Source organism: Enterobacter sp. BWH64 (genome assembly GCF_001037645.1).
Classification (GTDB): Bacteria; Pseudomonadota; Gammaproteobacteria; order Enterobacterales; family Enterobacteriaceae; genus Enterobacter; species Enterobacter hormaechei_C.
Genome location: NZ_KQ089922.1, coordinates 2,223,540 through 2,278,503 on the forward strand (window position 1 = coordinate 2,223,540; position 54,964 = coordinate 2,278,503).

A 54,964-nucleotide genomic window follows, 5' to 3' on the forward strand; every position below is an offset into this window, starting at 1 on the left:
GATAGTGATGAACGGGAAACCTGTGATGCTGCTGACGGAAGGAGATTTGGACGAAGGGGACGATCTTACCCTCGATCAGGCCGCACAGCGCGTGCTGGCGCGCATGGAAGCGCAAAGGATGGCGCTGCGCGATCAATACGATACCGGCTGGCTGGCGCTGTCGACGGTAAAAACAGCCGCTGGCCTGCTGGCGCTGTTGCTGCTCTGCTACGGCGCGTGGCGATCCTGGCGCTGGTTCCGGCGCGTCTACCGTCGGCGTATTGTGGAGAATCGCAGCCGGGTGCCGCAAAGCTGGCGGCGGTACATTGGCGCCATTGAGATTCGGCTTTACGCCTTGCTGATGTTCCTGCTGGGGTTTATCGGCTTTTACGTCTGGCTGAGCTGGGCATTCAGTCTGTTTCCGTGGACGCGGGTGTGGGGCACGTCGCTGGGAGACTGGACGCTTCGCGTGGTGCAGCAAATCGCCCTGGCGATTGTCTCGGCCTTGCCGGGGCTGACGATTGTTCTGATCATTTTCCTCATTACCGCTTTTATTCTGAAGCTTCTTAAGATGGTGCTGAATCAGGTGGAGGCTGGTCGTCTGCAACTTCCCGGCGTACATCCGGAAACCGTGGGGGCCACCCGTAAGCTCATTTCCGTTGCCGTCTGGCTATTTGCTCTCTCCGCCGCCTGGCCGTTTCTTCCCGGTGCAAACTCGCTGGCGTTTAAAGGTATTAGCGTCTTCTTCGGCCTGATGTTAACGCTGGGCTCGGCGGGGGTGATGAACCATGCCATGAGCGGTCTGGTCCTGATTTACTCCCGCGCGCTGCGCAAAGGCGAGGTCATTCGGGTGGCGGATAACGAAGGCAAGGTCAGTGAAATTGGCATGCTGGCGACCAAAATTATTACCCGGGAAAATTATGTCGTTACCGTGCCCAACGCGGTGGTGGTGAGCGGTAAGATCACCAACCTGAGCGCGCTACAGCCCGATGGCAGCCTCAATCTGACGATCAGCGTCACGATCGGTTATGACACCCCGTGGCGTCAGGTGCATGCCATGCTGGAGCTGGCCGCGAAACGGGCAAAAGGGATTGACCTTTCCGAGCCGCCGCTGGTGCGCCAGTTAGGGTTAATGGACTGGTATATCGCTTACGAATTGCAGGTCCGTCTGCTGCCCGAACAGTCCCTCGCGGTTGCCCGCAATGAACTGCATAGCCAGATACAGGATGTGTTTAACGAATTTAACGTGCAGATTATGTCCCCGAATTTTGTTATGCAGCCAGAGGGTAGCGTGATGGTTGCCAAAGAGAACTGGTATACCGCGCCAGCCAAACCCCCTCAGGGCGAAAACTGATGCCCGGTTTTCCCGTGGCAAGGCAAAATGTTACAGCTTTTAATCGACGATCGCCGATTTTACACGGGTCATCGCCAGAATGTTTTTTGAGCGCATATTTAATTTCTCGAGGATCCTCACGCGGTAGGTGCTGGTCGTTTTTTGTGACAGTTGCAGCTTTTTCGCGATCTCATGGTTTTCCAAATGAAACAGCTTCAGCACGTCATATTCGCGTCGCGTAAAAGAGTGTGTTCTGAGCGCCCGGTAAAAGCGCATCAACTGTTGAAAAGGGTGAGCAGTAAAATGCATCGACGAATAGATAATATTATCGATTCTCACCGCACGGTTGGCTTCTATCTCATGCATCAGGACAATGTAATCACGCTTAACTTTTTTGACCTGCCGAATGGTTTTATTGCGTAACTTATCCTGTTCAATCGCAATGATAAAATCCATCGCCTGATCGACCCCATCAAGGTCGTGAATATCCGCGTCATCGCGAATCAAATGGGTTGATGTCAGGGCGCTTGATACACCCTGGCAAAGGTAGTAGTTATCACTGATAAATAAAAAATTCATAATCGTCGTTAAATAAAGTCATGGCTAATCTCTTATCGCAGTGATCCACGGTTAATGGGTGTTGTACGAAAAAGAGTCTAAATGACCACCTGCGAATCTAATAAACGTTATGAATGTAAAAATAAATGTTTACATTTTAGCCAGCCGATGACGAAGAAATCAGCGGGGCGGAAGGGGACGACGCAAGACGTGTAACGTTATGCAATTTCGTGCTTTACATCATGCTCAGAGATGTTTATAGTGCGCCTCACTTTGGAAGCGTGGCCGAGCGGTTGAAGGCACCGGTCTTGAAAACCGGCGACCCGAAAGGGTTCTAGAGTTCGAATCTCTACGCTTCCGCCAAATTCGAAAACCCTGCGATAGCAATATCGCAGGGTTTTTTCGTTATTCCAGCCCCAGCGTATACTGCGCGATTTTGAAGTAGATAATCAGCCCGGTGCCGTCGATCAGCGTGGCGATAAACGGCGCGGAGACCACCGCCGGGTCGATTTTGCAGCGTTTCAGTACCATCGGGATCACCGACGAGACGATGGCGCTCCACAGCGTAATGCAGACCAGCGTCAGGCTGACGATGAGCGTGATTTCCATCCCAATGCCCATCATCCAGGCGCGAACGCAGCCCGCCAGACCCAGCGTGGCGGCAATCATTAACGAGGTGCTGATCTCTTTGCGCAGCACGCGACCCACATCGCGAAGGTGGACCTCACCCAGCGCCATGGCGCGCACCAGCGTCGAGGTGATCTGCGTCCCGCTGTTTCCGCCGGTGCCAATCAGCAGCGGAATAAAGAACGCCAGCGCGATGGCAGATTCCAGCGCCTCTTCAAAATGCTGGATCACCGAACTGGTATACGCTTCCGCAACAAACAGCAGCAGCAGCCAGACGGAGCGTTTCTTCCACAGGCTGAAGGCGCTGGTTTCCAGATAGGGTTTCTCCAGCGGCAGCGTCGCCCCCTGAAGCTGGGCATCTTCAGTAACGTCATCTTCCAGCAGATGGGCGATTTCACGCTCGGTAAGGCAGCCCACCAGCTTGCCGTGGGTCACCACCGGCACCACATCCGCCCCCGCGTGCGCCAGCAGCCCGGCGACATCCGCCCGCTCATCTTCCGGTTTGAGCTGAATAAAATCCGATATCATCAACCCCTTAACGGGCTGCACGGTATCCGTGGCCTGCAATAATTTGCGTACGGCGATTAAACCCGCGAGGCGCCCGTTATCTTCGATAAAAATATGCGACGGAATATCATCATCTTTTAATTTTTCAAAGAACTGCTCGCGTGCCAGAGCTACGCATAATGAAATATCGATAACGATAAAATCGGTATTCATATATTGCGCGATGGCGCTGTCATTAAAAGCCAGGTTTTGGTTGTGAATAGCGTAAGACATAGTAAATTCCCTTTGAATAATAAAATCTCTCAGGGGCGAGCAAGACAGGGCATGTCGGAAAGGAGATCCCCACGTCCTGGGTTCAGCACTGTACACCGTATCCCGCAAGGGAAGTTATACTGACAAAGCCTTGATTCGACAGTGCCTGTTTTACCCTGTGCCGGTTCTCTCGAACCTACCAGAGCGATAACGTGTATTTGTACAGGAGCCTCGCCATAACGAGATCGTTGTAAAACGAGAGGGATAATACGCCTGTTTAAATTTAGCGCTCAGAAAATTAAATAATGTTTAAGAACGGTTTAGATAAATCTTATTCATAAAATGTTGAGGGTTTATTTAAGGTTATTCATTTTAAATGGAGAATTAAATTATTAACGGTGGAGGGGAAAATGGCATGGGTTGATAACCTGCTGAATCATTTTGCGCTGTATCCGGCACATCTGTTCGCGCTGTTATTCGTGATGGCGCTGAGCAAATCGACGGTGCTGATCTCCTCCGTGCTGCCGCCTGCGTCGGTGATGCTGCTGGCGGGTATTACCGTCAGCCAGGGGAGCATGCATCCTGCGCTGACGTGGCTCGCCGTAGTGATGGGGGCAACGGCAGGTTCGATGCTGAATTACCATATCGGCCAGTTGATGGGGCATACCCGGATGGTCACGCGCTTCACCTCAAAGCATGCCAAAAAGTTCCTGCGGGTCCAGCATCAGCTGCAAAAGAACGGGGTCATCGTGCTTTTTACGTCGCGCTTCCTGGCGGTGTTGCGTTACATCGTCCCGCTGGCGGCCGGGATGCTCAGGCTGAACGCCGTCAAGGTCTACGCCGTCAGCCTGCTTTCCGCCTGTGCGTGGGCGGCGCTGTATGTCGGCGCGGTCACCGGCATCAGCGCCTTTTGAATTACAGGCTCCCCATTCCGCCGTCCACCAGCAGTTCCGTTCCCACAGTGTAGCTCGACTCGTCGGAGGCCAGATAGAGTGCGGCTTTTGCCAGCTCGGTCGTCGAGCCCATTCTGCCCAGCGGCACCAGCTTAATGACCTCTGCCATCATCGCGTTAAGCGCCTCGTCGCTTAAGCCCGTTTTCGTAAACGCCGGGGTTTCCACCGGACCGGGACTCAGACCGTTGACGCGGATCCCGCGCGGCAGCAGCTCCGCCGACAGTGTACGCGCCAGCGACAGCAGGGCGGCCTTGCTCGCGGCATACGCGCTGCTGGTGGGCAGGCCGATGCGCGCGCTCACGGAGCCGCAGAGGATCACCGAGGATGGGTTATTCAGCAGCGGCAGCAGCGCCTGAATTAAAAAGAACGGTCCCTTCAGGTTGATGTTCATCAGACGGTCCCAGGCCTCTTCCTGCCAGGCTTCCAGCGGCGCGTGCGTTACGTCACCGGCGTTGAGAAAGACCGCATCCAGGCGTGGCCAGCGGGCGGTGAGGGTCTCCGCCAGCGCTTTTTGCGACGAAATATCGCCTGCGTCGGTTGGGATCACCCAGGCCTTATCGCCCAGAATGCGCTCTGCTTCGGCGAGGGTATCCGGGTTGCGTCCGGTCACGGCGACGCGCGCCCCTTCGGCGATAAACGCCTGCGCGGTGGCGAGACCGATACCGCTGGTGCCGCCGGTAATCAACGTATACTTATCGGTTAAACGACCCATGTTCTTCTCCTGAAATGTCTCTGGAGAAAGCACTATAGAAACGTTAGTATCGAAAGGAAACCAGGTACCAAATGGATACTAAAGAGGCAAGAGGTGTGAAATGGCAGAGCTGCTGGAAGCGTGCTGCGAAAAAAAATCTGAGGCGTATACCTGCCCGATGACGCAGTTTGTGAATCTGATTTCCGGTAAGTGGGCGATCCCCATTCTCTATCGCCTGATTGTGTTCAATACGCCCGTTCGCTTTGGCGATCTGCTGCGTGCCGCTGCCCCCATCACCCAGAAAGAGCTGACGAAGCAGCTGCGCCTGTTTGAGCAGCGCGGGCTGGTGACGCGAACGGTCTACCCGGAGATCCCGCCGCGCGTGGAGTATCAGATCACCGAGCTGGGGCTAACCCTTCAGGACGCACTCTCGCCGCTGGCCGCCTGGATGAGCGAATACGGCGACCAGCTTCAGCGTTAGGCTACTGTTTTACGTAGCGCGGATCCCCGCTTCATCGGTGAGATAGGCCACCAGAATATCGACTGCGACCCCGTAGCGCGCGTCGCGAACAATCAGCAGCGACCACCAGTCGCCGATAATATCCAGCGAACGGGCGACGGGGCAGGTGCTCTCTTCAAGGCGGGTACGTTTCACAGCGAATTCTCCGGTGGGGTATGGTTTTTTTATAAAACTCATCGGCACACGCCGTAAGCACGTTAATCATCAGTTTGAGAAATGCTTCCCGAAAAACCTGTCACGGATCTGTCACACTCAGGGCGACATTAAAAACGTGTGAGGAATTAGGGATGAGAAAAGCACTACTCGCAGTTGCCGTGGCAGGTACCCTTTCCGTGACCTTTGGCGCACAGGCGCAGGACACGCCGGACGGCTATCAGCTGGAACAGGTGCTCATCATGAGCCGCCACAACCTGCGCGCGCCGCTTGCCAATAACGGCAGCGTGCTGGAGCAGTCCACGCCGAAGCAGTGGCCGGAGTGGGACGTCCCGGGTGGACAGCTCACCACCAAAGGCGGCGTACTGGAAGTGTATATGGGTCACTATATGCGCGAGTGGCTGGCAGAGCAGGGGATGGTGAAGACGGGTGAATGCCCGCCAGCGGATGCCGTCTATGCCTACGCCAACAGCCTCCAGCGCACCGTGGCGACCGCGCAGTTCTTTATCACCGGCGCGTTCCCCGGGTGCGATGTTCCTGTGCATCACCAGGAAAAAATGGGCACCATGGACCCCACCTTCAATCCGGTCATTACCGATAACTCCCCTGAGTTTCGCGAGAAAGCGCTGAAAGCGATGGAGACGGAACGGCAGAAAATGCAGCTGGATGAAAGCTACAAACTGCTGGAACAGCTGACAAACTACAGCGACTCGCCGTCCTGCAAGGAGAAAAAAGTCTGCTCCCTGACGGAGGCGAAAGATACGTTCAGCGCCGATTATGAAAAAGAACCGGGCGTCTCCGGGCCGCTGAAGGTGGGTAACTCGCTGGTGGATGCGTTCACGCTACAGTATTACGAAGGCTTCCCGACAGACCAGGTGGCCTGGGGGGAAATCAAAACCGATCAGCAGTGGCGCGTGCTGTCGAAGCTGAAAAACGGCTATCAGGACTCGCTGTTTACGTCGACGGAGGTGGCGCAGAACGTGGCTAAACCGCTGGTGAAGTACATTGATAAAGCGCTGGTGACCGACCAGGCAAAAGCGCCAAAAATCACCCTGCTGGTGGGGCACGACTCTAACATCGCCTCGCTGCTGACCGCGCTGGACTTCAGGCCTTATCAGCTGCACGACCAGCAGGAAAGAACCCCGATTGGCGGTAAAATTGTCTTCCAGCGCTGGCATGACAAAAACACTAATCAGGAGCTGATGAAAATTGAGTATGTCTACCAGAGTTCAGATCAACTGCGTAACGCCAGCGTACTGTCGCTGCAATCCCCTGCGCAGCGCGTGACGCTGGAGCTGAAGGGCTGTCCGGTGGATGGCAACGGCTTCTGTCCTGTCGATAAATTCAATGCGGTGATGAACAACGCGGCGAAATAGAAGATAACCCCCCGCGTGGGCGGGGGGAACGTTCAGACGTTTTTACGTTCGATGGTTTGCTCGCCCCAGAACAGCGAGTCTTTGTCGGTTTTTTCAAAGGCGCGAACCAGCACTTCATCGTTGCCTTCTTCCCAAATCTGCTCAGCCAGCTTTTCGTCATAATTGGCGACTTCAAAGATGGCTTCGGCAATCTCCGGAGAGGTATTGCGTAAACTTGCCCATTCGCCCACGTGGTGAGCTTTGGATTCTTGAGTTGGCATACTTGTCCTCCTGTTGGGTTAGCCGTTCAGTTTTTTGGCAAGACCCGCGACGTATTCACCCTGATAGCGGGCGATTGAAAGTTCTTCATTGCTTGGCTGACGTGAACCATCGCCACCGGCAATGGTGGTCGCACCATACGGTGTCCCGCCACGAACCTGGGAAACATCGAACAGTTCCTGCGCGCCGTAGCCAATCGGCACAATCACCATCCCATGATGGGCAAGAGTAGTCCAGGTGGAGGTGATCGTCTGCTCCTGGCCGCCGCCCGTGCCGGTAGAGCTGAACACGCTGGCCAGCTTGCCGTATAACGCGCCGGAGGCCCAGAGCCCGCCCGTCTGGTCGAGGAAGGTGCGCATCTGGCCGGACATATTGCCGAAGCGGGTCGGGGTGCCGAAGATAATGGCATCATAGTCCGCGAGCTCCTGCGGGGTGGCGACCGGGGCGTTTTGTGTTTTCCCCCCGGCTTTGGCGAAGGCTTCCGCCTGCATGGTTTCCGGTACGCGTTTAACCACGACCTCAACGCCGTCTACTCTGTTTGCGCCTTCTGCTACTGCGTGAGCCATGGTTTCAATGTGTCCATACATGGAATAATAGAGCACCAGAACTTTTGCCATTTTGCATCACTCCTCGTTGGTTTTTCTTACAGCGGATCGCTGCGTTCCTTTAAAGATATGACATCACAGCCAGACTGCAAAAATGAACGGCATTTCTTTGATATATAACAATATCTTTTGGTTATGCGCCTTGTAGCAAAATGAAACAACTTTCGCGGCGCGGATTTTTCAAAATATAAGAACGGCTTATGAATGACTTCCCCGACATTTCATACGAAAGGCTGAGATCATGTTGCAGAATATTACCTCTCGCTTGCCGGATAGCCGCATTACACTAAGCTTAGTTTCACGCGGCACAGATAAAGGCACTGTCCTTGAGCCGCGAGGTGAAAGAATCCTCTTTTACTGAATGCAATATGATGTCTAATGTTTCACACTCTGGAGGTTAGAGATGGCAAACCATCGTGGTGGTTCAGGTAATTTCGCTGAAGACCGTGAAAGAGCATCAGAAGCAGGTCGTAAAGGTGGCCAGTCTAGCGGGGGCAACTTTAAAAACGACCCTCAGCGCGCATCAGAGGCTGGTAAAAAAGGGGGTAAAAATAGCCACGGCAGCAACAAGTAGTACGCCGGGTTAACTCCCTGCCGCCGGGTTTCCCGGCGGTTTTTTTATGTCTGCTACATTGAACTGTCATCAAAGGCATCGCACACTACAGGATTGATTCTTCGTGCTGGTGTCCCATGTCCGTTTCCCGTTTTACCTTCTCCATTAAGCCTCAGGAAGCCATCCTGATTTTGATCACCATGTTCTGGGGCGGAACCTTTCTTGCCGTTCAGTACGCGGTCACGATGAGCGATCCGTTTTTCTTCGTGGGGCTGCGCTTTGCAACCGCGGCGATTGCCGTGGCGCTTATTTCGCTGAAAACCCTGCGCGGGTTGACCCTGAGAGAGCTTAAAGCGGGTGTCGCCATTGGCGTGGCGATTGCCATGGGCTACAGCCTGCAAACGTGGGGGATCCAGTCTATCTCCAGCAGTAAATCCGCCTTCATCACCGCCATGTACGTACCGCTGGTGCCGCTGTTGCAGTGGTTGTGCCTCGGCAGAATGCCGGGCTTGATGTCGTGCATTGGCATCGTGCTGGCGTTCATCGGCCTTATTTTATTAGCCGGGCCGGAAAATAATCTGCTGGCGCTGGGGCCGGGGGAGATCATCACTCTGGTGGGGGCCGTCGCCATTGCGGCAGAAATTATCCTGATTAGCGCCTGGGCAGGAAAAGTGGACGTCAAGCGGGTGACGGTGGTGCAGCTTACCACCGCGTCGCTGGTGGCGTTCGCGACGATGGTGCCGGCAGGGGAGTCCGTCCCGCCGATGTCTACCGGGCTTATCGTCGTGGCGCTGGGGCTGGGCATTTTCAGCGCCATTATCCAGGTCACCATGAACTGGGCGCAGCGCAGCGTATCCCCAACTCGGGCGACGGTCATTTATACCGGTGAACCGGTATGGGCGGGTATTTTCGGGCGACTCGCCGGGGAGCGTCTGCCCCTGCTGGCGCTGGTGGGCGCGGCGTTTATTGTTCTCGGCGTGCTGGTGAGTGAGTTAAAGCTCAGAAAGCGTCGGAATGCGGTGAACGATTTAACGGCCGAATAAGCTTTTGATTGAAATAAAGGGCAGGTTTAACTACGATGTGTACGGATGAAAACCGTACACGATAAATGAAACCATGCCAGCACTCAAAAAACAGCGTATCGATCTTCGCCTGTCGGACGAAGACAAAACAATGATTGAAGAAGCGGCAGCGATGACCAACCAAACGATCACCCAGTTTATGGTGAACAGTGCGTCAGAGCGTGCTGCCGAAGTCATCGAACAGCATCGGCGTCTCGTATTAAACGAAGCCTCATGGATTGCCGTTATGGATGCCATCGACAATCCGCCAGAGCCAAATGAACGCCTGAAGCGAGCGGCGAAACGTCTTCGAAACATGGAGTGAAGCGTCGTGGCAAATCTCACGATCGAAATGTTATCAGAGGGAACCGATTACGATTTCGGCGATTTCGATTGTGGTGAACCCTCGCTCAATGCCTTCCTTACCGAGCACCTGGTGCGTCAGCATGGCGGGCGTATTTTACGCGGCTACCTGCTTAAAGAACGCGACCATCCGCGTGTCCTGGGCTATTACACACTCTCGGGAAGTTGCTTTGAAAAAGCGATGCTTCCTTCAAAGACTCAGCAGCGCCGCATCCCATACAGCAACGTCCCCAGCGTGACGCTGGGGCGTCTGGCTGTCCATAAAGAACTCCAGGGAAACGAGTGGGGAACAACGCTTGTCACACACGCTATGCGCGTTGTTTATCTGGCCTCGCAGGCTGTTGGCGTCCACGGAATTTTTGTGGATGCGCTTAACGAACGGGCCAAACGATTTTATCTGAAGCTGGGGTTTATCCCGCTGGCAGGTGAAAACAGCAGTTCGCTGTTCTTCCCCACGCAATCTATAGAACGACTGTTTGAGCAGGCGTGATCGCTCTTAAGGAACATGCAGGTCGGGTAAGGCGTCGCCGTTACCCGACGTGTTGATTTCACGGATCCTGAGTCACCACGGCGCCCTGCGGCGCGGCAGCCATCCGGCGGCTCAGCAGGGCGTTGAGCAGGATCGCGCCGAAGGTCGCCGTGCCAATCCCGCCCACCGTAAACCCGCCCAGCGTCAGGGCGAAATCACCCGCCCCCAGCACCAGCGTTACCGCCACCATGATCAGGTTACCGTTCTGGCTCAGATCAACATGGTTCTGCACCCAGATGCGTGCCCCCGCGACGGCAATCAGACCAAATACCACAATCGAGGCGCCGCCAATCACGGGGGCCGGGATGGTGTGGATCAATGCGCCGAATTTTGGGGAAAAACCGAGCAGCATCGCCATCACCGCCGCCGCCACGAAGACCAGCGTCGAATAGACTTTGGTCACTGCCATCACGCCGATGTTTTCCGCGTAGGTGGTCACGCCGCTGCCGCCGACCGAGCCGGAGAGCATGGTCGCCAGACCGTCTCCCACAAACGCCCGCCCCATATACGGATCCATATTGCGCCCGGTCATTCCCGCTACGGCTTTCAGGTGGCCCAGGTTTTCAGCCACCAGAATCACCGCGACAGGCGCGATGAGCATCATCGCCTGAGCGTTAAAGGTGGGTGAGGTTATCTGCGGCAGGCCGAACCAGGCGGCCTGGTGAATCAGTGTGAAATCAACCGGTTTGCCGAGACCGAACACGTTCGCCAGCAGCGCGTAGACCAGACAGGCCGCAATCAGCCCGACCAGGATCAGCAGCCGTTGGATCATGCCGCGCGTAAAGACCGCCACCACGCCGATGCACAGCACCGTTATCACCGCCATCCAGCTTTCAAATGGTGAGCCGGAAACGCTCTTCACCGCAATCGGCGCGAGGTTCAGGCCTATCGCCATCACCACCGCCCCGGTGACGACGGGGGGCATCATCCGCTCGATCCAGCGCGTGCCGACTTTCATCACCACCAGACCGGTCAGGGTGTAGACCAGCCCACAGGCGATAATGCCGCCGAGGGCCACGCTCAGGTTGGGGTTAATACCCTGACCGTTAAACCCGGTCGCTGCAATGACCACCCCCACGAAGGCGGCGCTGGAGCCCAGATAGCTGGGCACACGCCCGCCGGTGACAAAAAAGAACAGCAGGGTACCCATACCCGACATCAAAATGGCGAGGTTAGGATCCAGCCCCATCAGCATGGGCATCAGCACCGTCGCACCAAACATCGCGACCGCATGCTGCACGCCCATCACCATGGTCTGCCCGAGCGGGAGCCTTTCATCCGGCGCGACCACGCCTTCTTCTGTGGAGGTCGATTTCAACTGCCAGTGGGGAAGTCCGAACATGATCTGTCTCCTGAATGCGGATTAACAGGCGGGTCGCATAAGCGCGTGATAGCCGCGGTCGAACCACACCAGCCCTTGCGGCGCCGGGTGGCGTACGATGGATACAATGTCGCAAAACAGAATGTCGTGAGTGCCAACGCTCACCACCTGGCTGATACGGCAGTCGAACGAGGCCAGCGCATTTTCCAGACGCGGGCAGCCCGTGTCGCCTGTCTGCCAGCGGGCAGCGGCAAAGCGGTCCGCCATCGGCGTTTTCCCGCCAAACAGGTTGGATAAAGGCTCCTGTCCGGCACTCAGCGTGTTAACGCACAGGGTGCGGTTCTCGCTGAAAATCGGCCAGACCGACGCGCCGCGGTTCAGGCACACCAGCAGGGTAGGCGGGGAATCCGTGACGCTGCATACCGCGCTGGCGGTGAAGCCCGCCAGGCCTGCCGGGCCGTCGGTGGTAATGATATTGACCGCTGCGCCGACGCAGGCCATAGCGTCGCGAAAGGTTTGTTTATCCGGTGTCATCACGTTCGCTCCTTACGCCAGCCCGCAGGCATCGTCAAAGGCCAGACGCGGCAGGCGTCCGTACAGTTTGGTCGTATCGCCATAGCCGATGTTAATCAGCAGATTGCTTTTGAGCAGCGTGCCCGTGAAAAAGGCCGCGTCCACTTTTTCCCGGTCAAAACCCGACATCGGCCCGGTGTCCAGCCCGAGCGCGCGACAGGCGAAAATCAGGTACGCGGCCTGCATCGAACTGTTGCGAAAGGCGGTCTCTTCCGCCAGCGCGGGGCTTGCGGTAAACCAGCTTCTGGCATCGCCGTGCGGGAACAGTTCAGGCAGGCGCTCATAAAACTCGCTGTCCCAGGCGACAATCGCCGTGACCGGGGCCGTGAGCTTTTTCTCCAGGTTGCCGCTGGTGAGCGCCGGGCGCAGCTTCTCTTTTCCTTCCGGGCTTCGCACAAACACAATGCGCGCCGGGGAGCAGTTGGCGGACGTCGGCCCCCATTTCATCAGGTCATAAATCTCGCGCAGCGTCTCGTCACTGACCGGTATATCCAGCCAGCCGTTATGGGTACGTGCGCCGGTAAACAGCGTTTCCAGCGCGGCGGGCGTGATGGCTTCGCTCATTCAAGCTCCTTACAAAGCGGGTTCTGGGCTGTGCAGCAGGCTGGCAAGCCCGTTCAGCAGCAGAGTGTTAAAGGTGTCCGGCGCGGTCACATTGCAGGCATGCCCGCCCTGGCGCATGACCGTTTTGCGGGCGTGCGGGAGGGCGGCGTGCAGTTCAGCTGAGCAGACGGACGGCACCAGCAGATCGTCGGTGGAACAGATAATCTGTACGGGGCAGCGAACGCGTACAGCGTGGCGGCTGAAATCGGCCTGTTTCAGGGCATGCAGCCTGCGCAGCAGATTGGCTTTGCCCTGAAAATGGGCCAGCGCCAGCGCGTGCTCGGCCTCCAGCCGCGGGGCGCTGGCGGCCATCCAGTCTGCCGGGTAGAGGAACAACGGCTGTGCCTCTACCCACGCCTGCGCGCCGCCCGCATGCAGCAGACGTTCGCGAACGTCAAAACAGCGGCGGGTATGGGCATTGAGGGTCAGCCAGCCGTTGACGCAGACCAGCGCGGTGAGGGCGTCGGGCTTATCGATGGCCAGCCGCAGGCCGACCAGCGCCCCCAGCGCGTGGCCGACCACGCAGTAACGGGCGATCCCGGCCTCGGCTAACGCCAGCGCAAGCTCGTCGGCCATGTGTGCGAGGGTGTAGTCTTCCGGCAGGGTATCCGGGTTATTCCCCGTGCCCCGCTGGTCGTAGCACACCACCTGATACTCCTGCCCCAGCACGGCGAGCTGGGGCAGCCAGTAGCTGCCGCTGCCGCCGAGCCCGGCAATCAGTACCACCACGGGCGCGCCCGCAAAGGGGGGCGGTGAAATGGACAGTTTCATGGCCGCCTCACTTCGCGATGTGCGCAACGGTGGCAATTTCAACCAGCGCTTCGGGCTTTACCAGCCCGCACTGGATGCAAAACCGCGCCGGTTTATCGCCGGGGAAAAACTCCGCGTAAATCTCGTTAATCGCGGCGTAGTTTTTCCAGTCGGTGATAAAGATGCTGTTGAAGGTCACGTCCTCCATCGTCCCACCCGCCGTTTCGATCACGGTTTTGATTGTCTCCAGCACGTGGCGGGTTTGCGCCTTTGGGTCATCGATAAACACCACGTTGTTGTCTTTATCAAACGGCAGCGTGCCCGAGACATACACCACGCCGTCGGCGAGGGTGCCGGGGACAAACGGGGCAATCGGGGTGCTGGTGCCCGGCGGAATAATCACGGATTTCGGCATAGCGGTTCTCCTCAGGCGATGCGGGCGAGCGGGGGATCCAGCGCGTCGCAGAAATCATTGACGTTACTGATCCAGCCAAAAAAGGTTTCGATATTGAACAGGGCGGCTTTCTGGGCAAAATCCGGCCCGGCCTGATGGGTGGCATCCTCCAGTACCACCCCAAAATACTCGAGGAAAAAGCCGTCGCGCAGGGTCGACTCCACGCACACGTTGGTGGCTATGCCCGTAAAGACCAGATGACGAATGCCCCGGCTGCGCAGCAGGCTGTCGAGCGGGGTATTGAAAAAGCCGCTGTAGCGCGGTTTCGGCAGCACGATATCGCCGGGTTCCGGTACCAGCTCATCCACCAGCTGATAATCCCAGCCGCCTTTCGCCAGCAGCGTGCCCTGGAGTTCGGGCCGTTGGCGCATGGTTTTCAGGGCGTTGGATTTGTGAAAGTTGGGTGAGCCGGGACCGCCAGCCTCGACGTACTGCTCGTCCCAGCCGTTCTGGAACCAGACGATCAGCATGCCCGCAGCACGCGCGGCGCTCACGGCGGTTTTGATGTTCTCAATCACCGGCTGCGTGGTGGAGACGTCAAACCCGGCCAGATCCAGATACCCGCCTTTACTGGCATAGGCGTTTTGCATATCCACCACGATCAGCGCGCTGCGCTGCGCGTCAAAGGTAATGGCTTCCGGGCGAGCGTTGAGGGTCGTCATTACGCCACCTCCTTCGTCACGGCAGGGATGTGGGCGCGGCACTGCATCAGCGGCTGAATGCGCTCGCCGAAAGTTTCCACGCCGGTGAGAAAATCATCGAAGGTCAGCAGCACGCCTTCGGCGCCGGGCACGGCAGCCACTTCGTCGAGCATTCTGGCGACGCTGGCATACGAGCCAACCAGGGTGCCCATGTTGATATTGACGGCAGACGTCGGGTCGGCCATCTGGCGAACGTTGGTGTCCGCGCCGGAGCGGGTATCCTTCTGGCTCTGCTCGGTAAGCCAGCTCAGCGCTTCGTCATCCGCGCCGTCCTTGTATCGTTCCCATTTGGCGCGCGCGGCGTCGTCGGTTTCGTCGGCAATCACCATAAACAGCACGTAGTAGCCCACGTCGCGCCCGGTTTTGTCGGCGGCCGCTTTCATGCGTGCCGCGGTGGGCGCGAAGGCGGCCGGGGTGTTAACGCCTTTGCCGAAGCAGAAGTTGAAGTCGGCGTATTTCGCCGAGAATTCCATTCCCGCGTCGCTCTGTCCGGCGCATATCACCTTCATCGGCACCGACGGCTGCGGGCTGACGCGGCAGTCGTTCATGGTGAAGAAGTCGCCTTTGAAATCGCTTTTGCCGGTGCCCCACAGATCGCGCAGCACCTGCACATATTCAGTCAGGTAGTCGTAGCGACGGGAGAAGTAATCGTCCCCCGGCCAGATCCCCATCTGCTCGTACTCCGGCTTTTGCCAGCCGGTGACCAGGTTAACGCCAAAGCGCCCGCCGGAGATGGAGTCGATGGTGGAGGCCATCCGCGCCACGATTGCCGGGGGAAGGGTAAGGGTGGCGGCGGTGGCGTAAATCTGGATGCGCGAGGTTACCGCCGCCAGGCCCGCCATCAGGGTGAAAGACTCCAGGTTGTGGTCCCAGAATTCGGTCTTACCGCCGAAACCGCGCAGCTTGATCATCGAGAGGGCAAAGTCGAAGTGGTAGTGCTCCGCTTTCTGCACGATGGCTTTATTCAGCTCAAAGGTCGGCATGTATTGCGGGGCAGTGGTCGAGATAAGCCAGCCGTTGTTGCCGATCGGTACAAATACGCCAATTTTCATCACGAACCTCTCTTCATTACGTCGCAGGTGTCACGATGTTTTTGCAAAGGCAGTGCCAGTTTTGAAAATCACTTTGTTATTAATGTGTTAAATGATGGTTGTTAAAATTAACAGCGAAAATGTGGACTGGATGGTCAAAATCATTGCACAGAAAACAGGCACTCATGCGCGCTGAGGGTGCAGAAGGTCGTGGCGAGACGGGGGTTTTGCTATGCTGAGCGCAGGACAGAAAATGGAGAGCGAAAATGACACAAGGCGCAGTGAAAACACCCGGTAAACGTTCGCAGGCGGTGAGCGCCAAGAAACAGGCGATCCTCAGCGCTGCGCTGGAGACATTTTCGCAGTTTGGTATTCACGGTACGCGCCTTGAGCAGGTGGCGGAGCAGGCCGGGGTGTCCAAAACCAATCTGCTCTACTACTACCCGTCGAAAGAGGCGCTGTATGTGGCGGTGATGCAGCAGATCCTGGATATCTGGCTCGCACCACTTAAAGCATTTCGCGAAGAGCTGGCCCCGCTGGTGGCGATAGAGGAGTACATACGCCTGAAGCTGGAGGTATCGCGTGATTACCCGCAGGCATCAAGGCTGTTCTGCCTGGAGATGTTGCAGGGCGCGCCGCTGTTGCAGGCGGAGCTGACCGGCGATTTAAAGCAGCTGGTGGACGATAAATCGGCCATTATTGCCGGATGGGTCGCCAGCGGAAAACTGGCGCCCGTCGATCCGCATCATCTGATCTTCATGATTTGGGCCTCAACCCAGCACTACGCTGACTTCGCGGCCCAGGTCGAGGCGGTGACCGGTAAAACGCTCCAGGACGAGGCGTTTTTCCAGAGCACCCTGGAAAACGTACAGCGGATGATTATCGAAGGGATCCGCGTGCGCTAGTTTCCCGGCGAAAGAGGACAGCTTAAGTCGCCCTCTTCACACTGCATCAGCGTGGCCAGAAACGCTTCGCGCTCCGCGGTTTTCTCCGCCAGACACTGGTTAACAATCATTGGCTGAACGCTCCCGCCTTCCGTACCCGAACCGATAAACGCACAGTCCGCGTCGCGCAGGCTAATCCACGCCTGCTGCGCCTTTTTCAGTAGATCGCGCTGAGGCGCTGCCGCACGTTTGATGGCGGCCTGATACGTCTCGTTGAGCTTTTTATCGGCGGCCTGGTACTGCTGCGCGCTACAGGTGTTCAGTTCAAGCTGGGTGGTCGCGTTATCGCACTCGTCGGCCAGCGTGCTGGCGCTCATGAGCAGGGCTGCACCTGCGAGAAATACTCTTTTCATCATCCCCTCCATGTAAAAAAGCCGGATACGCTGTGCTTATCCGGCCTGGGCTATTTTGTAGCCCCGGTAAGCGTAGCGTCACCGGGGAGAGTTTACACGATTAACCGATTGTCATCAGGCTGGCGTTACCGCCCGCCGCCGCGGTGTTAACGCTGAGCGAGCGCTCAACGTACAGACGCTCCAGCAGCAGGTTGGTTTCCCCGCGCGCAAAGCCCTGCACGGAAACGATGGCACCGCTGCGGGCCGCAACCTGCTCGCACAGTTCGCGCAGCTGGTCGGAATCACCGTGGTAGATCACCGCGTCAAACGGCTGGGTCAGCAGGGCATCGGCCTTCGCAAAGCGAATGCGGGCCGAGACCGCTTTTGGCAACTGTTTGGCGAGGTCGCGATGCAGGGCATCTTCCGGCCACAGCACCTCACAGCCCGTTGCCGTTGCGGCTGCCAGCTGCACCAGCGCATCCTCCTCGTTGTCCGCCACGCACAGCACACGCTCGCGCGGCATCAGCGTCCAGGTGTTGCGCTCACCGGTAGGACCCGGCAGCAGACGCTGTGTTCCCGCCTGCGCCAGCTCGCCGTACTGCTGTGCAATCGCATGCAGCTCGGGACGATTTTCAGCCCACTTAATCAGCGCGTCCAGCGGCTGGGTCAGCACGGCTTTCACCTGCGCATCCACCGGATATTCCGCGTCCTGACGCGCCAGCGTCACGCCCAGCGCATTTTCCGGACGGTTTGCCAGCAGGCGGTACAGATAGAGCGGACCGCCCGCTTTCGGGCCGGTGCCGGAGAGACCTTCACCGCCGAACGGCTGCACGCCCACGACCGCGCCAACCATGTTGCGGTTGACGTACAGGTTGCCGACTTTAGCATTGCCGGTCACCTGGGCAATGGTTTCGTCGATACGGGTATGCACGCCAAGCGTCAGGCCGTAACCCGAAGCGTTGATCTGATCGATCAGCTCGTTGAGGTTGTTACGGTTGTAGCGCACCACGTGCAGTACCGGACCGAAGACCTCTTTTTTCAGCTCGTCGAAGCTTGCCAGCTCAATCAGCGTTGGCGGCACGAAGGTGCCGGTCTGCCACTCGCGGGCATCTTCGCTGTTCTCGCGCACCGCCTGGAACACCGGACGGCCTTTGGCACGCATGGTCTGAATGTGATTTTCAATGTTGGCTTTGGCTTCCGCGTCGATCACCGGCCCGATGTCGGTGGTGAGACGGCCCGGGTTGCCCATGCGGCATTCCGCCATCGCACCGCGCAGCATCTTCAGCGTGTGGTCAGCCACGTCATCCTGTAAGCACAGTACGCGCAGGGCGGAACAGCGTTGGCCCGCGCTGTCGAAAGCAGAGGCCAGCACGTCAACGACGACCTGCTCGGTGAGCGCGGAGGAGTCCACGATCATGGCGTTCATGCCGCCGGTTTCAGCGATCAGCGGGGTAGGACGGCCCTGCGCATCCAGACGGGTGGCGATGTTGCGTTGTAGCAGGGAGGCCACTTCGGTAGAACCGGTAAACATCACGCCGCGTACTCGGTTATCGGAGGTCAGTTTGGCCCCGACCGTTTCACCGCGCCCTGGCAGCAGCTGCACCACGCCCGCCGGTACGCCCGCTTCCAGCAGAATGCTAATGCCCTGGGCGGCAATCAGCGGGGTCTGCTCTGCCGGTTTCGCCAGCACGCTGTTGCCTGCGGCCAGCGCCGCGGCAATCTGGCCGGTGAAGATCGCCAGCGGGAAGTTCCACGGGCTGATACACACCACCGGGCCGAGCGGACGGTGGGTTTCGTTGTCGAAATCATCGCGCACCTGACCGGCGTAGTAGTGCAGGAAGTCGACCGCCTCGCGCACTTCGGCGATGGCGTTGCTGAAGGTTTTACCCGCTTCACGCACCAGAATGCCGATAAGCTGCTGCATCTGATCTTCCATCAGCACCGCCGCGCGTTCCAGAATGGCGGCACGCTCCTGCGGCGGGGTGGCAAACCAGATTGGCGCGTTGTTCACCGCGCTCTCCAGGGCCTGCTCCACTTCCGTTTCCGTGGCTTCGCGCACGTAGCCGACGATATCCTTCGGCTCTGCCGGGTTGATCACCGGCTGCATTTCACCGTCCTCAACGGACTGCTCAAGGATCGGCCTGGCCTGCCACTTCTGCAATGCGCTGTTTAGCAGGGCAGAAGAGAGCGACGCCAGACGGTGTTCGTTGGCGAGATCCAGACCCGCCGAGTTGACGCGACCTGCACCATACAGCTCGCGCGGCAGGGCAATCTTCGGATGCGGCAGACCAATCTGGCCTTCCTGCGCCGCCATCTTCTCAACGGCCTGTACCGGATCGGCCACCAGTTCGTCCAGCGGCAGGGTGGTATCGGCGATGCGGTTAACGAAGGAGGTGTTCGCCCCGTTCTCCAGCAGACGACGCACCAGGTAGGCCAGCAGGGTTTCGTGGGTACCTACCGGGGCATAGATTCGGCACGGACGGTTCAGCTTGCCGTCGGCCACTTTACCGGTCACTTGCTCGTACAGCGGTTCACCCATGCCGTGCAGGCACTGGAACTCGTACTGGCCCGGATAGTAGTTTTGCCCGGCCAGGCTGTAGATCGCCGCCAGGGTGTGGGCGTTGTGGGTGGCGAACTGAGGATAAATCAGGTTCGGCACGCCGAGCAGTTTTTTCGCGCAGGCGAGGTAAGAGACGTCGGTATAGACCTTGCGGGTATAGACCGGATAACCTTCCAGACCTTCCATCTGGGCGCGTTTGATTTCGCTGTCCCAGTAGGCGCCCTTCACCAGACGGATCATCAGGCGGCGACGGCTGCGGCTGGCCAGGTCAATCAGGTAGTCAATGACGAACGGACAGCGTTTCTGGTAGGCCTGGATAACGAAACCAATCCCGTTCCAGCCCGCCAGCTCCGGCTCGAAGCACAGTTTTTCCAGCAGGTCGAGGGAGATCTCCAGACGGTCCGCCTCTTCGGCGTCGATGTTGATGCCGATGTCATACTGGCGCGCCAGCAGGGTCAGGGACTTCAGGCGCGGGTAGAGTTCTTCCATCACCCGGTCGTACTGCGCACGGCTGTAGCGCGGGTGCAGGGCGGAAAGCTTGATAGAGATGCCCGGACCTTCATAAATACCGCGACCGTTGGACGCTTTACCGATGGCGTGGATCGCCTGCTGGTAAGAGACCATGTAGGCCTGCGCGTCGGCGGCGGTCAGCGCCGCTTCACCCAGCATGTCGTAGGAGTAGCGGAAGCCTTTGTCTTCCAGCTTGCGGGCGTTCGCCAGCGCTTCGGCAATGGTTTCCCCGGTGACGAACTGCTCGCCCATCAGGCGCATCGCCATGTCCACGCCCTTGCGGATCAGCGGCTCGCCGCTCTTGCCGATGATGCGGTTCAGAGAGCGCGACAGGTTGGCTTCGTTATGGGTGGAGACCAGCTTGCCGGTAAACAGCAGGCCCCAGGTGGCGGCGTTAACGAACAGGGACGGACTGCGGCCAATGTGGGAGTGCCAGTTGCCGTTACTGATTTTGTCGCGGATCAGGGCATCGCGGGTGGCTTTATCCGGAATACGCAGCAGCGCTTCCGCCAGACACATCAGCGCCACGCCTTCCTGCGAGGAGAGGGAGAACTCCTGCAACAGACCCTGCACCATACCGGCGCGTCCGCTGGCGGTTTTCTGGTTACGCAGCTTGTCGGCGAGCTGATACGCGAGGCTGTGCGCCTGAGCGGCAACGGCTTCCGGCAGGCGCGCCTGTTCCAGCAGCATCGGCACGGCGTCGGTTTCGGCACGGCGGTAGGCGCCGGTAATGGCGGCGCGGCTGACGGACTGCGGCAGGATCTGCTCGGCAAATTCCAGGAACGGCTGGTGGTTCTCTTCAACAGCCGTCGCGGCCTCTTCGCTTTCGTTCGCTGCACCCGCCAGCAGGGCAGGCAGCTCCGGCAGACCTTCTTCACTCTCCAGTCTTTCCAGATAGTTAAAAATCGCCTGCTTGATTAACCAGTGCGGTGTGCGGTCGATGCGGGTCGCAGCGGTTTTAATCCGTTCGCGGGTAGCGTCATCCAGCTTAACCCCCATGGTGGTCATCCCCATGCCAAAACTCCTGTTGTTCTGTAATAGCGTTCTGTTGATAGCGTGAAATATCCACCATGTTGCAACTTTGTGCAACCGTGTTAAATGTGACCTGGTCTGCAAGCTGGAAAATGAATGGATTGTTAACGATTAGTTAGCTGTGAAAAAGAACGTGCGGCGGTTTCTGAGCCCAGTTTTTATGCGGTGCTTAACACTTTTTAAAGGTGCAACCCGTAAAAGCGTGAGCGAGTGCAACCTATAGGAAAGACGTATAAAACCAGGGATGAAATTCATGTAAATGCAGTGTTAAATCGTTTGTCAGTGGGATGCGTATACGGCAGGATAGCGCGCCCAACGGAAACACATACACACATCACTACGTTCCGGTGATGACATAACAAGGCAACCCGGACGGTTGTCGCTCGACATTTTGGAGAATTTGAATGGCTATTAGCACACCGATGCTGGTGACATTTCTCGTTTATATTTTTGGCATGATCCTGATAGGGTTTTTGGCATGGCGTTCCACTAAAAACTTTGACGACTACATCCTCGGCGGGCGCAGCTTAGGCCCGATGGTCACCGCACTCTCTGCGGGCGCTTCCGACATGAGCGGCTGGCTGCTGATGGGGCTGCCGGGCGCGATTTTCATCTCCGGTATCTCCGAAAGCTGGATCGCCATCGGCCTGACCGTCGGCGCGTGGATCAACTGGAAGCTGGTGGCAGGCCGTCTGCGCGTGCACACCGAAGCCAACAACAACGCCCTGACGCTGCCGGACTACTTCACCGGACGCTTTGAAGATAACAGCCGTATCCTGCGCATTATCTCCGCGGTGGTGATCCTGCTGTTCTTCACCATCTACTGTGCCTCCGGCATCGTGGCGGGCGCGCGCCTGTTCGAAAGCACCTTCGGCATGAGCTATGAAACCGCCCTGTGGGCCGGCGCCGCAGCAACCATCCTCTATACCTTCGTGGGCGGATTCCTGGCGGTAAGCTGGACCGATACCGTGCAGGCGAGCCTGATGATCTTCGCCCTGATCCTGACTCCGGTGATTGTCATTTTCACCGTCGGCGGCTTTGGCGAATCGCTGGAAGTGATCAAGCAGAAGAGCATCGAAAACGTCGATATGCTGAAAGGGTTGAACTTCGTCGCCATCGTCTCTCTGATGGGCTGGGGCCTGGGCTACTTCGGCCAGCCGCACATTCTGGCGCGCTTCATGGCGGCGGATTCTCACCACACCATCGTTCACGCGCGTCGCATCAGCATGACGTGGATGATTCTGTGTCTGGCGGGGGCGTGTGCGGTCGGCTTCTTCGGTATCGCGTACTTCAACAACAACCCGGCGCAGGCGGGCGCGGTGAACCAGAACGCCGAGCGCGTGTTCATCGAGCTGGCGCAGATCCTGTTCAACCCGTGGATTGCCGGTATTCTGCTCTCCGCGATCCTCGCGGCGGTGATGTCCACCCTGAGCTGTCAGCTGCTGGTGTGCTCCAGCGCCATCACCGAAGACCTCTACAAAGCGTTCCTGCGTAAGGGCGCGAGCCAGAAAGAGCTGGTGTGGGTAGGGCGCTTTATGGTGCTGGTGGTTGCGCTGGTGGCGATTGCGCTGGCGGCAAACCCGGAAAACCGCGTCCTGGGGCTGGTGAGCTACGCCTGGGCGGGCTTCGGTGCGGCATTTGGTCCGGTGGTGCTGTTCTCTGTACTGTGGTCACGCATGACCCGCAACGGCGCGCTGGCGGGGATGATTATCGGTGCGGTAACCGTTATCGTCTGGAAACAGTTCGCGTGGCTGGGCCTGTACGAAATCATTCCGGGCTTCATCTTCGGCAGCCTCGGTATCGTGGTGTTTAGCCTGCTGGGTAAAGCGCCGTCTGCGTCTATGCAGAAACGCTTTGCGGAGGCGGACGCGCACTATCACTCAGCGCCGCCGTCTAAGCTCCAGGCTGAGTAATTTTCCCCTCACCCTAACCCTCTCCCCGGTGGGGAGAGGGGATAGTCCTTTCACCTATGTGAGTCTTCATCAATGAGAATTAAAACAGGGTTAATGGTGGCAGCATTCGTGATGCTGTCGGGCTGTAGCGCACCCGCACAGCACGCGGCGGTGGAAACCTGCAAAGCAGAAAATCAGATGCAGCAGACCACGCTTTATTTCGGCTTAAACCGTCCTGCCGGGGCGCAAATCACAGGCAACGAATGGCAGCAGTTTGTCGACCAGGACGTGACGCCACGCTTTCGCGATGGTTTAACGGTATTTGATGCGCGCGGTCAGTGGCTGGGGAATGATGGAAAAGTGGCGCGCGAGCCGAGCAAGGCATTGATGCTGATCCACGCTAAAGACGCGCAGAGTGAGAAGAATATCGAAGCGTTGCGCGGGATCTATAAGTCACGCTTCGCGCAGGAGTCGGTGATGCGGGTCGACCAGCCGGTGTGCGTGCAGTTTTAATGAAAAACGGCGGGAAACCCGCCGTTGTTGTATCGTAGGCCCGTGCAAGCGAAGCGCCGCCGGGCACAAAACTTACAGCACCAACCCCGCAAAGCTTGCCGACAGCAGGCTTACCAGCGTTGCCCCGTATACAAGGCGTAAACCAAACCGCGACACCACGTTACCCTGTTGCTCATTCAGACCTTTTATTGCCCCCGCCACAATGCCGATGGAAGCGAAGTTAGCGAACGATACCAGGAACACGGACAAAATCCCCAGCCCGCGCGGTGACATTTGATGGGCTATTTTTTGCAGCTCGATCATCGCCACAAATTCATTCGCCACCAGTTTAGTTGCCATAATGCTCCCCGCGCTTAAGGCATCGCTCAGCGGAATACCAATAAGCCACGCCAGCGGATAAAACACATAACCCAGAATCTGCTGGAAGCTCATGCCAAATATGCCGGAGAAGAGGGCGTTAATGGCGCTAATAAGGGCGATAAAGCCAATCAGCATCGCCAGAATAATCATCGCCACCTTAAAACCGGCCAGAATATACTCGCCCAGCATTTCAAAGAAGCTCTGGGATTCGTGCAGTTTTTCCAGCCTGATATCCGGCTCCGCTTCCGGGCGGGCCGGGTTAATGACCGAAAGAATAATAAAGGTGCTGAACATGTTCAGGATCAGCGCCGCGACGACAAACCTGGCGTCGAGCATAGTCATATAGGCCCCGACAATCGACAGCGAAACCGTCGACATGGCCGTGGCAGCCATCGTAAACAGACGACGCGAGGAGAGATCGCCCAGCACGCCTTTGTAGGCAATGAAGTTTTCCGACTGACCGAGGATCAGCGAACTCACCGCGTTAAAGGATTCCAGCTTGCCCATGCCGTTCAGTTTTGACAGCAGCGTCCCGATCACCCGAATAAAGATCGGCAGAATACGCCAGTGCTGAAGAATACCAATCAGCGCCGAGATAAAAATAATGGGGCAGAGCACGCCAAGGAAAATGAACGCCAGCCCTTTTTCACCCATCCCGCCAAAGACAAAATTCGTCCCTTCGGCAGCGAATTTAAGCAGCGACTCAAAGAAACCGGAAACGTATTTAATAATAAACAGGCCGCTTTCTGCGTGGAGGAAAAAGAACGCCAGCGCGATTTCGATCACGATCAGCTGTAAAACGAAACGAATACGAATTTTTCGGCGGTCGAAACTCACCAGCCAGGCGAGCGCAAGAATAATCACCAGCGCCAGCAGGAAATGGACAATTTTAAACATGGCTTATTTTCAGTTGGTTTTCGAGGCGGACATTTAGCCACAGCCCCGGTTAACCGTAAATGGGCATTTTCGTTATACCTTATAAACGTAACGGTTACTCAGGCAATTATTACTCCGCAATGCGTTTACATCTGGTCATCAAAACTCAACACATTTCGCTTGTTTTTCTTGTTGCCGTAATGATAATCACTATCACAAGAATTTACTTTTCTTTGCATCAGTTGACCGCGATAAACATTTAAGGTGTCGGCATGTTTGTTCCTTTTCTCATTATGTTACGTGAAGGCCTTGAAGCGGCCCTGATTGTTAGCCTTATCGCCAGTTATCTGAAGCGTACCCAGCGCGGACGCTGGATTGGCGTCATGTGGGTTGGGGTTTTCCTTGCTGCGGCGCTCTGCCTGGGCCTCGGTATCCTCATCAACGAAACCACCGGGGAGTTCCCGCAGAAAGAGCAGGAGCTGTTTGAAGGGATCGTCGCCGTGATTGCGGTGGTGATCCTCACCTGGATGGTGTTCTGGATGCGCAAGGTCTCCCGTAACGTGAAGGTACAGCTTGAGCAGGCGGTGGATAACGCCCTGCAAAAAGGCAACCACCACGGCTGGGCGCTGATCATGATGGTCTTTTTCGCCGTGGCGCGTGAAGGCCTGGAGTCTGTGTTCTTCCTGCTCGCGGCTTTTCAGCAGGACGTGGGCATCTGGCCGCCGCTGGGCGCGGTGCTCGGGCTGGCCACGGCGGTTGTGCTTGGCTTCCTGCTCTACTGGGGCGGCATTCGTCTTAACCTGGGCGCGTTCTTCAAGTGGACCAGCCTGTTTATTCTGCTGGTGGCCGCAGGGCTGGCGGCAGGGGCGATCCGCGCCTTCCACGAAGCGGGTCTGTGGAACCACTTCCAGGACGTGGCGTTCGATCTCAGCAACGTCCTGTCGACCCATTCACTGACCGGTACCCTGCTCGAAGGGATCTTCGGCTACCAGGAAACGCCGAGCGTCAGCGAAGTGGCGATGTACTTTATCTATCTGGTTCCGGCGCTGATCCTGTTCGCTATGCCGCCGCGTACCGGCTCGCAGACGTCGCGCGTAGCGCCGTAAGTGCTGTTTTAGTTACAACATACTTTTAAAGGGAAGAGTCATGGCCATTCAGTTCCGTCGTAGTGCGTTATGCGCAGGCATTGCCGCGCTGTTCGTGTCTGCCTTCACCGCTCAGGCGGCAGATATTCCGCAGGTAAAAGTCACCGTCAACGATAAACAGTGCGAGCCGATGACCATCACGGTTAACAGCGGTAAAACGCAGTTTATTATTCAGAACCACAGCCAGAAGGCGCTGGAGTGGGAAATTCTGAAAGGCGTGATGGTGGTGGAAGAGCGCGAGAATATCGCGCCGGGCTTCAGCCAGAAGATGACCGCAAATCTTCAGCCCGGGGAATATGACATGACCTGCGGCCTGCTGACTAACCCGAAAGGTAAGCTGATCGTCAAAGGCGCAGCGACGGCGGACGCGGCCAAAGGCACGGCGCTGCTGAGCCTCGGCGACGCCATTACCGCCTATAAAGCCTACGTCACCAAAGAGACAGCGGACCTGGTGGCAGGCACCAAAGCCTTTACCGACGCGGTGAAAGCGGGCGACATCGAAAAAGCGAAATCCCAGTATGCGCCTACCCGTCAGCACTACGAGCGCATTGAGCCGATTGCCGAACTGTTCTCTGACCTCGATGGCAGCATTGACGCCCGTGAAGACGACTACGAGCAGAAGGCCACCGATCCGAAATTCACCGGCTTCCACCGTCTGGAAAAAGCCCTGTTTGGCGATAACTCCACCAGTGGGATGGAGAAATACGCCGAGCAGCTCAACAGCGACGTGCTGGAGCTGCAAAAACGCATCAGCGAGCTGGCATTCCCACCGTCGAAAGTGGTGGGTGGCGCAGCGGGCCTGATTGAAGAAGTGGCCGCCAGCAAAATCAGCGGTGAAGAAGATCGTTACAGCCACACCGACCTGTGGGACTTCCAGGCGAACGTCGACGGCGCACAGAAAATTGTCGAGCTGCTGCGGCCTCAGCTGCAAAAAGAGAACGGCGAGCTGCTGGCGAAAGTGGATGCCAACTTTAAGAAAGTTGACGCTATCCTGGCGAAATACCGCACCAAAGACGGGTTCGAAACCTACGACAAGCTGACCGATGCTGACCGTAACGCGCTGAAAGGCCCGATAACCACCCTGGCGGAAGATCTCTCCCTGCTGCGTGGCGTACTGGGTCTGGATTAAGCGATGAACAAGCATGACGAATACGACGTGGCGGAACCTTCCCGACGTCGGTTGTTAAAAGGGGTAGGGGCGCTGGGCGGCGCGTTTGCCCTGGCGGGAGGCTGTCCGGTGGCGCATGCGGCAAAACCGCAAAGCGCCCCTGGCACTCTCTCCCCGGATGCGCGTATGGAAACGCAGCCGTTTTATGGTGAGCACCAGGCGGGGATCCTGACGCCACAGCAGGCCTCGATGATGCTGGTGGCTTTCGATTCGCTGGCGAGTGATAAAGCCGACCTTGAGCGTCTGTTCAGGCTGTTGACCACGCGTATTGCCTTCCTCACCGCCGGCGGTCCCGCACCGGAAACACCGAATCCGCGCCTGCCGCCGATGGATTCCGGCATCCTCGGCGCGTTTATCGCTCCCGATAATCTGACCATCACCGTGTCGGTGGGGGAATCGCTGTTTGATGATCGCTACGGACTGGCGAAGCAGAAGCCGAAAGCGCTGCAAAAAATGACGCGATTCCCGAATGATTCTCTCGACGCGGCGCTGTGCCACGGCGATCTGCTGTTGCAGATCTGCGCTAATACCCAGGATACGGTGATCCATGCCCTGCGCGATATTATCAAGCACACCCCGGATCTGCTGAGCGTGCGCTGGAAGCGGGAAGGTTTTATCTCTGACCACGCCGCGCGCAGTAAAGGGAAAGAGACGCCGGTCAACCTGCTGGGCTTCAAAGACGGCACCGCCAACCCGGACAGCAGCAATACCGCGTTGATGAAGAACGTGGTATGGGTGACGGCGGATCAGGGCGAACCGGCCTGGGCGGTCGGAGGCACCTATCAGGCGGTGCGTATCATTCAGTTCCACGTGGAGTTCTGGGATCGCACGCCGCTGAAAGAGCAGCAAACTATCTTCGGTCGCGATAAGCAAACCGGCGCACCGCTCGGCATGAAGCACGAGCACGATGAACCCAACTACGCCCGCGATCCGAACGGGGACGTCATCGCGCTGGACAGCCATATTCGCCTCGCCAATCCTCGCACCAAAGAGACGCAATCCAGCCTGATGATGCGCAGGGGCTACAGCTACTCGCTGGGGGTGACCAACTCCGGTCAGCTTGATATGGGACTGCTGTTTGTCTGCTATCAGCACGATCTGGAGAAGGGATTCCTCACCGTGCAGAAGCGGCTCAACGGCGAAGCGCTGGAGGAATATATTAAGCCCATCGGCGGCGGCTATTTCTTTGCCCTGCCCGGCGCGCGTGACGCGAACGCCTGGCTCGCTCAGGGTCTGATAGAAGCCTGATAATCGTCCCTGCGACAGTTCGCGGGGACATTATTTTTTCGAAGGACTATCTTATTGTTATATTTCTGTAATATTTCTATATAAGACTGATTTTCCATGTAGGGGCAGTCCTAAAAGTTGCATTCAGGTAAAATAAATGTTGCATTTATGATAATTCCTGATGTACTTAAGAGAAGACAGCGGTAGTTCCCGGCAGTGATGCTAACTCACTATGGAGATCGCGAATGGTTGCGTCCTGTACTGGACAAGGTAAACACATCAACCGCAGTACCCGGCGCGGAGGCTCAGACTCCGGCAGCGATTTCTTCACCACCAAATTCTCTCCTTCACCTCAAGAACCTTTTTCTACCGACGTGCATAACGGTGCGCGTAGCCGTTGTATATCGTCATCCGGTAATGCAAGCAATGGCTTACAAGGAAGCCAACCCTCTGATGTTCGTGCGCATAATCGTGCCGATGCTGGCGCGTGTGATGAATACCAACAACTCAAGGTGCTATCCATGGGAAGACAGAAAGCAGTGATCAAAGCTCGTCGTGAAGCAAAACGTGTGCTGAGACGGGATTCACGTAGCCATAAGCAGCGTGAAGAAGAATCGGTCACCTCGCTTGTGCAGATGAGCGGCGTAGAATCCATTGGCATGGCGCGGGACAGCCGCGATGCATCGCCAATTGTGGCGCGGAATGAAGCTCAGGCGCACTACCTGAATGCTATCGAGAGTAAACAGCTCATCTTTGCAACCGGGGAAGCCGGATGCGGGAAAACCTGGATCAGCGCCGCCAAAGCGGCGGAGGCGCTGATTCATAAGGACGTGGAAAGGATCATCGTTACCCGTCCGGTACTGCAAGCGGATGAAGATCTGGGCTTCCTGCCCGGCGATATTTCCGAGAAGTTTGCCCCGTACTTCAGGCCCGTCTATGACGTGCTGGTGAAGCGGTTGGGCGCTTCCTTTATGCAGTACTGCCTGCGACCAGAGATTGGCAAGGTGGAAATCGCGCCGTTCGCCTATATGCGCGGACGTACATTTGAAAATGCGGTCGTTATTCTTGACGAGGCTCAGAACGTGACCGCTGCGCAAATGAAGATGTTTTTAACGCGCCTCGGGGAGAACGTGACGGTTATCGTCAACGGCGATATTACCCAGTGTGACCTGCCGTCGGGCGTGAAGTCCGGCCTGAGCGATGCCATGTCACGTTTTGAGGAAGATGAGATGATAGGGGTGGTCCGCTTCACAAAAGAGGACTGCGTCCGCTCAGCGCTGTGCCAACGAACGCTGGAAGTGTACTCCGACTAAGATCATTTCACATTTTAAGTCATTTCTTCCCGGCGTTATGCCGGGAAGCTTCCTTTATTCCCTCTGCACGCGTGGCTTTTTTAAATCATATTTATTTCCTATAGCATTCAATGGGATTTACGCCCCGTTTTGCGGTAATAATAATATTACTGTTAATTTGCTGCGAACGCTTTTTATACAGGTCACGGAAATGTGATATGTATTTATAATACCCACAAAATATCTATGAATATAATGATCATGCTAATTATTGGTTTAAAATTAAACGTGAATGTTGTCACAGAACATGACTAAGAAGTAAAAATTAAGTTGGTGTCTTTTGGGTAATTATCTATGTTTCGTACTTGTTCAGACAAAATTCTAAAAAGAAATTCGCCAGGGGATCGTTTCCTCTGGAACATCACGCTAAGGGTCATACATGAACGAACTGGTTAGTGCAATTAATGGTGTTATCTGGAGCCCGGCGTTAATATTTTTATGTCTGGGTGTCGGCCTCTATTTCTCGCTGCGTAGTCGCTTTCTGCAATTACGGCATATAAAACTTATGATTACCCTGATGTTTCAGGGGCGTCCTACCGAGGCAGGCGTGTCGTCGTTTCAGGCGCTGACGATGACGCTGGCGGGCCGCGTGGGGACAGGGAATATTGCCGGTGTAGCGACCGCCATTACCTTTGGTGGACCCGGTGCGCTTTTCTGGATGTGGATCGTGGCATTTTTGGGGGCAAGCTCTGCTTTTGTCGAATCCACGTTAGGTCAGGTTTATAAAGAGAAAATTAACGGCGAATATCGTGGTGGTCCTGCCTTTTATATTGAGAAAGGGTTAGGCGTGAAGTGGTACGCATGGTTATTTGCCATCGTAACGATTTTCTCCTGCGGATTATTACTGCCAGGTGTGCAGGCAAACTCTATTGGTGCGAGCCTGGATATTGCCTTTGGTCTGAGCCCAAATGTCACGGCGGCGTTACTTGCTGTGCTGTTGAGTTTTATTATTTTTGGTGGCGTAAAAAGGATTGCCAGCTTTAGCAGTATGGTGGTTCCGTTTATGGCGCTCGGCTATATTATTGTGGCGTGCGTGATTATCGCTATCAATATTGATCAGCTTCCTTCAGTTATATTGCTGATCTGGAAAAGTGCTTTTGGCCTTGAAGCTGGGTTTGGCGCTATTCTGGGCCAGGCCATCATGTGGGGCGTGAAGCGTGGCGTCTATTCCAACGAGGCGGCGCAGGGTACCGGGCCACATGCCTCCTCGGCGGCGGCCGTAAGCCATCCGGTGAAACAGGGGCTGGTTCAGGCGTTCTCCGTGTACATCGACACGCTGTTTGTCTGCTCCGCGACCGGGTTTATGCTGTTGATCACCGGGCTGTATAACGTGCAGGGCGTCGACGGCGCAGCGCTCTATACCGGAATAGCGGGCGTGGCCGCAGGACCGGGATATGTCCAGACGGCAATGGAAAGTATGATGCCGGGCTTCGGTAATTACTTTGTTGCCATCGCGCTGTTCTTCTTTGCCTTCACCACGATCATTGCTTACTACTACATCGCTGAAACGAATATCGCCTACATCAACCGTAAGATTCATCGCCCGTGGCTGACGTTCCTGCTCAAGCTGTGTCTGATGGCTTCGACGGTATATGGCACGGTACGCACCGCGGATCTGGCCTGGGGATTAGGGGATATTGGCGTAGGGCTGATGGCATGGCTCAACATTATTGCCATCGTTCTGTTGCATAAAAAAGCGTTTGCCAGCCTGAAGGATTATGAAATCCAGAATGCACAGGGGTTGGATCCACACTTTGACCCGGTTCGGCTGGGGATTAAAAATGCGGATTACTGGCTGGAGAAGCGTAAGGATGAAGCGCGTGCTCAGCCTGAGCAGGTTTCATCTCCTGAAGGAAAGGAGTCGGTAGGGAAGTTGAATAGCTGAGGAATGGTTGAGACAGGCCCGTGCTTTTGTACGGGCTTTCTTTTTTTGTAGGTGAGGCAGCTCCTGTCGCACCGGGGGGATTGACTCGCTTCGCTCTCAGTCTGTCCAACTGGCTGCGCCAGTTGTCGAACCCCGGTCGGGGGTTCTCATCCCCCCCCAAAGGCGTGCGACATGCGAAAAAAAAGCCCGCATTTTCATGCGAGCTCTTCTTCAAATATGGCGGTGAGGGGGGGATTCGAACCCCCGATACGTTGCCGTATACACACTTTCCAGGCGTGCTCCTTCAGCCACTCGGACACCTCACCATATTGTTTTGCTGCCTGACCGCTTGGGGGGCAACGGGGCGCTACTATAGGGAGTTGCGCTAAAATGGTCAAGCAGATTTTCAGCATTCGTGCTTGTTCGGTTAAGCCTTAATCAGCTTATGTCGCAGCGCGCAGGATTAACGCTGCGAATCGAGCACTTCGCTATTTTTCACCACGTCCTGCGCTTTGCTGTAGCTTTCGATCAGCAGCTGGTAGGCCGGGAAGATGTGTGTGTACACCTCAGCCCATTCACCCGCATCTTCACGGTTCCACGTGCGCTGAATTTCGGAAGCAACAGCAGCCGTGTCCATCGGCACCACGCCTGCCTGCACCACGCGCGCCAGGGTGATCTCCTGCGCCATTTTGCTGTAGGTGCCGGAGGCATCAATCACCGCAAACACTTTATATCCGTCCGCCACCGCGCTGATGGACGGGAAGGCCATGCAGACGCTGGTGATCGTCCCCGCGATAATCAGCGTTTTGCGCCCGGTGGCTTTCACCGCCGCCACGAACTCCGGGTTATCCCAGGCGTTGATCTCACCCTTGCGTGCCACATACTGTGCGTGCGGCGCGTTGGCGTGGATCTCCGGGATAAGCGGGCCGTTCGGTCCCTGTGGAACCGACGCCGTGGTGATCACCGGGATCTTCGCCAGCGAGGCGATTTTTGCCAGCGCTGCTGCACGGGCGCGCAGCTCAGGCATTGGCATGTCTCCTACGGTCTGGAACAGCCCGCTCTGGTGATCGATAAGCAGCATAACGGCATCGTTTACGTCAATAACGGGACGTGCACCGTTGAAGTTTGCAGGGGTAGACATAATGCGCTCCTTATTACGTTTAGATTTGGCCAAAGCGGCCGGAGTTGAAATCGCGAATAGCCTCGGCAATTTCGGTTTTACTGTTCATCACAAACGGGCCATAGCCCACGATGGGTTCATTCAGCGGCTCCCCGGCCATCAGCAGCACTTTGGCATCGCTGCTGGCTTCGAGATGCAGTTTGTCACCGCTCTGACTCAGCACGACCAGTTGCGCCTCACCGGCAGGCGTGGTGCCGTTCACCGTCACGCTGCCTTCAACGACAACCAGCGCCGTGCTCCAGCCTTCGGGCTGATTGAGCGTCAGATGGCTACCCTGGCGCAGCGCGAGATCCCACACGTTCAGCGGTGAGAAGGTATGCGCCGGGCCGGTTACCTCTCCAAAACGGCCAGCAATCACGCGCAATGTTCCGCTGTTATCCGGCAGGGTGACCACCGGGATATCCGACTGAGTGATGCTCTGGTAGCCAGGCGTCGCCATTTTGTCTTTGGCGGGCAGGTTGACCCACAGCTGCATCATTTTCAGTTCACCGCCTTTCTGCGAAAACGCGCTGGAGTGGAACTCCTCGTGCAAAATGCCTGCGCCTGCCGTCATCCACTGCACATCGCCTGGGCCAATAACTCCGCCTCTGCCGGTGGAATCACGGTGCTCCACTTCGCCTGAGTAGACGATGGTCACCGTTTCAAAACCGCGATGAGGATGCTCGCCCACGCCGCGTTTCGCGCCGTCCGCCGGGAAGGTATGCGGTCCGGCGTAGTCCAGCAGCAGGAACGGGCTCAGGGGCTCGCCGTGCGTCTGGTAAGAAAACATCGAACGAACCGGAAAACCGTCACCGACCCAGTGCGGCCGAGGTGCGGTATACACGCCTGTTACGTTTTTCATGATTAACTCCTGATGTCCTGTTGATGGAATTAGCTTATATTCAGGGTTAATATCCCGGTAGATAGCAAAAATGACATTCACTGTTCCTTAAATGGAACAATAGAGGCGTATGCAGGATCTCAATGATTTCGTATGGTTTGTGAAGGTGGTGGAGCATGGTGGCTTTGCGGCGGCGGGTCGGGCGCTCGATCAGCCTAAGTCGAAACTGAGCCGTCGGATTGCTCAGCTGGAAGAACGCCTGGGCGTTCGGTTGATCCAACGTACCACGCGGCAGTTTGCGGTGACGGAGGTGGGGCAGACGTTCTATCAGCACTGTAAAGCCATGCTGGTGGAAGCTGAAGCTGCGGAGGAGGCGGTGGCTGCTTTACAGGCTGAGCCGCGCGGTATGGTCCGGATCACCTGTCCTGTCACCTTGCTGCACGTTCACGTGGGGCCCATGCTGGCGCGGTTTATGGCGCGCTATCCAGGGATCAACCTCCAGCTCGAAGCCACCAACCGCCGGGTCGATCTGGTGGCGGAGGGGGTGGATGTGGCGATCCGCGTTCGTCCGCGCCCGTTTGATGACAGCGATCTGGTATTAAGGGTGCTGGCGGACAGGGGGCACTGTCTGGTTGCCGGGCCGGCACTGATTGAACGGATGGGCAACCCGGCGATGCCCTCTGAACTCAGCGAGTGGCCGGGGTTAAGTATGGGGGCGGGCAAGCACCTGCATAAGTGGGAATTGAGCGGGCCGGAGGGCGCAAAGGCAGAAATTCACTTCACGCCGCGCCTGGTGACTACCGACATGCTGGCGCTGCGGGAGGCGGCGATGGCGGGCGTGGGCGTGGTACAGCTGCCCATTTTGATGGTGAAGGATCAGCTGGCTTCAGGTGAACTTGTTCGGGTGCTGAATGCCTGGGAACCCAGACGGGAAGTGATCCACGCGGTGTATCCATCCCGGCGCGGCCTGCTGCCATCGGTCAGGACGCTGGTGGATTTTCTCACCGAAGAGTATGCAAAGATGGTTGAAGACTAGCTTTTTGTAGGTCGGGTAAGCGTAGCGCCACCCGACATAAAGAACGCAGGGAGCGAATCTCCTTACGGAGAATATAAAAGAAAAAAGCCCGTACTTTCGTACGAGCTCTTGTCTTGAATATGGCGGTGAGGGGGGGATTGACTCGCTTCGCTCGCCCTTCGGGCAGCCTGTTCGCTACGCTCTCAGTCTGTCCAACTGGCTGCGCCAGTTGTCGAACCCCGGTCGGGGGTTCTCATCCCCCCAAAGGCGTGCAACATGCGAAAAAAAAGCCCGCATTTTCATGCGAGCTCTTCTTCAAATATGGCGGTGAGGGGGGGATTCGAACCCCCGATACGTTGCCGTATACACACTTTCCAGGCGTGCTCCTTCAGCCACTCGGACACCTCACCATATTGTCATCCCGTTGTTGTCGGGACGGGCGCTAATGTAAGGAAAAGCCGTACTGCCGTCAACCCACTTTTTCAGTAATTTAGCGTGTTTAGACAAACTTCAGGCAACCTGATTCCGAAATGTGCGAAATGCGCCTCTTTTATCAGCAACGCGGTTTAGCGATAAATTTGTTATGCTGGCAAGCCAGTTGAAAATGAAAATAAAACAGCGCAATAAAAGGCAATGACTATGGATATTATCTTCTATCACCCCACTTTTGATACGGCTTACTGGATTAACGCGCTCACGGCGGCACTGCCTGGCGCACGCGTTCGCGAATGGAAACAGGGCGATAATGAACATGCCGACTACGCGCTGGTCTGGCATCCCCCGGTCGAAATGCTTCAGGGACGCCGTTTGAAGGCGGTGTTTGCTCTTGGTGCGGGTGTGGATTCCATTCTCAGTAAGCTGAAGGCACACCCTGAAATGCTGCCGGAGGATATTCCCCTGTTTCGTCTGGAAGATACCGGTATGGGGCAACAGATGCAGGAATATGCCGTGAGCCAGGTGCTGCACTGGTTCCGACGTTTCGACGATTATCAGGCGTTCAAACAGCAATCCCACTGGGAACCGCTTCCGGATTATCAGCATGAAGATTTCATCATCGGCATCCTCGGCGCGGGTGTACTGGGTTCGAAAGTCGCCGAAGCGCTCGCGCCGTGGGGCTTCCCACTGCGCTGCTGGAGCCGGAGCCGTAAGGATTATCCAGGCGTCGAGAGCTTTGCCGGAACGGACGAACTCCCGGCGTTCCTGAAAGGGACTCGCGTCCTCATTAACCTGCTGCCGAATACGGCGGAAACGGTCGGCATTATCAATGGCACGCTCCTCAACCAGTTGGCAGAAGACAGCTACTTAATGAACCTGGCGCGCGGGGTACACGTTGTGGAAGACGATCTGCTGAAAGCGCTGGATAGCGGTAAACTGAAAGGCGCAATGCTGGATGTGTATAGCCGCGAACCGCTGCCAAAAGACAGCCCGCTCTGGGCACATCCGCGCGTGGCGATGACGCCTCATATTGCGGCCGTGACGCGACCGGTGGAGGCCGTGGCGTACATCTCGCATACCATCAGCGAAATAGAGAAGGGCAACGCGGTGACCGGACAGGTCGACAGACAGCGAGGCTACTGAGAGAAACCCGGCGTTCGCCGGGTTTTTGCTAATATTCGCCGCTGATAACTGCTATCCTTTGGAAAAACCGCAGAGGAGAGAAAGATGTATCCCGTTGACCTGCATATGCACACCGTCGCCAGTACCCACGCTTACAGTAACCTCCATGATTATATCGCTCAGGCGAAGCTGAAAGGCATTAAACTGTTTGCGATAACCGATCACGGTCCGGATATGGCGGATGCGCCGCACTACTGGCATTTTGTGAATATGCGTATCTGGCCACGCCTGGTGGACGGTATCGGGATACTGCGCGGCATCGAAGCGAACATCAAAAATACTGACGGTGAGATTGACTGCACCGGCCCGATGCTGACCTCGTTAGATCTGATCCTCGCCGGCTTCCACGAGCCGGTCTTTGCGCCCCAGGATAAAGAGACCAACACCGCAGCGATGATTGCCACTATTGCCAGCGGCAACGTGCACATTATTAGCCACCCGGGAAATCCGAAATACCCGATTGATATTCAGGCCGTGGCGCAGGCGGCAGCGAAGCACCGTGTGGCGCTGGAGATTAACAACTCCTCCTTTGTTCACTCGCGTAAGGGCAGTGAAGCCAACTGCCGCGAAGTGGCGGCGGCCGTGCGTGACGCGGGCGGCATGGTGGCGCTGGGCTCTGATTCACACACGGCCTTCACGCTGGGTGATTTTAGCGAGTGCCTGAAAATATTGCGGGACGTGAATTTCCCGGAAGAACAGATCCTGAACGTCACGCCGCGTCGTATGCTCGACTTCCTTGAGTCGCGCGGCATGGCGCCGATTGATGAATTTGCCGATCTTTAATTAATAACGGAATAAAAACATGAATGAGTTTTCCATCCTTTGCCGCGTGCTGGGCACCTTATATTACCGCCAGCCGCAGGATCCGCTGCTGGTTCCGCTGTTTACCCTGATTCGTGAAGGTAAACTGGCGCAGAGCTGGCCGCTGGAACAGGATGAGTTGCTGGAACGCTTGCAAAAAAGCTGCGATATGCAGCAGATTTCAACGGATTACAACGCGCTGTTTGTGGGGGAAGAGTGTCGCGTGTCGCCGTATCGTTCTGCCTGGCAGGAAGGTGCGACCGAAGCGGAAGTTCGGGCGTTTCTTTCAGAACGCGGCATGCCGCTGACGGATATGCCTGCCGATCATATCGGTACCCTGCTGCTGGCGGCCTCCTGGATTGAAGATAATGCAGGTGATGATGAGAACGAGGCGATTGAAACCCTGTTCGAAACGTATTTGCTTCCGTGGGTTGGCACCTTCCTGGGTAAAGTTGAAGCCCATGCCACCTCGCCGTTCTGGAGAGCGCTGGCTCCGCTGACGCGTGACGCCATCGCTGCCATGTGGGACGAGCTGGAAGAAGAGAACGAAGAGTGATTTGAATCACAAAAATCCTGCAACGATACATTTCAACTTGCACGTAATGTGCTTCTGATCTCATTTCTATGGTGCGCATCTGCTAAGATGCGCACCATGAACATACTACTTTGTATTGCAATCACGACTGGCATCCTCTCCGGCCTCTGGGGTTGGGTGGCTGTCTCTCTCGGCTTGTTGAGCTGGGCTGGTTTTCTTGGCTGCACGGCCTATTTCGCCTGCCCGCAGGGTGGTCTCAAAGGGCTCTTCATCTCCGGCTGTACTCTGATGAGCGGTGTGATTTGGGCGCTGGTCATTATGAAAGGCAGCGCGCTGGCGCCGCAGGTGGAAATCCTGGGGTACGCCATCACCGGCATTGTGGCCTTCCTGATGTGCGTTCAGGCAAAACATCTGCTGTTGTCCTTTGTGCCCGGCACGTTCATGGGTGCCTGCGCGACCTTTGCGGGGCAGGGGGACTGGAAGCTGGTGGTCCCTTCGCTCATGCTGGGATTACTGTTTGGCTACGCCATGAAGAACAGCGGCCTCTGGCTTGCGGCCCGACGCGAGAAGAGCCAGAGCGTTCCTGCGGTAAGTAAATAAAAAAAGGCGAGACGGAAATCTCGCCTTTTTTATGCGCCGCCGATTATGACTCCGGCGGCACCGACATCTCTCGGTATTTCACCAGAACCGCATTACTCACGTCACTTTTATTCTGAAGATCCCACAAGCCGCGATCGATACCGTCATTAATCAGGAAAATCACGCCGGTTTCGATGGCCGACATCAGACACAGCATGACCGGCTCGTTAGAGGTATAGCCAATTTCACCCTCCAGCAGACGCTGGTAATCGATAAAGCGGAACACCCCGGCCTGCACTTCATAAGAGAGAATCGTTTTGCTGGTGGTCACGGAGGATAATATCTCACCCGTGCTCACGTTAACCACGCGCAGGTTGACGGCAATCTGATCCAGCTGATACTGCGTGTCGGCCCCGATGCCAAAGTAACGCGCACCCGCGCCGCCCGATTTCACGTTACTTTCGTAGCCGATAATCGAGCCTTCCACCATGATATTGGCTGCGGTGAGAGACTGTAGCGGCATGCGGTTATTGACGCCAACGGTACCATTCTCCTGCGCGGCACGAATGATTTTTCGTTCGTTAAGCAGGTTTTGCAGCCCCTGACGTTCCAGCGGGATAAACCAGCGAGAATCTTTCAGGGCGGTGACCAGCATCGCGGTGGCGCTCTGCGGTACGGCCGTCGAGAAGTTACTGGCCGGATACGGTTTGAACTGGCCCGTCTCATCCTGAATGTTATAGACCGAGACGAATATCTTCCCGGTAGGGACCGGCAGATGTGTCAGATCCCGGTAGCTCTGGGCACGAGGCATCAGGGTGGGTTTAGCGGCTTCTTTTGGCGGGGCAGTTAAACAACCGCTTAATAAGCACACTGCAACTAAAATAAAAAAGCGCTGCATAATAATTGTCCTTATTTTGGGGTTGTTTAGAAATCAGTTGAACTGGTCTGCAAACCGGAAACCTGGATTGTCGACGTTTTACCGGTTTTTCGGTCTGTCACATTTAACTGAAGCTGTCCGTCTTTATTGGCAATATCGACGATAAAGTCGTTAGTGACCATCCGTCCGGGTTTTCCGGTATTAATGTTGGTTAATAAGCCACCTAATATTTGCGACTGGATGGCCTGAGTGAAATTATCCAGGGCCGACGGGGTCTCGATACCGAAATCATCGTCATAGCTGGGGTCTTTATAGGAGTTTTGAGCCTGAGCCTGGTTAAGCATAAAGGCTCCGTTATTCGGGTTGCCGCCAAAATTAGGGTTGCGGAACTGGAATGTCATATTTCCGGCCCAGCTCAACGGCGCAATGAGCATTAACGAAATCACTGTGTGTGCGAGACGCATTACAGCCTCCGAAATAGGTGTCGTTGCTAGAACTCATCTTTTGCTAAATCGCCTGTGCTCAAAAGGGCTTTGTCTAACTGTAGGCGGTTAATAGCTTCTTCTGTTTGTGCCAGCGCGAAAGCGACGTTCTGATCGAAGTCTCTTTTCGTTGGGAATAAAAAAGTCTGGTAAATAACGTCCTGATTAGCGGTTATTGTGATCCAGCTTCCCCACCGCGCACTGGGCCGTTCGTTGATGGTTAAGTTACCCGGATAATCGCTTTCCCACTTATCGCTGAAGGCACGATAAAAATCGTGTCCGACAGAGGTGACGGTGTGGTCGGTCAACAGTCCGGGAACTTCCACCTCAACAGCCTGAAGGTTTCCGGCAGCAAGCATAATGCCTGCGGCGGCAATCCAGCTTAGGGTGCGTTTCATGCTATTAACGCCTGAGGTTATCGTTTGCCCACGACACCGCCTGCGTGCGATTTTTAACAGCTATCTTTTTGAAAAGATTATAAAGATGCGTCTTAACCGTATTTTCGCTGATAAATAACGAACGGGCGATTTCAATATTTGAAGCACCAATACGCAGTTTGTTCAGGATCTCTTTCTCACGGTGCGTCAGAAGTGCAGATTCTGAACTGTTATAGCGATAATTTCCGGAGTGGGTAATGAGGTAGCTGGCCAGTTTTTGCGAGAAATAACACTCCCCCCGCAAAATGCCCTGCAAACCCTCCACGACACGGTTTTCTTCTTCAGTGACGTAAAACACGCCGTTAATATGCGGCCAACTCTCAATATCGCGGAAAGGATACTCATCAGGCGTATTTAATAACAATACGCGGATATTATTGTTTTTCCTGCTTAAATTATCCTGCCAGTAATGGACCAGTTTTTTATCCGCTTCCATCATATCGAGAAGAATGATGCTGCCAGGAGCGATATCATCAAAAGAACGTTGAATATTATGCAGTTTCCCGTTAAGCGAGAGGCATTGTTTTAAATGCTGCAATAACGCTGTCGCTTGTAAGGAAGGTTTTGTGATCAACAATAATGTATGACCGGGTAAGCTATGGACTTCATTAAACATGATGAAACCCCACGTTATTTATGACACCCGGCAGTTGCCCTCGTATTATTGAAAAGGGCACCAGAAGTACTGACAGGTGTGGCACTGCTGTGTGTAGTTAAAAAACCTTCCTCCAAAGGAGGCGGTAAAATTAAAAACAAATAACGTACTGCTGTTTTCAATCTAGCTATTGCAAACTTTAAAGCAAGTGTTAATCATGTAACAGAATGTAAAATTCGATATTAAGTTGTGTATTTTTAAGGGTGAATGGATTTTAAGATAAGGGGAAAGTTGTACAGGTGTATAAACGTGCACAGATTTTGAAAGTCATACAATATATTATAACAAATTGAATTATTGGGCTTTTAATTATTGTAAGCCAGCCGGTAAAAAGTATGAACTCAGCTAAAAAGTTAAGACTTCTCTAAGCTGGAAATTTTTCTTAAGAAAACTTGCTTCGTGTCACGCACCTGGCAAAAGACATTGCCATGTTTGTCTGTAGAAGCCGGTACAGGTTGGACAGCCTGTCTCGCTGTTGTCCAGGCGCTCAGACAAGAATTTATTTCTGCATTAGTGGTGTGTCGCGTCGTTTCAGGCGAGATTTACGACTTTGAGGTGAATGAGCATATAAAAATAAGGCACACGGGTGAGATATTAAATATGTTTCGGCAGACATACTCTTTTCCGTAACGCGGCGTTAACAAAACGAATCGCGTTAACGGGTAAAGACATACCTATTTTATAGCCAGGTCCAGGGTGACAGCATGAAAAACAAAATGTTGTTTATGATGTTTACATTACTGGGTGCGCCTGGGTTTGTAATCGCAGGTGATTCAGATTTAGCCAGTTCTGAATATAATTTTGCGATAAATGAATTAAGTAAAGCTTCATACAATCAGGCAGCCATTATTGGTCAACAGGGTTCAGGTAATAATGCTGATGTACGCCAGGGCGGTTCTAAATTGCTGTCCATTATTTCCCAGGAGGGCGGGAATAACCGCGCGCATGTTGATCAGTCAGGGACGTATAACCTTGCTTATATCGATCAGACCGGTAACGGCAACGATGCGAGTATTAAGCAGGGCGCTTTTGGCAACACCGCCATGATTATCCAGAAAGGCTCGGGTAACAGGGCGAATATAACGCAGTATGGTACGCAGAAAACAGCAGTTGTAGTACAGAGACAGTCGCAAATGGCTATTCGCGTTATTCAACGCTAGCGATGTGTGACGCCTTAATCAATCCGATGGGGGTTTACCATGAAACTTTTCAAAGTGGCAGTTATTGCAGCAATCGTAGTTTCTGGCAGTGCTTTCGCAGGCGCGGTACCACAATTTGGCGGCGGCCACGGAGGTGGCTGGGGTGGCGGCAATAACGGCCCTGACTCAACCCTGAGCATTTACCAGTACGGCGGCGGTAACTCCGCGCTTGCTTTGCAGACGGACGCCCGAGATTCTGAATTGACCATTACCCAGCACGGTGGCGGTAACGGCGCAGATGTTGGTCAGGGCTCTGATGACAGTTCTATCGATCTGCTGCAAAAAGGCTTTGGTAACAGCGCCACCATCGACCAGTGGAATAGCAAAGACTCTGTTATCAACGTGAAACAGTTCGGCGGCGGCAACGGCGCGGCGGTAGACCAGACAGCGTCCGGCTCAACGGTGACTGTGCACCAGGTTGGCTTTGGCAACAACGCGACCGCACATCAGTACTGATTCATTTCTGTACCAAAAAACAGGGCATGTGCCCTGTTTTTTTTCGGGAGGATCTCATGAGCACCTTCATTCTCCTTGCCGCGCTTGCCAGCCAGATAACGTTCAGCACCTCACAGCAGGCAAATATGACAACCATTATTCCTCAGGTCACGCTGGCAGACGCCTGCGAATGTCAGGTTGAGGTGTTATCTGTCCGACAGGGGCAAGCGGGACAAAGTACATCGCGGCAGAAAAATACTCTTTTTATACCCGCTAATCAGCCGATTGATTTAACGCGAATCAGTTTAAATATTCGTTCAGGGGATGCGGTAAAAATAATCGTCACCGTTTCCGATGGAAAATCGCTTCATTTATCACAGCAGTGGAACGCACCGGCAAGTACGCTTTAATAATTCATGAAATCAATGATTTAATAAAGTGGCGGCGCTGCACAGGTAAGCTATGCTGATATCAAGAACCCAGTCATCGGGTTGCTTAAATTGATACGTCATAACGGAGCGTTTTTACCCCTCAAGGACGAATTTCATTGAGGAGTACAAATAATGTTCAAATCCGCAGCGTGTATTATTTCTGGTCTGGGACTGATCCTGTCCTCTTTTTTATCTCCGGCTTATTCAGCAACTATAGAAAATGGTGGGGTGATTCATTTTCGTGGCGCGGTGGTCGCTGACCCGTGCGAAGTCACGCCCCGGCATCAGCAGTTTGCGATCTCCTGTCCGGAAAATAACCGTATGAAAACGCATACCATCAGTTATGACGAGGCGCTCCGGGGCCATCATCCTCATTCAGCTCTGGCCGCTGTCAGCATGAAATACCTGAATGAACAGAAAACGCTTGCGGTCGTTCAGGTGGATTACCGCTAACCGACGTTTTTTTCACGGCAGTTTTTCTCCTTCTCCCTCTGCGATACACTGATGAAAAAGGCGGGTTGCAGAGGGTGTTTATGAGACCGCAAATCGACGTTATTCATGGCGATATCACGACGGTACACGTTGACGTGATCGTCAACGCAGCCAATTCCTCCCTGATGGGTGGGGGCGGGGTGGACGGTGCCATTCACCGGGCCGCAGGCCCTCAGCTCCTTGAAGCATGCAAAACCGTGCGTCAGCAGCAGGGAGAGTGCCCGCCGGGGCATGCTGTTATTACGCTTGCAGGCGATCTCCCGGCCAAAGCGGTGATCCATACCGTTGGACCCGTCTGGCACGGTGGCGACCGCCATGAGGCTGAGATTCTGGAGCAGGCGTATCGTAACTGCCTGCGGCTTGCGGCGGATAACGGGTATAAGACCATGGCGTTCCCCGCCATTAGCACCGGGGTATACGGTTATCCAAAGGAAGCGGCAGCTACAATCGCCGTGAATACCGTTTATCACTACCTTTCCCTTAAACCCATGCCGGAAAAAGTCATTTTTGTCTGCTTCGATGAGCACACCGCCGACCTGTATCAGCGGATTTTGACCGCGCGCAGCCAGGCTTTTTGATGTCTGAAATGCAAAAACGGCGCCCTGGAGGCGCCGTTTTGTTATCCCGCTTTAACCTGAGGTTTGCCTGAGAACAGGAAACGCAAAAGCGGGATCCGCAGGTGGATTTCATACAACACGATGGCAATGCCAACCACAAAGACCAGGCCGGTGAAGAAGCCCAGCGCATTCGAGGCGATATGCGGCGTAATGTACGCCCCGAAAAACAGCGTCAGCGGATGGTGAACCAGGTAGATAAACAGCGAAGCATTAACGAAATAGGTGACGCGGCTGGATTTAAAATTCAGCAGACGATGGCCAAGGGCGAACACCACGTTAACCATCCACAGGCCCATCAGCATCGTTATCACGCTCTCTGTCTCATACATCCACGCGTCCCCGCTGCCATAGCGCTGATTGAGAAGATAGGCGGCAAAGGCCAGCGCAGCACCCACCGCACACCAGGGGGAGGGGGTGGTAAACAGCGCTTTAAGCCGGGGATGAATAAATGCCAGCGCCCCGATCAGGAAGAAGGGAATGTAGAACAGGGTCTGCATCACCACGAAATTAAACAGCCCATCGCTCAGAATGGGAGGGTAGACAATGAGCAGGGTACGCCTGACGGCGGCATACGCGACCCCCAGCGCAAGAAACAGCAGCGACAGCTTGCCCAGGGTGATGTTGGCGAAGAAGGTCGAGGATGCGGTGCTCGCGCGCTGGCGCAGCTGGCTGAAGATCAGCAAACTCACCGTGGTTAGCACCACCAGTACCAGCAGGAACCAGAGGTGGGAAATCAGCTCCCAGACCAGGGTGTTGTATTTCTCATAGAAGGAGAGATTCGGCCAGTTTTCCGCCTTGCCTTTAACATGCTGCAACATGATGAACTGCGGCAGCGTCAGCAGCGGAATGGCCGTCAACATCGGTATGCCCACGCGCTCCACGCGCACTTTCCACCATCGTTTGAGGGGATAGCGCAAGAAGAGCATGTAAGAGAAATAACCGGAAATGACAAAAAACACCTGCATGCGGAAGGCATGGATAAAATCATTAAACAGCGTCAGCCACCAGGAGGGCATCTGGCTGTTCACGTGCCAGGTGTGGCTGGAATAGATCAGTGAAATATGAAAAGGGATCCCCAATAGCATGAGCCATGCGCGGATCGAGTCGAGGAAATATTCACGTTGTACAGGGGTTGTGCTCATATAACTTTGCGCATTCTCAGACTTTTCGCCTTATCCCTAAGGCTCATAATGGTTACATTCGGAGCCAACCCTACACCAAGACCGACACCCTGTCTCCAGGATAAGCACGCAAAGTGAAAAGCGGGTTCTTTCATTTGCTTAATCCATGAGCCAGCGAGCTGAACAAAGCAGTGATAATGTTGTCGGATTGCCTGAGTTTCCATTAAAATGGATCGGATCGATATAAGCACACAAAGGGGGAAGTGCTTACTTATTATGAAACATAAACCACAAATGATGAAAATGCGTTGGTTGGGTGTAGCAGTGCTGTTGTCACTGTATACCTCATCTGCACTGGCCTTTAACATCGATGATGTCGCAAAACAGGCTAAATCGATGGCGGGCAAGAGCTACGAAGCGCCAAAAAGTAACCTGCCCTCCGTTTTCCGCGACATGAAATACGCGGACTATCAGCAGATCCAGTTCAATCACGATAAAGCGTACTGGAACAATATTAAAACCCCGTTCAAGCTTGAATTTTACCACCAGGGTATGTACTTCGACACGCCGGTTGCCATCAACGAAGTGACGGCGACCGCGGTACGCAAAATCAAGTACAGCCCGGATTATTTCAATTTTGGCGATGTGCAACACGATAAAGACACGGTAAAAGACCTCGGCTTCGCAGGCTTCAAGGTGCTTTATCCGATTAACAGCAAAGATAAAAACGACGAAATCGTCAGCATGCTTGGCGCCAGCTACTTCCGCGTGATTGGCGCGGGGCAGGTGTACGGGCTTTCTGCGCGCGGTCTGGCAATTGATACCGCGCTGCCATCAGGTGAAGAATTTCCACGTTTTCGCGAGTTCTGGATCGAACGTCCAAAACCAACCGACAAACGTCTGACAATTTATGCGCTGCTGGACTCCCCTCGTGCGACAGGCGCTTATCGCTTCGTGATCATGCCAGGGCGTGACACGGTGGTTGACGTACAGTCTAAAGTTTACCTGCGCGATAAAGTGGGCAAACTGGGCGTCGCGCCGCTGACCAGCATGTTCCTGTTCGGGCCGAACCAGCCCTCTCCGGCGACCAATTTCCGTCCTGAACTGCATGATTCCAATGGCCTCTCCATTCATGCGGGTAACGGCGAGTGGATCTGGCGTCCGCTGAACAACCCGAAACACCTCGCCGTCAGCAGCTTTGCGATGGAAAACCCGCAGGGCTTTGGTCTGCTGCAACGTGGCCGTCAGTTCTCCCGCTTTGAAGATCTGGATGACCGCTACGATCTGCGTCCAAGCGCCTGGGTTACGCCGAAAGGCGACTGGGGTAAAGGCAAGGTTGAGCTGGTTGAAATTCCAACTAACGATGAAACCAACGATAACATTGTGGCGTACTGGACACCGGATCAGCTGCCGGAAGCCGGTAAAGAGATGAACTTCAAGTATGCGATCACCTTCAGCCGTGACGAAGACAAACTGCACGCACCGGATAACGCGTATGTTATGCAGACGCGTCGTTCGACGGGTGACGTGAAGCAGTCCAACCTGATTCGTCAGCCGGATGGCACGCTGGCGTTTATCGTGGACTTCACCGGCCAGGATATGAAAAAACTGGCGCCGGCTACTGCCGTGACGGCACAGGCCAGCATTGGCGATAACGGTGAAATCGTTGAGAACGCCGTGCGTTACAACCCGGTCACCAAAGGGTGGCGTTTGACCCTGCGCGTGAAGGTGAAAGATCCGAAACAGACCACTGAAATGCGCGCCGCGCTGGTCAGTAACGATAAGCCGCTGAGTGAAACCTGGAGCTATCAGCTACCTGCCAATGAATAATACATCTGAATATATTGATGCCATGCCGCTGACGGACATTGAAAAAGCGGCACTCCCTGCGAGCGACATCCGCGCGGTTCACACCGCGCTGGATGGTGAACATCGTCACTTTTCCCGTGATGATGATACGCCGCTGGGGTCAGTGAAGGCACGTCTGGAGCAGGCATGGCCGGACTCGCTGGCAGAAGGGCAGCTAATCAAGGATGACGAAGGGCGTGACCAGCTACAGGCGATGCCGAAGGCCACGCGTTCCTCCATGTTCCCCGATCCGTGGCGCACCAACCCGGTGGGCCGCTTCTGGGATCGCCTGCGTGGGCGTGACGTGACGCCGCGCTATCTGTCACGTCTGACCAAAGAACAGCAGGCATCCGAGCAGAAATGGCGTACCGTGGGAACGATTCGTCGTTACATTCTGCTGCTGCTGACGCTGGCGCAGACGGTTGTCGCCACCTGGTACATGAAAACCATTCTGCCGTACCAGGGCTGGGCGTTGATTAACCCTGCTGACATGATTGGCCAGGATATCTGGGTCTCCTTCATGCAGCTGCTGCCGTATATTTTACAGAGCGGCATTCTTCTGCTGTTCGCGGTGCTGTTCTGTTGGGTCTCCGCCGGGTTCTGGACGGCGCTGATGGGCTTCCTGCAACTGCTGATGGGGCGTGACAAATACAGCATTTCCGCGTCGACGGTCGGGGATGAGCCCCTCAATCCTGAGCATCGTACCGCGCTGATCATGCCTATCTGTAACGAAGACGTTGACCGCGTATTCGCCGGGCTGCGTGCTACCTGGGAGTCCGTGAAGGCGACCGGTAACGCGGCGCATTTCGACGTCTATATCCTGAGCGACAGCTACAATCCGGATATCTGCGTGGCGGAGCAAAAAGCCTGGATGGAACTGATTGCCGAGGTGCAGGGCGAAGGGCAGATCTTCTACCGTCGTCGTCGTCGTCGTGTTAAGCGTAAGAGCGGAAACATTGATGACTTCTGTCGTCGCTGGGGTAACCAGTACAGCTACATGGTGGTACTGGATGCAGACTCCGTGATGAGCGGCGACTGCCTGAGCGGGCTGGTCCGTCTGATGGAAGCCAACCCGAACGCGGGAATTATTCAGTCCTCGCCAAAAGCGTCCGGTATGGACACGCTGTATGCGCGCTGCCAGCAGTTTGCGACCCGCGTCTACGGGCCGCTGTTTACTGCCGGTCTGCACTTCTGGCAGTTGGGTGAATCCCACTACTGGGGCCACAACGCCATTATCCGCGTGAAGCCATTCATCGAGCACTGCGCCCTGGCGCCGCTGCCGGGTGAAGGGTCGTTTGCCGGGTCCATTCTGTCGCATGACTTTGTGGAAGCTGCGCTGATGCGTCGCGCAGGGTGGGGCGTCTGGATTGCCTACGATCTGCCTGGCTCGTATGAAGAGCTGCCGCCGAACCTGCTGGATGAGCTCAAACGCGACCGCCGCTGGTGTCACGGTAACCTGATGAACTTCCGCCTGTTCCTGGTGAAAGGGATGCACCCTGTTCACCGTGCGGTGTTCCTGACGGGCGTTATGTCCTATCTGTCTGCGCCGCTGTGGTTTATGTTCCTGGCGCTCTCAACCGCGTTGCAGGTTGTGCATGCCCTGACGGAGCCGCAGTATTTCCTGCAACCGCGCCAGCTGTTCCCGGTGTGGCCGCAGTGGCGTCCGGAGCTTGCGATCGCGCTGTTCGCGTCGACCATGGTGCTGCTGTTCCTGCCTAAGCTGCTCAGTATCATTCTGATCTGGTGCAAAGGTTCGAAGGAGTACGGTGGTTTCTGCCGCGTGACCCTTTCACTGCTGCTGGAAGTGCTGTTCTCGGTCCTGCTGGCGCCGGTGCGTATGCTGTTCCATACGGTGTTTGTGGTGAGCGCGTTCCTGGGATGGGAAGTGGTGTGGAATTCACCGCAGCGTGACGATGACTCTACGCCGTGGAGTGAAGCCTTTATGCGCCACGGCTCTCAGCTGCTGCTGGGCCTGGTGTGGGCCGTTGGTATGGCCTGGCTGGATCTGCGTTTCCTGTTCTGGCTTGCGCCAATCGTCTTCTCGCTGATCCTGTCGCCGTTTGTATCGGTGATCTCCAGCCGTTCCACGGTGGGCCTGCGTACCAAACGCTGGAAGCTGTTCCTGATCCCGGAAGAGTATTCTCCGCCGCAGGTGCTGGTGGATACCGATACCTATCTGGAGCAGAACCGCAAACGCACGCTGGATGATGGCTTTATGCATGCCGTGTTTAACCCGTCATTCAACGCGCTGGCAACCGCGATGGCGACGGCGCGTCACCGCGCCAGCCAGGTGCTGGAGATCGCCCGCGATCGCCACGTTGAGCAGGCGCTGAACGAGACGCCAGAAAAGCTTAACCGCGACCGTCGTCTGGTGTTGTTGAGCGATCCGGTGACGATGGCACGGCTTCACTACCGCGTGTGGTCCTCTCCGGAGAGATACTCTTCGTGGGTGAACTACTACAAGGACGTGAAGCTCAATCCGCTGGCCCTGAAGGCGAAGTAAGTTGTTAAGTAGGGCGGGTAAGCGAAGCGCCACCCGCCAAATAAAATACCGGCTTAATCGCCGGTATTTTTTTAGAGGTCAGAAATGAAAGTAATCATTGTCGTCATGATGGCATGCCTGCTCAGCGGTTGCGGCAGCATTATCAGCCGCACCATCCCCGGGCAGGGCCACGGGAATCAGTACTACCCCGGCGTACAGTGGGATGTCCGTGATTCCGCATGGCGCTATCTCACCGTGCTCGATCTGCCGTTTTCGCTGATTTTCGACACGCTACTGCTGCCCATCGATGCCAGCCACGGCCCCTACGAGTAGCGGTGACTTATCGCTCGTCCCATTCGTCCGCTGCGGCCTGACCCTCTTCGGTATCCAGCGGCGGTTCAAGCTGAAACTCACCTTCGTCCCATTCGTGCAGCGTATTTTCTTCCAGCCACTCCTGACGTAACTCAATTTCGTCATAGTCGCCGTCGAATACCGCCTGCGCACCTTCACCACTCAGTATCGGCAGACATTCACCATCTTCACCTTCATCAGTAAAGAATTCGGCCTGCCACATAATATCGCCGTCCTGTAGGACGTATTTTTGGATATTGAGTTGTTGCACGTCAGCATCTTCTTCCTCAACGCCGGGATTATCGGCGAGGAACTCTTCGCGAGCGGCATCAATTGCTTCTTCCAGCGTGGCGTACATGGTCATTGGTGTCTCCCTGTTTTTCGTGAAGGTATTCAGGGAAAGAATAGCTGATTATGTGATTTTGCAAGTATGAATGCGAAAATTAGCCGTCACGATGTTGTCTTATTCGCGCCGGGCGTAGCGCCCGGGATAAGCTGAGCCACGAATAAACGGCGTTGAACAGCACGACGCCTGCCGTCACGATAAAGACCGCCCGGAAACCGAAGCTGGCCGAAATCCCCGCGCCAACCAGCGGTCCGGTGACGTTACCCAGATCGCGAAACGACTGGTTATAACTGAAAATACGACCGGCTATCTGGTTGGTGGAGTTATAGACCAGCAGCGTCTGTACAGCCGGGAGTAGCGCACCATCCGCAGCCCCCAGCAGGAAGCGCAGGACGCCGAGCTGCCACGGAGACTGCACCAACGCCATGGGGATCAGCAGCAGGACGGAGACGATCAGGGCGCAGATCAGGATCTTTTCCGGGCCGATACGGTCTCCCAGCTTGCCGAGCCTCGGCGCGCTCAGTAGCGCCGCCACGCCGGGAACAGAGGCGATTAGGCCGCTGATAAAGGCGATATTGCTGACGTTTCCCGCCAGGTCGCGTACGTAGAGCGTCAGTATAGGCGCGATTGAACCGGTGGCCACCTGGATAATCATGGTGGTTACAAACAGGCTCAGCACCAGCTTTGGGTTTTTCAGCGAGGCCAGCACATCCCGGGCGTGCAGCATCTCTTTTTTGGCCACGGGCGTGAAATTCTCGCGGATACAGATAAGCGTCACCAGGAAGCAGAGGAACAGCACGCTGGCGGTAATGAAGAATACCGGCCGCAGTCCGTAGTGGTCGGCCAGCAGCCCGCCCGCCAGTGGGCCCAGCAGTGCGCCGCTTACGCCGCCAGTGGATAGCGTGCCCAACGCCCAGCCGCTTTTCTGGCGCGGGATTTGGGTGGCGATCAGGGCGTTGGCGTTAGGGATAAATCCCCCGAGCAGGCCCAGAAGCGCGCGTAGTATCAGGAACTGCCAGACATTCTGCGCCACCCCCATCAGCAGCATAATGATCGCCATGCCGAGCGCGGAGCGCAGCAGCATAATTTTGCGGCCTTTGCGATCCGCCAGCCCACCCCAGAAAGGCGACGCAATGGCGGAGAACAGGAACGTAATGCTGAACACCAGGCCGGACCACATATTCAGGGCGCTATGTCCGGTGACGCCGAGCTGTTCAACGTAGAGGGGCAGGAAGGGCATCACCAGGCTAAAGGCGGCGCCAGTAAGAAAACAACCCAGCCACGCAACCGTCAGGTTACGTTTCCAGTTTATGGGAGCATCTGTGGGGGACATAACTATCCGCATAATGAGGCGCAGGGCACCGTGAACAGTGAGGTAATAAGCCTGCTAATTATGCGCCCGGGGTATGATTGCCGCAATGACGGGGAGCTTTTAAAGCTAAAACAACATGCGGCCCGGAAGGCCGCACGCAGGTTAATACCGGGAAGGGACGCCCTGAGGCCGGGTTTTAAAGCGGCGATGCAGCCACATGTACTGCTCCGGCGCGAGCATAATGCATTTCTCGACAACGCCGTTCATCCAGCGGGCGGTGGTTTCTGCATCAATCAGCGGTGGCGCGAGTTCCGGCTCCAGCATGATGAGCTGATAGCCTGAACCGTCTGGTTTACGGCGCGGTACAAACGGCACGATAGCCGCTTTGGACATCCGCGCCAGCATCCAGGTCCCGGTGGTCGTCGCGGCATCTTCCACCGCAAAGAACGGGACAAACACGCTGGATTGCGGGCCATAGTCATGATCCGGGGCATACCAGACCACTTCACCTGATTTCAGGGCGCGGATCATCCCTTTCAGGTCTTTGCGATCGATCATGCTTTTATTGGAGCGCATGCGTCCGTTGGTCTGGATCAAATCGATCACCGGATTATCGTTAGGACGATAAACGCCAATACCCGGGGCCTGCATGCCGAACATCCGCGCGCCAATTTCGAGCGTCAGGAAATGAACGCCAATCAGCAGGACGCCAGTCTGGTTGGCCTGAAGAGTATGCACCGGCTCCATGCCGGTCCCGGCCACTTCCGTCCAGCGCGCCATGCGTTTATCCGACCAGAACCAGGCCATACCGGTCTCCATCAGCCCCATGCCGACAGATTCGAAGTTTTTAACCACCATGTCGTGGCGCTCAGATTCACTCATCTGAGGAAAACAAAGTTCAAGGTTACGATACGCGATCCTGGCGCGACGCTTCATAAACTGCTGAGCAATGCGGCCCAGTCCTTTACCCATGCGGAAAATGACGGGATAAGGCAACTGTACAATTAGCCACAACAAGCCAATGCCTGACCATGTTAACCAATAGCGGGGATGCAAAAGCGCGGCAGTAAATTTCGGTAACTGGGTCATGTCTGTCCTGTGTTCTAACGTCCTGAAAGGATATTGTCTCATTTTTTAAGGCATAGCCAAAATGTCTGTCATCGAAACATGAAAGAATATGCAAATGTTAAGTCTGATTTATCAGGTTGACTGAAATGTAGCGTAAATTGTGTGGATGTAAATTGTCTTTGTTTGCTATATCATGCCGACCGATTTTTAATTCTCAACGATTGCAGGACTTGTACACCATGCCAGTGTTACACAACCGCGTTTCGAATGAGATGTTGAAAGCGCGTATGTTGGCCGAAACCGAACCGCGCACAACGATCTCTTTCTATAAGTATTTCACCATTGATGATCCCCAGGCGACCCGCGATGCGCTTTACCAGGCTTTTACCGCCCTGAACGTGTTTGGTCGCGTCTATCTGGCGCGTGAGGGGATTAACGCGCAGATCAGCGTGCCGGAAAGCAAGGTCAGCGCCTTCCGCGACCTCCTTTACGGGTTTGATCCGGCGCTTAACGGCTTACGCCTGAACATTGCGCTGGATGATGACGGTAAATCATTCTGGGTGCTGCGCATGAAGGTGCGCGAGCGTATTGTGGCGGATGGCATTGACGATCCGAGCTTCAATGCCGCTAATGTGGGGGAGTACCTGAAGGCCGCTGAAGTGAACGCGATGCTCGACGATCCGGATGCGGTGTTCATTGATATGCGTAACCACTACGAATATGAAGTGGGGCACTTCGAGAATGCGATGGAAATTCCTGCCGACACCTTCCGCGAGCAACTGCCAAAAGCCGTTGAGATGATGCAGGAGCATAAAGACAAAAAGATCGTTATGTACTGCACCGGGGGGATCCGCTGTGAAAAAGCCAGCGCCTGGATGAAGCACAACGGGTTTAATAAAGTCTGGCACATTGAGGGTGGGATCATTGAGTATGCCCGTCGCGCCCGTGAGCAGGGTTTACCGGTGCGTTTTATCGGTAAGAACTTTGTGTTTGACGAGCGTATGGGCGAGCGAATTTCAGAGGACGTGATCGCGCACTGCCACCAGTGCGGTACGCCGTGCGATACGCATACCAACTGCAAAAACGACGGATGTCATCTGCTGTTTATTCAGTGCCCTGCATGTGCCGAGAAGTTTAATGGCTGCTGTAGCGAGCTGTGCAGTGAAGAGAGTATCTTGCCTGAAGAAGAGCAACGTCGTCGCCGTGCCGGACGCGAGAACGGGAATAAGATCTTTAATAAATCCCGGGGCCGACTGAATACCAAACTGGGTATTCCGGACCCGGAGTAAAACACTGCCCGGCGGCGCGAAAGCCTGCCGGGCCTGTTTTATGACTTCTGCTGAACGCCTTCCACCGAAATAATCAGCTCTACATCCTGCGATGCCGGGCCTAAATCCGTGGTGATATTAAAATCTTTCAGATGAATTTTGCCTGCGGCTTCAAAGCCAGCACGTTTTCCGCCCCATGGATCGTCGCCCTGTCCAATTAATTTCGCATCCAGTGTGACCGGTTTTGTTACGCCGTTCAGCGTCAGATTCCCGGTAATAGCGAGCTTATCACCGTCTTTCTTCACCTCTGTCGACGCGAAAGTAGCTTGCGGGAATTTGCCCACGTTCAGGAATTCAGCACTGCGCAGATGTTTATCACGCTCGGCGTGATTAGTGTCGACGCTGTTAGTATTAATGGTGACGTTCACTTTATCGGCAGCAGGGTTTTTCTCGTCGAAAGTAAATGTGCCATCGAAATCATTGAACGTGCCATATAACCAGCTGTAACCCAGATGCTGAATACGGAAATTGACGAAGGCATGCTGGCCCTCTTTATCAATTTTATAGTCGGCGGCAATGGCCGAACCGGTGGTAAATAGCAGCGAACCTAATGCGATACCCAACAGGCGTTTTTTCATTTTATGCTCCAGAGTCAACTGACGAACGGCCAAGCATGCGCTTCAGCGTATCGTCTTTATCAATAAAGTGGTGTTTCAGGGCCGCAAGGCCATGCAGGACAGAAAGGATTACTACGCTCCATGCCAGCCACAGATGAACCACACCTGCGGTGTCAGCCTGGGAACCGGCGTCAGCCAGCGTGGCTGGGACGTCAAAAAGCCCAAACACGCTGATCGGTTTACCGTCTGCGGTGGAAATGAGATAGCCGCTGATCAGAATGGCGAAAAGCAGGGCATAGAGTGCGATATGCGCGCCAACAGCGCTTATGCGGGTAAGTCGGCCATGGCTTTTGGGCGCTGGAGGTGGCGGAGAGATATGTCGCCAGATCACGCGAAAAACCAGACCCATCATCAGCAGAACCCCAATGCTTTTGTGCAATTCGGGGGCCTGATGATACCAACCGTCATAATAGCTTAATGTCACCATCCAGAGGCCAAGACCAAACATGGCATAGACGGCAAGTGCAAAAAGCCAGTGTAAACACATGGATATTATTCCGTAGCGACGGGAGGAGTTACGCCATTGCATATGAATTTCCGTTCTCAAATGACTGAGCAATAAAAATGGACGGGTTAAATAAATAATGCAACTGAAAAAAATGAATAATGTTTTTTATTTAATTTATTTCAGCGAATTTGAATGTGTTTCCGCAATGTATTTCAATCGCTTCGTTCAATAAATTTGAGGTGACGTTTTTTAAAAAATATAAGTTAAATAAATTTAAAGGAGTGTCAATAAACGTCAGCGTGAATTTTCAGAAGAATACAATATAGATAACGTCAATGATCGCCA

General features: G+C 55.4%; 58 protein-coding genes, 3 tRNA genes, 1 other RNA gene, 1 pseudogene and 1 riboswitch (2 of these 64 only partly in view). Of the genes and pseudogenes, 31 read left to right on the forward strand and 32 right to left on the reverse strand.

The window, feature by feature from the left end; translation table 11 throughout:
* Positions 1-1,333, forward strand: the 3' portion of a protein-coding gene (locus SK50_RS10520) for a mechanosensitive ion channel family protein (RefSeq protein ID WP_048229394.1). Its footprint begins 281 nt before the window's first position; the window shows 1,333 of its 1,614 coding nt (coding positions 282-1,614); its start codon lies beyond the left edge, outside the window; the stop codon is at positions 1,331-1,333.
* Between the two features lie 39 nt (positions 1,334-1,372).
* Here SK50_RS10520 and SK50_RS10525 read toward each other — a convergent pair whose 3' ends face one another.
* Positions 1,373-1,891 (reverse strand): LuxR C-terminal-related transcriptional regulator, encoded by a 519-nt coding sequence (locus SK50_RS10525; protein WP_017693672.1) that lies wholly within the window; start codon positions 1,889-1,891, stop codon positions 1,373-1,375.
* 254 nt (positions 1,892-2,145) lie between these two features.
* Between SK50_RS10525 and SK50_RS10530 the strand changes: the two genes are divergently transcribed.
* Positions 2,146-2,233 (forward strand) — tRNA-Ser (locus SK50_RS10530).
* A 42-nt stretch (positions 2,234-2,275) separates the two neighbouring features.
* Here SK50_RS10530 and SK50_RS10535 read toward each other — a convergent pair.
* Positions 2,276-3,277 (reverse strand): magnesium transporter, encoded by a 1,002-nt coding sequence (locus SK50_RS10535; RefSeq protein ID WP_015570882.1) that lies wholly within the window; start codon positions 3,275-3,277, stop codon positions 2,276-2,278.
* Positions 3,278-3,337: 60 nt separating this feature from the next.
* Positions 3,338-3,507, reverse strand: a riboswitch (M-box (ykoK) riboswitch).
* A gap of 159 nt (positions 3,508-3,666) precedes the next feature.
* On the opposite strand from SK50_RS10535, the gene SK50_RS10540 reads away from it, so the two are divergent.
* A complete protein-coding gene (locus SK50_RS10540; RefSeq protein ID WP_045344076.1) occupies positions 3,667-4,170 on the forward strand; it encodes a DedA family protein in 504 nt (167 codons plus the stop codon).
* Position 4,171: 1 nt separating this feature from the next.
* On the opposite strand, the gene SK50_RS10545 is transcribed toward SK50_RS10540, so the two are convergent.
* Positions 4,172-4,921: an SDR family oxidoreductase gene (locus tag SK50_RS10545; RefSeq protein WP_032670173.1), complete on the reverse strand. Its 750-nt coding sequence runs from the start codon at positions 4,919-4,921 to the stop codon at positions 4,172-4,174.
* A gap of 100 nt (positions 4,922-5,021) precedes the next feature.
* On the opposite strand from SK50_RS10545, the gene SK50_RS10550 reads away from it, so the two are divergent.
* The gene (locus SK50_RS10550) at positions 5,022-5,381 is read left to right on the forward strand and encodes a winged helix-turn-helix transcriptional regulator (protein ID WP_017384779.1); all 360 of its coding nucleotides are present in this window, start codon (positions 5,022-5,024) and stop codon (positions 5,379-5,381) included.
* Positions 5,382-5,447: 66 nt separating this feature from the next.
* Here SK50_RS10550 and SK50_RS24145 read toward each other — a convergent pair.
* Positions 5,448-5,555 (reverse strand): annotated as a pseudogene (locus SK50_RS24145) (winged helix-turn-helix transcriptional regulator); the annotation flags it as partial.
* A gap of 152 nt (positions 5,556-5,707) precedes the next feature.
* Here SK50_RS24145 and agp point away from each other — a divergent pair.
* Complete coding sequence (gene agp, locus SK50_RS10560) at positions 5,708-6,949, forward strand: bifunctional glucose-1-phosphatase/inositol phosphatase (RefSeq protein ID WP_039271154.1); 1,242 nt, start codon at positions 5,708-5,710, stop codon at positions 6,947-6,949.
* Between the two features lie 32 nt (positions 6,950-6,981).
* Here the strand turns inward: agp and SK50_RS10565 are convergent, their stop codons facing one another.
* Entirely contained in the window at positions 6,982-7,209 is a 228-nt protein-coding gene (locus SK50_RS10565; RefSeq protein WP_006809324.1) for a YccJ family protein, read from the reverse strand.
* 18 nt (positions 7,210-7,227) lie between these two features.
* Positions 7,228-7,824, reverse strand: coding sequence for an NAD(P)H:quinone oxidoreductase (gene wrbA / locus SK50_RS10570; protein WP_006809323.1), 597 nt, complete (start codon positions 7,822-7,824; stop codon positions 7,228-7,230).
* 391 nt (positions 7,825-8,215) lie between these two features.
* On the opposite strand from wrbA, the gene SK50_RS10575 reads away from it, so the two are divergent.
* From SK50_RS10575 to SK50_RS10590, 4 genes are all read left to right on the forward strand, one after another.
* On the forward strand, positions 8,216-8,386 hold the full coding sequence (locus SK50_RS10575; protein WP_001273664.1) for a con-10 family general stress protein: 171 nt from the start codon (positions 8,216-8,218) through the stop codon (positions 8,384-8,386).
* 116 nt (positions 8,387-8,502) lie between these two features.
* Complete coding sequence (locus SK50_RS10580; protein ID WP_048229395.1) at positions 8,503-9,408, forward strand: DMT family transporter; 906 nt, start codon at positions 8,503-8,505, stop codon at positions 9,406-9,408.
* Between the two features lie 73 nt (positions 9,409-9,481).
* Complete coding sequence (locus tag SK50_RS10585; RefSeq protein WP_015570876.1) at positions 9,482-9,751, forward strand: type II toxin-antitoxin system TacA family antitoxin; 270 nt, start codon at positions 9,482-9,484, stop codon at positions 9,749-9,751.
* A 6-nt stretch (positions 9,752-9,757) separates the two neighbouring features.
* On the forward strand, positions 9,758-10,279 hold the full coding sequence (locus SK50_RS10590) for a GNAT family N-acetyltransferase (protein WP_032670168.1): 522 nt from the start codon (positions 9,758-9,760) through the stop codon (positions 10,277-10,279).
* 58 nt (positions 10,280-10,337) lie between these two features.
* Here the strand turns inward: SK50_RS10590 and rutG are convergent, their stop codons facing one another.
* The 7 genes from rutG to rutA are packed head-to-tail and all read right to left on the reverse strand — an operon-like array spanning position 10,338 to position 15,772.
* Positions 10,338-11,660 (reverse strand): pyrimidine utilization transport protein G, encoded by a 1,323-nt coding sequence (gene rutG / locus SK50_RS10595; RefSeq protein ID WP_045344078.1) that lies wholly within the window; start codon positions 11,658-11,660, stop codon positions 10,338-10,340.
* Between the two features lie 21 nt (positions 11,661-11,681).
* Positions 11,682-12,173, reverse strand: coding sequence for an NADH-dependent FMN reductase RutF (gene rutF, locus SK50_RS10600; protein WP_015570873.1), 492 nt, complete (start codon positions 12,171-12,173; stop codon positions 11,682-11,684).
* A 12-nt stretch (positions 12,174-12,185) separates the two neighbouring features.
* Positions 12,186-12,776: a malonic semialdehyde reductase gene (locus SK50_RS10605; RefSeq protein WP_048229397.1), complete on the reverse strand. Its 591-nt coding sequence runs from the start codon at positions 12,774-12,776 to the stop codon at positions 12,186-12,188.
* Between the two features lie 9 nt (positions 12,777-12,785).
* The gene (gene rutD, locus SK50_RS10610; RefSeq protein ID WP_048229399.1) at positions 12,786-13,586 is read right to left on the reverse strand and encodes a pyrimidine utilization protein D; all 801 of its coding nucleotides are present in this window, start codon (positions 13,584-13,586) and stop codon (positions 12,786-12,788) included.
* A 7-nt stretch (positions 13,587-13,593) separates the two neighbouring features.
* Positions 13,594-13,980, reverse strand: a complete 387-nt coding sequence (gene rutC / locus SK50_RS10615) for a pyrimidine utilization protein C (RefSeq protein ID WP_015570870.1) — start codon at positions 13,978-13,980, stop codon at positions 13,594-13,596.
* Positions 13,981-13,991: 11 nt separating this feature from the next.
* Entirely contained in the window at positions 13,992-14,681 is a 690-nt protein-coding gene (gene rutB / locus SK50_RS10620) for a pyrimidine utilization protein B (protein WP_045344084.1), read from the reverse strand.
* Positions 14,681-15,772: a pyrimidine utilization protein A gene (gene rutA / locus SK50_RS10625; RefSeq protein WP_048229401.1), complete on the reverse strand. Its 1,092-nt coding sequence runs from the start codon at positions 15,770-15,772 to the stop codon at positions 14,681-14,683. The genes rutB and rutA overlap by 1 nt, the downstream gene beginning before the upstream one ends.
* A 245-nt stretch (positions 15,773-16,017) precedes the next feature.
* On the opposite strand from rutA, the gene rutR reads away from it, so the two are divergent.
* A complete protein-coding gene (rutR, locus tag SK50_RS10630; protein WP_023324433.1) occupies positions 16,018-16,656 on the forward strand; it encodes an HTH-type transcriptional regulator RutR in 639 nt (212 codons plus the stop codon).
* Here rutR and SK50_RS10635 read toward each other — a convergent pair.
* Positions 16,653-17,048 (reverse strand): lysozyme inhibitor LprI family protein, encoded by a 396-nt coding sequence (locus tag SK50_RS10635; RefSeq protein ID WP_045344085.1) that lies wholly within the window; start codon positions 17,046-17,048, stop codon positions 16,653-16,655. The two genes, rutR and SK50_RS10635, sit on opposite strands and share 4 nt — an antisense overlap.
* Positions 17,049-17,148: 100 nt before the next feature.
* Positions 17,149-21,111 (reverse strand): trifunctional transcriptional regulator/proline dehydrogenase/L-glutamate gamma-semialdehyde dehydrogenase, encoded by a 3,963-nt coding sequence (gene putA / locus SK50_RS10640; RefSeq protein ID WP_045341503.1) that lies wholly within the window; start codon positions 21,109-21,111, stop codon positions 17,149-17,151.
* Positions 21,112-21,533: 422 nt separating this feature from the next.
* Between putA and putP the strand changes: the two genes are divergently transcribed.
* Positions 21,534-23,042, forward strand: a complete 1,509-nt coding sequence (gene putP, locus SK50_RS10645; protein ID WP_017384768.1) for a sodium/proline symporter PutP — start codon at positions 21,534-21,536, stop codon at positions 23,040-23,042.
* A 72-nt stretch (positions 23,043-23,114) separates the two neighbouring features.
* Positions 23,115-23,534, forward strand: coding sequence for a DUF3574 domain-containing protein (locus tag SK50_RS10650; RefSeq protein WP_017384767.1), 420 nt, complete (start codon positions 23,115-23,117; stop codon positions 23,532-23,534).
* 72 nt (positions 23,535-23,606) lie between these two features.
* On the opposite strand, the gene SK50_RS10655 is transcribed toward SK50_RS10650, so the two are convergent.
* Entirely contained in the window at positions 23,607-24,791 is a 1,185-nt protein-coding gene (locus SK50_RS10655; protein ID WP_017384766.1) for a NupC/NupG family nucleoside CNT transporter, read from the reverse strand.
* Positions 24,792-25,042: 251 nt separating this feature from the next.
* Here SK50_RS10655 and efeU point away from each other — a divergent pair, with 251 nt between their 5' ends.
* The 5 genes from efeU to SK50_RS10680 all read left to right on the forward strand — a co-directional run bounded on the left by efeU (position 25,043) and on the right by SK50_RS10680 (position 31,547).
* The gene (efeU, locus tag SK50_RS10660; protein WP_017384765.1) at positions 25,043-25,876 is read left to right on the forward strand and encodes an iron uptake transporter permease EfeU; all 834 of its coding nucleotides are present in this window, start codon (positions 25,043-25,045) and stop codon (positions 25,874-25,876) included.
* 40 nt (positions 25,877-25,916) lie between these two features.
* Positions 25,917-27,044 carry an iron uptake system protein EfeO gene (efeO, locus tag SK50_RS10665; protein WP_015570859.1) on the forward strand — a complete coding sequence of 376 codons (1,128 nt, stop codon included), beginning with the start codon at positions 25,917-25,919 and terminating at the stop codon, positions 27,042-27,044.
* 3 nt (positions 27,045-27,047) lie between these two features.
* Positions 27,048-28,331, forward strand: a complete 1,284-nt coding sequence (gene efeB, locus SK50_RS10670; RefSeq protein ID WP_015570858.1) for an iron uptake transporter deferrochelatase/peroxidase subunit — start codon at positions 27,048-27,050, stop codon at positions 28,329-28,331.
* A 500-nt stretch (positions 28,332-28,831) separates the two neighbouring features.
* Positions 28,832-29,623, forward strand: coding sequence for a phosphate starvation-inducible protein PhoH (gene phoH, locus SK50_RS10675; RefSeq protein ID WP_017384762.1), 792 nt, complete (start codon positions 28,832-28,834; stop codon positions 29,621-29,623).
* 418 nt (positions 29,624-30,041) lie between these two features.
* Positions 30,042-31,547: an alanine/glycine:cation symporter family protein gene (locus SK50_RS10680; protein ID WP_017693655.1), complete on the forward strand. Its 1,506-nt coding sequence runs from the start codon at positions 30,042-30,044 to the stop codon at positions 31,545-31,547.
* 217 nt (positions 31,548-31,764) lie between these two features.
* On the opposite strand, the gene SK50_RS10685 is transcribed toward SK50_RS10680, so the two are convergent.
* From SK50_RS10685 to SK50_RS10695, 3 genes are all read right to left on the reverse strand, one after another.
* A tRNA-Ser gene (locus tag SK50_RS10685) sits at positions 31,765-31,852 on the reverse strand.
* 137 nt (positions 31,853-31,989) lie between these two features.
* Positions 31,990-32,667, reverse strand: coding sequence for an isochorismatase family protein (locus SK50_RS10690; RefSeq protein ID WP_003858068.1), 678 nt, complete (start codon positions 32,665-32,667; stop codon positions 31,990-31,992).
* A 19-nt stretch (positions 32,668-32,686) separates the two neighbouring features.
* The gene (locus SK50_RS10695; protein ID WP_015570855.1) at positions 32,687-33,547 is read right to left on the reverse strand and encodes a pirin family protein; all 861 of its coding nucleotides are present in this window, start codon (positions 33,545-33,547) and stop codon (positions 32,687-32,689) included.
* Between the two features lie 109 nt (positions 33,548-33,656).
* On the opposite strand from SK50_RS10695, the gene SK50_RS10700 reads away from it, so the two are divergent.
* Complete coding sequence (locus SK50_RS10700; RefSeq protein ID WP_017384759.1) at positions 33,657-34,562, forward strand: LysR family transcriptional regulator; 906 nt, start codon at positions 33,657-33,659, stop codon at positions 34,560-34,562.
* A gap of 120 nt (positions 34,563-34,682) precedes the next feature.
* On the opposite strand, the gene SK50_RS23200 is transcribed toward SK50_RS10700, so the two are convergent.
* Both SK50_RS23200 and SK50_RS10705 read right to left on the reverse strand, forming a co-directional pair.
* Positions 34,683-34,819: non-coding RNA, RtT sRNA (locus tag SK50_RS23200), on the reverse strand.
* A 44-nt stretch (positions 34,820-34,863) separates the two neighbouring features.
* Positions 34,864-34,951: transfer RNA gene (locus tag SK50_RS10705), tRNA-Ser, on the reverse strand.
* Positions 34,952-35,180: 229 nt separating this feature from the next.
* Here SK50_RS10705 and ghrA point away from each other — a divergent pair.
* From ghrA to SK50_RS10725, 4 genes are all read left to right on the forward strand, one after another.
* Positions 35,181-36,119 carry a glyoxylate/hydroxypyruvate reductase GhrA gene (gene ghrA, locus SK50_RS10710; protein ID WP_017693654.1) on the forward strand — a complete coding sequence of 313 codons (939 nt, stop codon included), beginning with the start codon at positions 35,181-35,183 and terminating at the stop codon, positions 36,117-36,119.
* An 84-nt stretch (positions 36,120-36,203) separates the two neighbouring features.
* The gene (locus SK50_RS10715) at positions 36,204-36,941 is read left to right on the forward strand and encodes a phosphatase (RefSeq protein ID WP_003858061.1); all 738 of its coding nucleotides are present in this window, start codon (positions 36,204-36,206) and stop codon (positions 36,939-36,941) included.
* Between the two features lie 19 nt (positions 36,942-36,960).
* Entirely contained in the window at positions 36,961-37,515 is a 555-nt protein-coding gene (locus tag SK50_RS10720; RefSeq protein WP_017693653.1) for a TorD/DmsD family molecular chaperone, read from the forward strand.
* Positions 37,516-37,611: 96 nt separating this feature from the next.
* Entirely contained in the window at positions 37,612-38,094 is a 483-nt protein-coding gene (locus SK50_RS10725) for a DUF1097 domain-containing protein (RefSeq protein WP_072203222.1), read from the forward strand.
* Between the two features lie 43 nt (positions 38,095-38,137).
* Here the strand turns inward: SK50_RS10725 and csgG are convergent, their stop codons facing one another.
* From csgG to csgD, 4 genes are read right to left on the reverse strand one after another with little or no spacing between them, the layout of a single operon-like run.
* Complete coding sequence (csgG, locus tag SK50_RS10730) at positions 38,138-38,971, reverse strand: curli production assembly/transport protein CsgG (protein WP_003858055.1); 834 nt, start codon at positions 38,969-38,971, stop codon at positions 38,138-38,140.
* A 26-nt stretch (positions 38,972-38,997) separates the two neighbouring features.
* Positions 38,998-39,414 carry a curli production assembly/transport protein CsgF gene (csgF, locus tag SK50_RS10735; protein WP_003858054.1) on the reverse strand — a complete coding sequence of 139 codons (417 nt, stop codon included), beginning with the start codon at positions 39,412-39,414 and terminating at the stop codon, positions 38,998-39,000.
* A 26-nt stretch (positions 39,415-39,440) separates the two neighbouring features.
* Positions 39,441-39,830, reverse strand: coding sequence for a curli production assembly/transport protein CsgE (csgE, locus tag SK50_RS10740; RefSeq protein WP_003858052.1), 390 nt, complete (start codon positions 39,828-39,830; stop codon positions 39,441-39,443).
* A gap of 4 nt (positions 39,831-39,834) precedes the next feature.
* On the reverse strand, positions 39,835-40,485 hold the full coding sequence (gene csgD / locus SK50_RS10745; RefSeq protein ID WP_017384754.1) for a biofilm master transcriptional regulator CsgD: 651 nt from the start codon (positions 40,483-40,485) through the stop codon (positions 39,835-39,837).
* Between the two features lie 743 nt (positions 40,486-41,228).
* Between csgD and csgB the strand changes: the two genes are divergently transcribed.
* From csgB to ymdB, 5 genes are all read left to right on the forward strand, one after another.
* A complete protein-coding gene (gene csgB, locus SK50_RS10750; protein ID WP_017384753.1) occupies positions 41,229-41,684 on the forward strand; it encodes a curli minor subunit CsgB in 456 nt (151 codons plus the stop codon).
* A gap of 39 nt (positions 41,685-41,723) precedes the next feature.
* Entirely contained in the window at positions 41,724-42,179 is a 456-nt protein-coding gene (gene csgA / locus SK50_RS10755; protein ID WP_003858043.1) for a curli major subunit CsgA, read from the forward strand.
* A gap of 56 nt (positions 42,180-42,235) precedes the next feature.
* The gene (csgC, locus tag SK50_RS10760) at positions 42,236-42,568 is read left to right on the forward strand and encodes a curli assembly chaperone CsgC (RefSeq protein ID WP_023296298.1); all 333 of its coding nucleotides are present in this window, start codon (positions 42,236-42,238) and stop codon (positions 42,566-42,568) included.
* A gap of 153 nt (positions 42,569-42,721) precedes the next feature.
* A complete protein-coding gene (locus tag SK50_RS10765) occupies positions 42,722-43,042 on the forward strand; it encodes a type 1 fimbrial protein (RefSeq protein ID WP_017384751.1) in 321 nt (106 codons plus the stop codon).
* 80 nt (positions 43,043-43,122) lie between these two features.
* On the forward strand, positions 43,123-43,659 hold the full coding sequence (gene ymdB, locus SK50_RS10770) for an O-acetyl-ADP-ribose deacetylase (protein ID WP_015570849.1): 537 nt from the start codon (positions 43,123-43,125) through the stop codon (positions 43,657-43,659).
* 41 nt (positions 43,660-43,700) lie between these two features.
* Here ymdB and mdoC read toward each other — a convergent pair whose 3' ends face one another.
* Positions 43,701-44,840 (reverse strand): glucans biosynthesis protein MdoC, encoded by a 1,140-nt coding sequence (gene mdoC / locus SK50_RS10775; RefSeq protein ID WP_017384749.1) that lies wholly within the window; start codon positions 44,838-44,840, stop codon positions 43,701-43,703.
* Between the two features lie 255 nt (positions 44,841-45,095).
* Between mdoC and mdoG the strand changes: the two genes are divergently transcribed.
* The 3 genes from mdoG (at position 45,096) to SK50_RS10790 (ending at position 49,482) form a co-directional block, all read left to right on the forward strand.
* Entirely contained in the window at positions 45,096-46,649 is a 1,554-nt protein-coding gene (mdoG, locus tag SK50_RS10780; protein WP_048229403.1) for a glucans biosynthesis protein MdoG, read from the forward strand.
* A complete protein-coding gene (gene mdoH, locus SK50_RS10785) occupies positions 46,642-49,170 on the forward strand; it encodes a glucans biosynthesis glucosyltransferase MdoH (RefSeq protein ID WP_003858032.1) in 2,529 nt (842 codons plus the stop codon). The genes mdoG and mdoH overlap by 8 nt, the downstream gene beginning before the upstream one ends.
* An 84-nt stretch (positions 49,171-49,254) precedes the next feature.
* Complete coding sequence (locus SK50_RS10790) at positions 49,255-49,482, forward strand: YceK/YidQ family lipoprotein (protein WP_003858030.1); 228 nt, start codon at positions 49,255-49,257, stop codon at positions 49,480-49,482.
* A 7-nt stretch (positions 49,483-49,489) separates the two neighbouring features.
* Here SK50_RS10790 and SK50_RS10795 read toward each other — a convergent pair whose 3' ends face one another.
* From SK50_RS10795 to SK50_RS10805, 3 genes are all read right to left on the reverse strand, one after another.
* The gene (locus tag SK50_RS10795) at positions 49,490-49,864 is read right to left on the reverse strand and encodes a MysB family protein (protein WP_045344091.1); all 375 of its coding nucleotides are present in this window, start codon (positions 49,862-49,864) and stop codon (positions 49,490-49,492) included.
* A gap of 79 nt (positions 49,865-49,943) precedes the next feature.
* Entirely contained in the window at positions 49,944-51,179 is a 1,236-nt protein-coding gene (gene mdtG, locus SK50_RS10800; protein ID WP_017384746.1) for a multidrug efflux MFS transporter MdtG, read from the reverse strand.
* A gap of 141 nt (positions 51,180-51,320) precedes the next feature.
* Positions 51,321-52,247 (reverse strand): Kdo(2)-lipid IV(A) acyltransferase, encoded by a 927-nt coding sequence (locus SK50_RS10805; protein ID WP_003858019.1) that lies wholly within the window; start codon positions 52,245-52,247, stop codon positions 51,321-51,323.
* 218 nt (positions 52,248-52,465) lie between these two features.
* Here SK50_RS10805 and SK50_RS10810 point away from each other — a divergent pair, with 218 nt between their 5' ends.
* Positions 52,466-53,515, forward strand: coding sequence for an oxygen-dependent tRNA uridine(34) hydroxylase TrhO (locus SK50_RS10810; RefSeq protein ID WP_015570841.1), 1,050 nt, complete (start codon positions 52,466-52,468; stop codon positions 53,513-53,515).
* Positions 53,516-53,553: 38 nt separating this feature from the next.
* On the opposite strand, the gene SK50_RS10815 is transcribed toward SK50_RS10810, so the two are convergent.
* The 3 genes from SK50_RS10815 to SK50_RS10825 form a co-directional block, all read right to left on the reverse strand.
* Positions 53,554-54,132 (reverse strand): YceI family protein, encoded by a 579-nt coding sequence (locus SK50_RS10815; RefSeq protein WP_017384744.1) that lies wholly within the window; start codon positions 54,130-54,132, stop codon positions 53,554-53,556.
* Between the two features lies 1 nt (position 54,133).
* Complete coding sequence (locus tag SK50_RS10820) at positions 54,134-54,700, reverse strand: cytochrome b (protein ID WP_017384743.1); 567 nt, start codon at positions 54,698-54,700, stop codon at positions 54,134-54,136.
* Between the two features lie 226 nt (positions 54,701-54,926).
* Positions 54,927-54,964: the final stretch of a YceO family protein gene (locus tag SK50_RS10825; RefSeq protein WP_003858014.1), read on the reverse strand. 76 nt of this gene lie beyond the right edge of the window; only the last 38 of its 114 coding nucleotides appear in the window; the start codon falls outside the window, past its right edge; the stop codon is at positions 54,927-54,929.

Bases quoted from the DNA above. Each gene is read 5' to 3' on its own strand.
- SK50_RS10525 (WP_017693672.1), bottom strand. From the start codon at position 1,891: ATGAATTTTTTATTTATCAGTGATAACTACTACCTTTGCCAGGGTGTA.
- SK50_RS10535 (WP_015570882.1), bottom strand. From the start codon at position 3,277: ATGTCTTACGCTATTCACAACCAAAACCTGGCTTTTAATGACAGCGCC.
- SK50_RS10540 (WP_045344076.1), top strand. From the start codon at position 3,667: ATGGCATGGGTTGATAACCTGCTGAATCATTTTGCGCTGTATCCGGCA.
- SK50_RS10545 (WP_032670173.1), bottom strand. From the start codon at position 4,921: ATGGGTCGTTTAACCGATAAGTATACGTTGATTACCGGCGGCACCAGC.
- SK50_RS10550 (WP_017384779.1), top strand. From the start codon at position 5,022: ATGGCAGAGCTGCTGGAAGCGTGCTGCGAAAAAAAATCTGAGGCGTAT.
- agp (WP_039271154.1), top strand. From the start codon at position 5,708: ATGAGAAAAGCACTACTCGCAGTTGCCGTGGCAGGTACCCTTTCCGTG.
- SK50_RS10565 (WP_006809324.1), bottom strand. From the start codon at position 7,209: ATGCCAACTCAAGAATCCAAAGCTCACCACGTGGGCGAATGGGCAAGT.
- wrbA (WP_006809323.1), bottom strand. From the start codon at position 7,824: ATGGCAAAAGTTCTGGTGCTCTATTATTCCATGTATGGACACATTGAA.
- SK50_RS10575 (WP_001273664.1), top strand. From the start codon at position 8,216: ATGGCAAACCATCGTGGTGGTTCAGGTAATTTCGCTGAAGACCGTGAA.
- SK50_RS10580 (WP_048229395.1), top strand. From the start codon at position 8,503: ATGTCCGTTTCCCGTTTTACCTTCTCCATTAAGCCTCAGGAAGCCATC.
- SK50_RS10585 (WP_015570876.1), top strand. From the start codon at position 9,482: ATGCCAGCACTCAAAAAACAGCGTATCGATCTTCGCCTGTCGGACGAA.
- rutG (WP_045344078.1), bottom strand. From the start codon at position 11,660: ATGTTCGGACTTCCCCACTGGCAGTTGAAATCGACCTCCACAGAAGAA.
- rutF (WP_015570873.1), bottom strand. From the start codon at position 12,173: ATGACACCGGATAAACAAACCTTTCGCGACGCTATGGCCTGCGTCGGC.
- SK50_RS10605 (WP_048229397.1), bottom strand. From the start codon at position 12,776: ATGAGCGAAGCCATCACGCCCGCCGCGCTGGAAACGCTGTTTACCGGC.
- rutD (WP_048229399.1), bottom strand. From the start codon at position 13,586: ATGAAACTGTCCATTTCACCGCCCCCCTTTGCGGGCGCGCCCGTGGTG.
- rutC (WP_015570870.1), bottom strand. From the start codon at position 13,980: ATGCCGAAATCCGTGATTATTCCGCCGGGCACCAGCACCCCGATTGCC.
- rutB (WP_045344084.1), bottom strand. From the start codon at position 14,681: ATGACGACCCTCAACGCTCGCCCGGAAGCCATTACCTTTGACGCGCAG.
- rutA (WP_048229401.1), bottom strand. From the start codon at position 15,772: ATGAAAATTGGCGTATTTGTACCGATCGGCAACAACGGCTGGCTTATC.
- rutR (WP_023324433.1), top strand. From the start codon at position 16,018: ATGACACAAGGCGCAGTGAAAACACCCGGTAAACGTTCGCAGGCGGTG.
- SK50_RS10635 (WP_045344085.1), bottom strand. From the start codon at position 17,048: ATGAAAAGAGTATTTCTCGCAGGTGCAGCCCTGCTCATGAGCGCCAGC.
- putA (WP_045341503.1), bottom strand. From the start codon at position 21,111: ATGGGGATGACCACCATGGGGGTTAAGCTGGATGACGCTACCCGCGAA.
- putP (WP_017384768.1), top strand. From the start codon at position 21,534: ATGGCTATTAGCACACCGATGCTGGTGACATTTCTCGTTTATATTTTT.
- SK50_RS10650 (WP_017384767.1), top strand. From the start codon at position 23,115: ATGAGAATTAAAACAGGGTTAATGGTGGCAGCATTCGTGATGCTGTCG.
- SK50_RS10655 (WP_017384766.1), bottom strand. From the start codon at position 24,791: ATGTTTAAAATTGTCCATTTCCTGCTGGCGCTGGTGATTATTCTTGCG.
- efeU (WP_017384765.1), top strand. From the start codon at position 25,043: ATGTTTGTTCCTTTTCTCATTATGTTACGTGAAGGCCTTGAAGCGGCC.
- efeO (WP_015570859.1), top strand. From the start codon at position 25,917: ATGGCCATTCAGTTCCGTCGTAGTGCGTTATGCGCAGGCATTGCCGCG.
- efeB (WP_015570858.1), top strand. From the start codon at position 27,048: ATGAACAAGCATGACGAATACGACGTGGCGGAACCTTCCCGACGTCGG.
- phoH (WP_017384762.1), top strand. From the start codon at position 28,832: ATGGGAAGACAGAAAGCAGTGATCAAAGCTCGTCGTGAAGCAAAACGT.
- SK50_RS10680 (WP_017693655.1), top strand. From the start codon at position 30,042: ATGAACGAACTGGTTAGTGCAATTAATGGTGTTATCTGGAGCCCGGCG.
- SK50_RS10690 (WP_003858068.1), bottom strand. From the start codon at position 32,667: ATGTCTACCCCTGCAAACTTCAACGGTGCACGTCCCGTTATTGACGTA.
- SK50_RS10695 (WP_015570855.1), bottom strand. From the start codon at position 33,547: ATGAAAAACGTAACAGGCGTGTATACCGCACCTCGGCCGCACTGGGTC.
- SK50_RS10700 (WP_017384759.1), top strand. From the start codon at position 33,657: ATGCAGGATCTCAATGATTTCGTATGGTTTGTGAAGGTGGTGGAGCAT.
- ghrA (WP_017693654.1), top strand. From the start codon at position 35,181: ATGGATATTATCTTCTATCACCCCACTTTTGATACGGCTTACTGGATT.
- SK50_RS10715 (WP_003858061.1), top strand. From the start codon at position 36,204: ATGTATCCCGTTGACCTGCATATGCACACCGTCGCCAGTACCCACGCT.
- SK50_RS10720 (WP_017693653.1), top strand. From the start codon at position 36,961: ATGAATGAGTTTTCCATCCTTTGCCGCGTGCTGGGCACCTTATATTAC.
- SK50_RS10725 (WP_072203222.1), top strand. From the start codon at position 37,612: ATGAACATACTACTTTGTATTGCAATCACGACTGGCATCCTCTCCGGC.
- csgG (WP_003858055.1), bottom strand. From the start codon at position 38,971: ATGCAGCGCTTTTTTATTTTAGTTGCAGTGTGCTTATTAAGCGGTTGT.
- csgF (WP_003858054.1), bottom strand. From the start codon at position 39,414: ATGCGTCTCGCACACACAGTGATTTCGTTAATGCTCATTGCGCCGTTG.
- csgE (WP_003858052.1), bottom strand. From the start codon at position 39,830: ATGAAACGCACCCTAAGCTGGATTGCCGCCGCAGGCATTATGCTTGCT.
- csgD (WP_017384754.1), bottom strand. From the start codon at position 40,485: ATGTTTAATGAAGTCCATAGCTTACCCGGTCATACATTATTGTTGATC.
- csgB (WP_017384753.1), top strand. From the start codon at position 41,229: ATGAAAAACAAAATGTTGTTTATGATGTTTACATTACTGGGTGCGCCT.
- csgA (WP_003858043.1), top strand. From the start codon at position 41,724: ATGAAACTTTTCAAAGTGGCAGTTATTGCAGCAATCGTAGTTTCTGGC.
- csgC (WP_023296298.1), top strand. From the start codon at position 42,236: ATGAGCACCTTCATTCTCCTTGCCGCGCTTGCCAGCCAGATAACGTTC.
- SK50_RS10765 (WP_017384751.1), top strand. From the start codon at position 42,722: ATGTTCAAATCCGCAGCGTGTATTATTTCTGGTCTGGGACTGATCCTG.
- ymdB (WP_015570849.1), top strand. From the start codon at position 43,123: ATGAGACCGCAAATCGACGTTATTCATGGCGATATCACGACGGTACAC.
- mdoC (WP_017384749.1), bottom strand. From the start codon at position 44,840: ATGAGCACAACCCCTGTACAACGTGAATATTTCCTCGACTCGATCCGC.
- mdoG (WP_048229403.1), top strand. From the start codon at position 45,096: ATGAAACATAAACCACAAATGATGAAAATGCGTTGGTTGGGTGTAGCA.
- mdoH (WP_003858032.1), top strand. From the start codon at position 46,642: ATGAATAATACATCTGAATATATTGATGCCATGCCGCTGACGGACATT.
- SK50_RS10790 (WP_003858030.1), top strand. From the start codon at position 49,255: ATGAAAGTAATCATTGTCGTCATGATGGCATGCCTGCTCAGCGGTTGC.
- SK50_RS10795 (WP_045344091.1), bottom strand. From the start codon at position 49,864: ATGACCATGTACGCCACGCTGGAAGAAGCAATTGATGCCGCTCGCGAA.
- mdtG (WP_017384746.1), bottom strand. From the start codon at position 51,179: ATGTCCCCCACAGATGCTCCCATAAACTGGAAACGTAACCTGACGGTT.
- SK50_RS10805 (WP_003858019.1), bottom strand. From the start codon at position 52,247: ATGACCCAGTTACCGAAATTTACTGCCGCGCTTTTGCATCCCCGCTAT.
- SK50_RS10810 (WP_015570841.1), top strand. From the start codon at position 52,466: ATGCCAGTGTTACACAACCGCGTTTCGAATGAGATGTTGAAAGCGCGT.
- SK50_RS10815 (WP_017384744.1), bottom strand. From the start codon at position 54,132: ATGAAAAAACGCCTGTTGGGTATCGCATTAGGTTCGCTGCTATTTACC.
- SK50_RS10820 (WP_017384743.1), bottom strand. From the start codon at position 54,700: ATGCAATGGCGTAACTCCTCCCGTCGCTACGGAATAATATCCATGTGT.